This window comes from Pseudomonas jinjuensis (assembly GCF_900103845.1).
GTDB lineage: Bacteria > Pseudomonadota > Gammaproteobacteria > Pseudomonadales > Pseudomonadaceae > Pseudomonas > Pseudomonas jinjuensis.
The window spans coordinates 49,368-104,216 of sequence record NZ_FNIJ01000021.1; the positions used below are offsets into that span (position 1 = coordinate 49,368).

Here is a 54,849-nt window from a genome sequence, read left to right on the forward strand (position 1 = left end):
GCCTGAAGCCTGAAGCCTGAAGCCTGAAGCCTGAAGCCTGAAGCCTGAAGCCAACTGTCGATCATCATTGCCCCCGGGGTGTCGGCTGGGCGAAAATACCGGCCTTTTTTCACTCCCTTCGATTCAGAAGCAGCCCCCGCAGGAGATTCAGCGATGCCCAGCCGTCGTGAGCGAGCCAATGCCATCCGCGCACTGAGCATGGATGCCGTGCAGAAAGCCAACAGCGGCCACCCCGGTGCCCCCATGGGCATGGCGGACATCGCCGAAGTGCTGTGGCGCGATTACCTGAGCCACAACCCGAGCAACCCGGAGTGGGCCAACCGCGACCGTTTCGTGCTGTCCAACGGCCATGGCTCGATGCTGGTCTATTCCCTGCTGCACCTGACCGGCTACGACCTCGGCATCGAGGACCTGAAGCAGTTCCGCCAGCTCAACTCGCGCACTCCGGGTCACCCGGAATACGGCTACACCCCGGGCGTCGAGACCACCACAGGGCCGCTGGGCCAGGGCCTCGCCAACGCCGTCGGCATGGCCATCGCCGAGAAGGTGCTGGCCGCCCAGTTCAACCGTGACGGCCACGACATCGTCGACCACTACACCTACGTGTTCCTCGGCGACGGCTGCATGATGGAAGGCATTTCCCATGAAGTCTGCGCCCTGGCCGGCACCCAGCGCCTGAACAAGCTGATCGCCTTCTACGACGACAACGGCATCTCCATCGACGGCGAAGTCCACGGCTGGTTCACCGACGACACCCCGAAGCGCTTCGAAGCCTACGGCTGGCAGGTGATCCGCAACGTCGACGGGCATGACGCCGACGAGATCAGGACCGCCATCGAGACCGCGCGCAAGACCGGCGACCGTCCGACCCTGATCTGCTGCAAGACCGTGATCGGCTTCGGTTCGCCGAACAAGTCCGGCAAGGAAGAGTGCCACGGCGCGCCGCTGGGCAACGACGAGATCGCCGCCACCCGCGCCGCCCTCGGCTGGAACCACGGCCCGTTCGAAGTCCCGGCGGACATCTACGCCGAGTGGGATGCCAAGGCCGCCGGCGCCCAGCGCGAAGCCGCGTGGAACGAGAAGTTCGCCGCCTACGCCGCCGCCCATCCGGAGCTGGCCGCCGAGTTCCAGCGCCGCATCAAGGGCGAGCTGCCGGCCGATTTCGCCGCCAAGGCCGAAGCCTACATCGCCGACGTCGCCAGCAAGGGCGAGACCATCGCCAGCCGCAAGGCCAGCCAGAACGCGCTGAACGCCTTCGGCCCGCTGCTGCCGGAATTCCTCGGCGGTTCCGCCGACCTGGCCGGCTCCAACCTGACCCTGTGGAAGGGCTGCAAGGGCGTGGCACCGGAAGATGCCGCCGGCAACTACATGTACTACGGCGTCCGCGAGTTCGGCATGAGCGCCATCATGAACGGCATCGCCCTGCACGGCGGCTTCATCCCGTACGGTGCGACCTTCCTGGTGTTCATGGAATACGCCTGCAACGCCGTGCGCATGTCGGCGCTGATGAAGAAGCGCGTGCTGTTCGTCTACACCCACGATTCCATCGGCCTCGGCGAAGACGGCCCGACCCACCAGCCGATCGAGCAACTGGCCAGCCTGCGCGTGACGCCGAACCTCGACACCTGGCGCCCGGCCGATGCGGTGGAATCCGCGGTGGCCTGGAAATGCGCCATCCAGCGCAACGACGGTCCGTCGGCGCTGATCTTCTCCCGCCAGAACCTGCCGCACCAGGCGCGCGACGCCGCCCAACTGGCCAACGTCGCCCGCGGCGGCTACGTGCTGAAGGACTGCGACGGCGAGCCGGAACTGATCCTGATCGCCACCGGTTCGGAAGTCGGCCTGGCCGTGCAGGCCTTCGACAAGCTGACCGAGCAGGGCCGCAAGGTGCGCGTGGTGTCCATGCCGTCGACCAGCGTGTTCGACCAGCAGGACGCCGGCTACAAGCAGTCCGTGCTGCCGGTCCAGGTCGGTGCGCGCATCGCCATCGAAGCCGCCCATGCCGACTACTGGTACAAGTACGTCGGCCTGGAAGGCCGCGTGATCGGCATGACCAGCTTCGGTGAATCGGCTCCGGCCGCCGCCCTGTTCGAGCACTTCGGCTTCACCGTCGAAAACGTGCTGGAAGTGGCCGCCGAGCTGCTCGACGCCTGATGACCGCCATGTAGGAGCGGGCCATGCCCGCGACGCTTTTCAAGAGCGTTCGCGGGCATGGCCCGCTCCTACAAGTAGTCGGCTACAAGGGATAACAATGTCCAATCGCCCTTACCGAGTTGCCCTCAACGGCTACGGCCGCATCGGTCGCTGCGTGTTCCGCGCCTTGCACGAGCGCGGCGCCAGGGCCGGTTTTTCCATCGTCGCGCTGAACGATCTGGCCGACCTGCCGAGCCTGGAATACCTGACCCGCTTCGACTCCACCCACGGCCGCTTCCCCGGCGAAGTGAGCGCCGCCGGCGGCTGCCTGCAGATCGACGGCCAGCGCGTGCAGGTGCTGCGCCACGCCGAGCCGGAAGCCATCGACTGGGCCGGCCTGGGCGTCGACCTGGTGCTGGAATGCTCCGGCGTCTGGCACACCCGTGCCGATGGCGAGCGCTTCCTCGCCGCCGGCGCGCCGCGCGTGCTGTTCTCGCAGCCGATGGCCAGCGAGGCCGCGGTCGACGCCACGGTGGTCTACGGCATCAACCAGAGCTGCCTGACCGGCGCCGAGCGGCTGGTTTCCAACGCGTCCTGCACCACCAACTGCAGCGTGCCGCTGCTCAAGCTGCTGAACGACGCGGTGGGCATCGACTACGTGTCGATCACCACCATCCACTCGGCGATGAACGACCAGCCGGTGATCGACGCCTATCACCACGAGGACCTGCGCCGCACGCGCTCGGCCTTCCAGTCGGTGATCCCGGTGTCGACCGGTCTCGCCCGCGGTATCGAGCGCCTGCTGCCGGAACTGGCCGGGCGCATCCAGGCCAAGGCCGTGCGCGTGCCGACGGTGAACGTCTCGGCGCTGGACATCACCCTGCAGACCTCCCGCGACACCTCCGCCGCGGAAATCAATCGCGTGCTCAGCGACGCCGCCGCCAGCGGCCCGCTGCACAAGCTGCTCGCCTACACCGAGCTGCCCCACGCCAGTTGCGATTTCAACCACGACCCGCATTCGGCCATCGTCGACGGCAGCCAGACCCGCGTGTCCGGCCCGCGACTGGTGAACCTGCTGGCCTGGTTCGACAACGAATGGGGCTTCGCCAACCGCATGATCGACGTCGCCGGGCACTATCTGCGCGCCGCGACATCCAACCACTGATTTGAACAGCCCAGAACAGGACTGACAGCCATGACCGTGTTGAAGATGACCGACCTCGACCTCCAGGGTAAGCGCGTACTGATCCGCGAGGATCTCAACGTGCCGGTGAAGGATGGCGTGGTGAAGAGCGATGCGCGCATCCTCGCTTCCCTGCCGACCATCAGGCTGGCGCTGGAAAAGGGCGCGGCGGTGATGGTCTGCTCGCACCTCGGCCGTCCGTCCGAAGGCGAGTACTCCGAAGAGAACAGCCTGCAGCCGGTGGCCGCCTACCTGAGCAAGGCCCTCGGCCGCGAAGTGCCGCTGGTCAGGGACTATCTCGACGGCGTCGAAGTGCAGCCGGGCGAAGTCGTGCTGTTCGAGAACGTGCGCTTCAACAAGGGCGAGAAGAAAAGCGCCGACGAGCTGGCGCAGAAGTACGCCGCGCTGTGCGACGTGTTCGTCATGGATGCCTTCGGCACCGCCCACCGCGCCGAGGGCTCGACCCACGGCGTCGCCAGGTTCGCCAAGGTCGCCGCGGCCGGCCCGCTGCTGGCCGCCGAGCTGGACGCCCTGGGCAAGGCGCTGGGCAACCCGGCCCGGCCGATGGCGGCCATCGTCGCCGGCTCCAAGGTTTCCACCAAACTCGACGTGCTGAACAGCCTGGCGCAGATCTGCGACCAGTTGATCGTCGGCGGCGGCATCGCCAACACCTTCCTCGCCGCTGCTGGCTACAAGGTCGGCAAGTCGCTGTACGAGGCCGATCTGGTCGACACCGCCAAGGCCATCGCCGCCAAGGTCAGCGTACCGCTGCCGGTGGACGTGGTGGTCGCCAAGGAATTCGCCGAAAGCGCCGCGGCCACCGTCAAGGCCATCGCCGACGTCGCCGACGACGACATGATCCTCGACATCGGTCCGCAGACCGCCGCGCAGTTCGCCGAGCTGCTGAAGTCGTCGAAGACCATCCTGTGGAACGGCCCGGTCGGCGTGTTCGAGTTCGACCAGTTCGGCAACGGCACCAAGGTGCTGGCCAAGGCCATCGCCGAGAGCCCGGCGTTCTCCATCGCCGGCGGTGGCGATACCCTGGCTGCCATCGACAAATATGGCGTCGGTGAGCAGATCTCCTACATTTCCACTGGTGGCGGCGCCTTCCTCGAATTCGTCGAGGGCAAGGTCCTGCCGGCGGTGGAGGTTCTGGAACAGCGCGCCAAGGCTTGAGCCGGCGCGGCGCAGAACCCTCCACCCTCACCGGGCGGATGCCCGACTGGATGGACATGGAGAATGGTCATGCGCTACGTCGCCCTTGTGTTGCCGCTTTGCCTGGTACTGATCGGATGCAGCAGCGATCCCGGTTCGACCAGTACCTGCGAGGTCTTCAGCTCGTCCATGCCTGCATCGCCCAGCGACCAGAACGCCGAGCGTGTGGAGATGCAGGCCAGCGGCGATCCCATCCCGGAGAGGGAACCGGTACGTTGCCGGGAATTGCCCTGAGGCCAGCGGTCTGGCCGAGCAGGGTGCGAGCCGCGCAGAAGGAGTTCGCCCGATGAAACCTGTGTTCGCCCTCGGTCTGGCGCTCCTGCTCGCCGGATGCTCGAGCCAGCCGTCCGGCACGGCCGGCAAGTCCTCCGGCTGGAACCACTGGGTCTGCGACAGCCAGGCGGAAGTGCTGTGGCGCTATGTCGATCCCAGCAAGTCGGTGGTCGACCTGCGCCTGGGCGAAGGCGACGTGGTGCACCACCTCGAAGAGGAACCCGGCGGCTCCGGCGCTTTCTACAGTGACGGGCTGGTTGGATTGAGCATCGTAGGTGACCAGGGCCTGGTCTACTGGGTCGAGAGCAACGACCTGATCGGCCGCGACTGCAAGGTCCGCTGAGCCGGGGCGGGCGCCGTGCCCGCCGATGAGAGAGATACTTGAACATGGCCTGCCCCTGCGGCAGGCTTGCGGATTACTGAACGAGCCCGACTTCTGGGAGAAGCGAAAACCATGGCACTCATCAGCATGCGCCAAATGCTGGACCACGCCGCCGAATTCGGCTACGGCGTGCCGGCCTTCAACGTCAACAACCTCGAGCAGATGCGCGCCATCATGGAAGCGGCCGACAAGACCGATTCCCCGGTGATCGTGCAGGCTTCCGCCGGTGCCCGCAAATACGCCGGCGCGCCCTTCCTGCGCCACCTGATCCTCGCCGCCATCGAAGAATTCCCGCACATCCCGGTGTGCATGCACCAGGACCACGGCACCAGCCCGGACGTCTGCCAGCGCTCGATCCAGCTGGGCTTCAGCTCGGTGATGATGGACGGCTCGCTGAAGGAAGACGGCAAGACTCCGGCCGACTACGACTACAACGTCCGCGTGACCCAGCAGACCGTGGCCTTCGCCCATGCCTGCGGCGTGTCCGTGGAAGGCGAACTGGGCTGCCTGGGCTCGCTGGAAACCGGCATGGCTGGTGAAGAAGACGGCGTCGGCGCCGAAGGCGTGCTGGACCACAGCCAACTGCTGACCGATCCGGAAGAAGCCGCCGACTTCGTCAAGAAGACCAGGGTGGATGCCCTGGCCATCGCCATCGGCACCAGCCACGGCGCCTACAAGTTCACCAAGCCGCCGACCGGCGACATCCTCGCCATCGACCGCATCAAGGAAATCCACAAGCGCATCCCCAGCACCCACCTGGTGATGCACGGTTCCTCCTCTGTGCCGCAGGACTGGCTGGCGATCATCAACGAGTTCGGCGGCGAAATGCCGGAAACCTACGGCGTTCCGGTCGAGGAAATCGTCGAGGGCATCAAGTACGGCGTGCGCAAGGTGAACATCGATACCGACCTGCGCCTGGCCTCCACCGGTGCCATCCGTCGCTTCCTGGCGCAGAACAAGAGCGAGTTCGACCCGCGCAAGTACTTCGCCAAGACCATCGAAGCCATGCGTGACATCTGCATCGCCCGCTACGAAGCCTTCGGCACCGCCGGCCATGCCTCGAAGATCAAGCCGATCTCCCTGGAAGGCATGTTCCAGCGCTACGCCAAGGGCGAACTGGAGCCGAAGATCAACTGATCCCGGCCGGTTCCCTGGGAGAGCCCCGCTTCGGCGGGGCTCTTGCGTTTTCGCTCGTTTCCGCTCGTTGGCGGGCAAATCGGATAAACTGCCCGCGCCTTTCCCGCCTTCCTTCCGAATCCATGACGCCGCTCCGCTATCTCCAGGCCTATCCGCAATCGCTGCAGGAGCAGGTCCGCCAGCTCATCGCCGACAACCGCCTCGGCGACTATCTCGAGCGGCGCTACCCGGGCCGCCACGACGTGCAGAGCGACAAGGCGCTGTACACCTATGCCATGCAGCTGAAGCAGGAGCACATGAAGAACGCCCCCGGCGTCGACAAGGTGCTCTACGACAGCAAGCTCGACGTGGTGCACCGCGCGCTCGGCCTGAACACCGCGATTTCCCGGGTGCAGGGCGGCAAGCTCAAGGCGAAGAAGGAAATCCGCGTGGCCTCGCTGTTCCGCGACGCGGCGCCGGAATTCCTCCGGATGATCGTGGTGCACGAGCTGGCGCATCTGAAGGAGCGCGACCACAGCAAGGCGTTCTACCAGCTGTGCGAGTACATGCTGCCGGGCTATCACCAGCTGGAATTCGACCTGCGCGTTTACCTGACCTGGCGCGAACTGGCCTGACTCAGACGTACAGCCGCAGCAGATAGAACAGCCCGCCCAGCCAGGCCGCCAGCGTTACCCCTCCCAATATTCGCAATCCCAGGCGCAATGCGCGCGGGGCGCGGCCGTTCGCCAGTTCGACGAGCGCCAGCAGGGCGGCGAAGCACGCCAGGCCGACTGCCAGCAGTTGGTAATGCTCCCGGCTTGGCGATACGGCGCTTGCGCTGGGCGCCACGACCATCAGGTTCCACAGGCACAGCGTCAGCGCCGGGACGACTGCGAGCAGTGCGGCGATCCTGCGTCCGTGCAGGCCGAGCAGGAAGGCGGCGAGCAGGCCGAGGTAGCCGACGCCGGCGCTCAGCAGGCCGAGGCCCTGGGAGAGATAGACGAGGTCCGGCGCCGTGCCGAGTTCCTGCGGTACGCGGACCACGTGCAGCAGGGAGAGGCCGAGGAGCAGGGAAGGCAGGCCGACGATCCAGCCGAGAATGGCGCTGCGTGGGCGGGTGGTGGACATCCGTCTTCCCGTCTGGCCGTCTGCGCGGAAGGGTTGCCGCGGGAGGCCCGTTCGAACCGGATGGGGGTCGATTCTCCCGGGGCCTGTTTCCCGCCGCAAACCTGAGATTAATCAAAGAATTGGCGGAATGCCATTATTCATTCCGCTTTTCTGCCAGGCGAAACGACGGAACCCCTCCGGAGAGGGGTTCCTGCAGTCAGAACAGATCGATGGGCGCGCCTTCGCCGGCCGGCATGCCGCCGCCCGGGGAGCTGCCGGGGGACAGTTCGCTCATGGTCGGCGGGGTGTCCTCGTTCTTGAACAGTTCGAAGTAGGCGCCGGGCGTGCCGGGGGGCGCGGCCCTGCCGGTATACGGATCGATGCGCAGGCTGACCATGCCCGGCGGCTCCGGCAGCAGGTGGGACGGCTTGTCCTTGAGCGCCGTACCCATGTAGCGCATCCAGATCGGCAGCGCGACGTTGCCGCCGTACTCGCTGCGGCCGAGGCTTTCCGGCTGGTCGAAGCCGACCCAGACGGTGGTCATGTAGTCGGCGTTGTAGCCGGAGAACCAGGCGTCCTTGGATTCGTTGGTGGTGCCGGTCTTGCCGGCCAGGTCGTCACGCTTGAGCGCCAGGGCGCGGCGGCCGGTACCGCGCTTGATCACGTCCTGCAGCATGCTGGTCATGATGTAGGCGGTGCGTGCGTCGAGAATCCGCTCGGCGGTCGGCGGCTCGGCGCTGGGTTGGGTCTGTGTGTCTGCACTGGCAGGCGTGCTCACGACCACGGGTTGCTCATCCTGCTGGCGAGCCTGCTCGGCCTGGGGCACGCGCGCCGGGTTGGCCTGGTAGAGCAACTGGCCGTCGCGGCTTTCGATGCGCTCGATCACGTAGGGGGTGATCTTGTAGCCGCCGTTGGCGAAGGTGCTCCAGGCGCCGGCGATCTCCAGCGGGGTCAGGGTGGCGGTGCCGAGGGCCATGGACAGGTTCGGCGGCAGTTCCTGCAGTTCGAAGCCGAAACGGCTGATGTACTTGCGCGCGCGCTCGACGCCGAGGTCCTGCAGGACGCGGATCGAGACCATGTTGCGCGACTTGTACAGCGCCTCGCGCAGGGGGATCGGGCCGAGGAAGGTGTTGGTGTCGTTCTTCGGCCGCCAGACCTTGTCCAGGTACTCGTCGTAGAAGACTACCGGCGCGTCGTTGACCAGGGTCGCGGCGGTGAAGCCATTGTCCAGCGCGGCGGCGTAGATGAAGGGCTTGAAGCTGGAACCCGGCTGGCGCTTGGCCTGGGTGGCGCGGTTGTAGTTGCTCTGTTCGAAGGAGAAGCCGCCGACCAGCGCCCTGATCGAGCCGTCGTGCGGGTCCAGGGAAACCAGCGCGCTCTGCGCCGCCGGCACCTGGCTGAGGCGCAGCGAACCGTCGTCCTTGCGCTGCACGCGAATCACGTCGCCGGGCTGGGCGACGTCGCCGGGCTGGCGCGGCAGCGGGCCCATGCTGTTGTTGCCGAGGTAGGGGCGGGCCCATTTCATGTTGTCCCAGGCGATGGTTTCCTCGTGGCCATCGCGCAGCATCACCATGATTCCGCTCTTCTCGACCTGGGTGACGATGGCCGGCTCCAGCCCGCCCACCGTGCGCTGCTGGGCGATGGCCTGGCGCCAGGCGTCGCGGGTCTGGCCCGGCAGGCGGGTTTCCGGGCCGCGGTAGCCGTGGCGCTGGTCGTATTCCTGCAGGCCGGTGTGCAGGGCGTCGTTGGCCGCTTCCTGGAGATCGCTGCGAACCGTGGTGTAGACCCGGTAGCCTTCGGTATAGGCGTCGCTGCCGTAGCGTCCGACCATTTCCGCACGGGCCATCTCGGCGATGTACGGGGCGATCAGCTCGGGAGTCTGCACGTGGTAGGAGGCGGCGATGGGCTCGTTGACGGCGGCCTCGTACCGGGCCTGGTCGATGAAGCCGAGCTTGAGCATGCGCTCGAGGATCCAGTTGCGCCGCTCCAGGCTGCGCGCCGGGTTGGCCAGCGGGTTGTAGCGCGACGGCGCCTTCGGCAGGCCGGCGATCATCGCCATCTGCGCCAGGCTGAGTTCCTTGATGGTCTTGCCGTAGTAGACCTGCGCGGCCGCTTCCACGCCGTAGGCGCGGTTGCCGAGATAGATCTTGTTCACGTACAGCTCGAGGATCTCGTCCTTGGTCAGCTCCCGCTCGATCTGCAGCGCCAGCAATATCTCGTTGATCTTGCGCGAGAAGCTACGCTCGTTGGTGAGGAAGTAGTTCTTCGCCACCTGCATGGTGATGGTGCTGCCGCCGGTCTGGATATGCCCGGTCTTCAATAATTGCGCGGCAGCACGCATCAGGCTCTTGACGTCCACGCCATAATGGTTCGCGAAGTTGTCGTCCTCAGCCGACAGCAGGGCATGGATGAAGTCCTGGGGGATGTCGCTGAAACGGATCGGCGTCCGACGCATCTCGCCAAATTCTGCTATCAGTTTGTCATCACCGCTGTAGACGCGCAGGGGCATCTGCAGGCGCACGTTGCGCAGCGCCTCGACCGAGGGCAGGTTGGGGCTGAGATACAGGTAGGCGCCGCTGAAACTGAGCAGCAGGCCACAGAAGATGGTGACGCAGGTCCACCACAGAAACTTCAGCAAACGCATGGAATGATTTGGATTTCCAGGGAAAAGAAAGAGTTAGATGAACGGCGTGGCGACAAGGGGGAATGCTGGTCACATTATAAGCAGTTTTTGCGGTGGCTAGCCATTTGCGTGCCTGTCAAGTGTGGTATCTAATGTCAAAAAACATAAATCGTCCGTAAGTCTCGGATGCTGATAGGAAATCAGTCGTGCTAGGGCTCTTCAACAAGAAAGCGAACACGCTGCTGGGAATAGACATCAGTTCGACTTCGGTCAAACTTCTCGAATTGAGTCGCTCCGGGGGGCGCTACAAGGTGGAGGCCTACGCCGTCGAGCCGCTTCCGCCCAACGCAGTGGTAGAAAAGAACATCACTGAACTCGAGGGCGTCGGCCAGGCGCTGGCGCGGGTGGTGGCCAAGGCCCGCACCAACGTCAGGATCGCGGCGGTGGCCGTGGCCGGGTCGGCGGTGATCACCAAGACCATCGAGATGGACGCCGGGCTTTCCGAGGACGAACTGGAAAACCAGCTGAAGATCGAGGCCGACCAGTACATTCCCTATCCGCTCGAGGAAGTCGCCATCGATTTCGAGGTGCAGGGCGTTTCCACGCGCAATCCGGATCGCGTGGATGTGCTCCTCGCCGCCTGCCGCAAGGAAAACGTCGAGGTGCGCGAAGCCGCCCTGGCGCTGGCAGGCCTGACCGCCAAGGTGGTCGACGTCGAAGCCTATGCCCTGGAGCGCGCCTTCGGCCTGCTCGGCGACCAGCTGGGCGGCAACGCCGACGAGCTGACCGTCGCGGTGGTCGACATCGGCGCGACCATGACCACTCTCAGCGTCCTGCACCACGGCCGCACCATCTATACCCGCGAACAGCTGTTCGGCGGGCGCCAGCTCACCGAGGAAATCCAGCGACGCTACGGCCTGTCGGTGGAAGAGGCCGGCCTCGCCAAGAAGCAGGGCGGTCTTCCGGACGACTATGACAGCGAAGTCCTGCAGCCGTTCAAGGAAGCGGTGGTGCAGCAGGTTTCCCGCTCGCTGCAGTTCTTCTTCGCGGCCGGCCAGTTCAATGACGTCGACTACATCCTGCTGGCCGGGGGCACCGCCTCGATTCCCGATCTCGATCGGCTGATTCAGCAGAAGGTCGGTACGCCGACCCTGGTCGCCAATCCCTTCGTCGATATGGTCCTCAGCGGAAAGGTGAATGCGGGGGCGCTGGCCAGTGACGCGCCGGCGCTGATGATTGCCTGCGGTCTGGCGATGAGGAGTTTCGACTGATGGCAAGGATCAACCTGCTTCCATGGCGCGAGCAGCTGCGCGAGGAGCGCAAGCAGCGCTTCCTGGTGACGCTGGGCGGCGTCCTGCTGGTTTCGGTCGGCCTGGTGTTCCTCGGCGACCAGTATTTCGACGCGGCGATCGAGAACCAGACCGCCCGCAATGACTTCCTGCGCAAGGAAATCTCCGTGCTCGATGCGCGCATCAAGGAGATCAGCGAGCTGAAGACCCGCCGCCAGCAACTGCTGGAACGGATGAAGATCATCCAGGACCTGCAGGGCAACCGGCCGATCATCGCCCGGGTGTTCGACCAGCTGGTGCGCACGCTGCCGGATGGCGTGTACTTCACCAACCTGAAGATGAGCGGCAAGTCCATCTCCATCTCCGGCGCCGCGGAATCCAACAACCGCGTCTCCAACCTGATGCGCAACCTGGATGCCTCGGAATGGCTGACCGCGCCGAACCTCACCGAGGTCAAGGCGGTGACCCAGGGCGCGCTGGACCAGGCCAACGTGTTCCAGCTGACCGTTCAGCAGACCCAGCCGAACGACCCGGAGCAGGACAAGAACCTCAATGCGCAAGGAGCCAAGAAATGAGCCTGGCCAGTTCCTTGGAAAGCCTGCGCAAGATCGACATCAACGATCTCGACCTGAACAACCTCGGCTCATGGCCGGTGGCGGTGAAGGTGATTGCCTGTGTCCTGCTGATGGCGGTGGTGCTGGCGCTTGGATACAACTTCCACCTGAGCGACATGCAGGGCGAACTGGACCGCAAGCGCAGCGAGGAAGCCAGCCTCAAGCAGCAGTTCTCCACCAAGGCCTTCCAGGCCGCCAGCCTGGAAGCCTACAAGGCGCAGATGAAGGAAATGGAAGAGTCCTTCGGCGCCCTGCTGCGGCAGCTTCCCAGCGATACCGAAGTGCCCGGCCTGCTCGAGGACATCACCCGCACCGGCCTCGGCAGCGGGCTCGAGTTCGAGGAGATCAAGCTGCTGCCGGAAGTCACCCAGCAGTTCTATATCGAACTGCCGATACAGATCAGCGTGGTCGGCGGCTATCACGATCTCGCCACCTTCGTCAGCGGCGTGTCCAGCCTGCCGCGGATCGTCACCCTGCATGACTTCGAGATCAAGCCGGCCAGCCCGGACAGTACCTCCAAGCTGCGCATGAGCATCCTGGCCAAGACCTACCGCTACAACGACAAGGGCCTCACGGCCGGTGCCACGGGGGCGAAGAAGAAATGAAGGCTCGCCTGATCATCTGCAGTCTCGTGCTTCTCGGGTTGGGCGGTTGCGGAGCGGGCGGCGATTTCGCCGACCTGCAGGCCTTCATGGACGAGGTTCGCGCGCGTCCGAAGGGGGCCATCGAACCGCTGCCGAAATTCCAGCCCTACGAGGCCTTCACCTACAGCGCATCGGCCATGCGCAGCCCGTTCCAGCCGCCGGTGAAGATCGACCTGGCGGTGAAGCAGAAGGGCACGAAAGTGGTCAAGCCCGACGAAGCGCGGGTCAAGCAGTTCCTCGAAGGCTTCAATATCGAAACCTTCGAGATGGTCGGAACCCTGGCCAACCAGCAGGGCGTGTTCGGGCTGGTGCGCGGTGCAGGAGGGGTGCACCGGGTGCGGGTCGGGGACTATCTCGGGCGCAACGATGGCAAGATCGTCGCCATCAACGAGGGCAAGATCGACGTCATCGAGATCGTTCCCGATGGCGAAGGCGGATGGCTCGAGCGCCCGCGCAGTCTGACCCTCAAGGAGCGTTAAGAGAGCGGGATGGAAATGGATAAAAAACAGCAGTCTCCACGACGGATTCAGACGATGAACAGAACTCTTTCCCGCTTGAGCGTTTCGCTGCTGGCGACGCTGTTCGCCTCCACGGTATTGGCGGCCAACCTGCAGAATGTCGATGTGGCGGCGCTTCCGGGAGACCGGGTCGAGCTCAAGCTGCGCTTCGACGAGCCGGTGACGGCGCCGCGCGGCTACACCATCGAGCAGCCCGCGCGCATCGCCCTCGACCTGCCGGGCGTGCAGAACCGCCTGGGCAGCAAGAACCGCGAGCTGGGCGTCGGCAATGCGCGCAGCCTGACGGTCGTCGAGGCGAAGGACCGTACCCGCCTGATCATCAACCTGACCTCGCTGGCCCCTTACACCACGCGGGTCGAAGGCAACAACCTGTTCATCGTGGTCGGCGGCTCGGCCGGCAGTGTCGCTGCTGCCGCTCCGGTCGCCGCGCCGGTCGCCCGGCCCGCGACCGCCAAGCCCTACATTCCAATGGGCAAGGCGATCCGCAACATCGATTTCCAGCGCGGCGACAAGGGTGAAGGCAATGTCGTGATCGATCTGTCCGATCCGGCCATCAGCCCCGACGTGCAGGAGCAGGGCGGCAAGATCCGCCTCGACTTCCCGCGCACCCAGCTGCCGGAGAACCTGCGGGTGCGGCTGGACGTCAAGGACTTCGCCACCCCGGTGCAGTTCGTCAACGCCTCCGCGGCGGGCGACCGGGCCAGCATCGTCATCGAGCCGACCGGCCTGTACGACTACCTCGTCTACCAGACCGACAACCGCATGACCGTGAGCATCAAGCCGCTGACCCAGGGCGATGCCGAGAAGCGCAAGCAGGACGCCTTCGCCTACACCGGCGAGAAACTCTCGCTGAACTTCCAGGACATCGACGTGCGTTCGGTGCTGCAGCTGATCGCCGACTTCACCGACCTCAACCTGGTGGCGAGCGACACGGTGCAGGGCAACATCACCCTGCGCCTGCAGAACGTGCCCTGGGACCAGGCGCTGGACCTGGTGCTGAAGACCAAGGGCCTGGACAAGCGCAAGGTCGGCAACGTGCTGCTGGTGGCGCCGGCCGACGAGATCGCCGCGCGCGAGCGCCAGGAGCTGGAGGCGCAGAAGCAGATTTCCGAACTGGCCCCGCTGCGCCGCGAGCTGATCCAGGTGAACTATGCCAAGGCCAGCGATATCGCCCGGCTGTTCCAGTCGGTGACCGGCTCGGCCGACCCGGCCGGCGGCAAGGGCGACGAGCGCGGCTCGATCACCGTCGATGACCGCACCAACAGCATCATCGCCTACCAGACCCAGGATCGCCTGGACGAGCTGCGGCGCATCGTTGCCCAGCTGGACATCCCGGTGCGCCAGGTGATGATCGAGGCGCGCATCGTCGAAGCCAACGTCGACTACAGCAAGAGCCTGGGCGTGCGCTGGGGCGGTGCGGCCACCTTCGGCAACTTCGCGGCATTCGGCAAGGACGGCAACATCGGCGTGGGCGGCGACAACGCGCCCAACTGCGGCCCGTTCGTCGGCGGCTGTACCCTGCCCACCGTGGCGAACGTTCCGCGACCGTCGGTCGATCTCGGCGTGACCAACAGCACCTCGGGCCTCGGCATCGGCTACGTGACCAACAACGTCCTGCTCGACCTGCAGCTGTCCGCCATGGAGAAGGGCGGCAACGGCGAGGTGGTCTCGCAGCCGAAGGTGGTCACCTCGGACAAGGAAACCGCGAAGATCCTCAAGGGCTCGGAGATTCCCTACCAGGAAGCCAGCTCCAGCGGCGCCACCTCGGTGTCGTTCAAGGAGGCGGCGCTGTCCCTGGAAGTGACCCCGCAGATCACCCCGGACAACCGCATCATCATGGAAGTGAAGGTCAACAAGGACGCCCCGGACTTCGCCAACCAGCTGAACGGCGTGCCGCCGATCAACAAGAACGAGGTGAACGCCAAGGTGCTGGTCAACGACGGCGAGACCATCGTCATCGGCGGGGTGTTCTCCAACACCCAGAACAAGGCGGTGGACAAGGTGCCGTTCCTCGGCGACCTGCCGTTCCTCGGACGTCTGTTCCGGCGCGACACGGTAACCGACAGCAAGGCTGAACTGCTGGTTTTCCTTACCCCGCGGATCATGAATAATCAGGCCATTGCAATCGGCCGTTGATGAATTCCGTGTCCAATTTGATTCTGGTAGGCCCGATGGGTGCAGGGAAAAGCACCATCGGGCGTCTTCTTGCCAAAGAGCTTCACCTGGTTTTCAAGGATTCCGACAAAGAGATCGAACAGCGCTGCGGGGCCAACATTCCCTGGATCTTCGATGTCGAGGGGGAGAGCGGATTCCGCGAGCGCGAACAGGCCATGATCGCCGAACTCTGTTCGGCGTCCGGTGCGGTGATCGCCACCGGTGGCGGCGCCGTTCTTCGTGAGGCGAACCGCGCCGCGCTGAAGGCCGGCGGGCAGGTGATCTATCTGCATGCCTCGGTCGACCAGCAGATATCCAGGACTGCCCGGGACAAGGGCCGGCCGCTGCTGCAGAAGCCGAATCCGGGGCAGGTGCTGCGCGATCTGATGGAAATCCGCGATCCGCTCTACCGGGAAATCGCCGATGTCGTGGTGGAGACCGACGAGCGCCCGCCGCGGCTGGTCGTGCAGGAAATTCTGGATCGCTTGCGCAGGCTGGAGCGCCGTTAAAGGCCGCTCCGATCTGCGTTATGCTATCCCCCTTTCTTGCCTGGGGGTTTCATGCGCACACTCAACGTCGATCTTGGTGACCGCAGCTATCCGATCTACATCGGCGAAGGGCTGCTGGACGATCCTCGCTTCTTCGCGCCGCACATCCATGGCCGGCAGGTGGCGATCGTCACCAACGAGACGGTCGCGCCGCTCTATCTCGAACGCCTGCAGAAAACCCTTGCCGGTTATGCCGTGACCAGCGTCGTCCTGCCCGACGGGGAGGCGTTCAAGAACTGGGAAACCCTGCAGCTGATCTTCGACGAGCTGCTAAAGGCGCGGCATGACCGCAAGACCACCCTGATCGCCCTGGGTGGCGGGGTGATCGGCGACATGACCGGCTTCGCCGCCGCCTGCTACCAGCGCGGGGTCGATTTCATCCAGGTGCCGACCACGCTGCTGTCCCAGGTGGATTCCTCGGTGGGGGGCAAGACCGGGATCAACCATCCGCTGGGCAAGAACATGGTCGGTGCCTTCTACCAGCCGCAGGCGGTGGTGATCGATACCGCGTCCCTGCGCACCCTGCCGGCGCGCGAGCTGTCGGCCGGCCTGGCGGAAGTCATCAAGTACGGATTCATCTGCGACGAGCCGTTCCTGACCTGGCTCGAAGCGCACGTCGAGGACCTGCTGGCGCTCGAGCCGGCGGCCCTGACCGAAGCCATCGAGCGCTCCTGCGCAGCGAAGGCGCGGGTGGTCGGTGCCGACGAGCGCGAGTCCGGCGTGCGCGCGACGCTCAATCTCGGCCACACCTTCGGCCATGCCATCGAGACCCACATGGGCTATGGCGCCTGGCTGCATGGCGAGGCGGTGGGCACGGGAACCGTGATGGCACTCGAGATGTCACACCGGCTGGGCTGGCTGACTGCCGCCGAGCGCGACCGCGGCGTGCGGCTGCTGCGCCGTGCCGGCCTGCCGATCGTGCCGCCGCAGGAGATGACCGCGGAGCATTTCCTCGAACACATGGCGGTCGACAAGAAGGTGCTCGACGGGCGTTTGCGTCTGGTACTGCTTCAAGGGCTGGGGGCTGCGGTGGTCACCGCCGATTTCCCTCGTGAGGTTTTGCAAGAAACGCTGCGTGCCGATTTCCAGGCTCTGGCCGATCTGTCAGGAGAACGTTGAGGTCCTATGTCCAGTTTGCATGCCGACGAGGCCTTCCTGGCCCACTACCAGTTCAGCCACGATCCCTTCGCGCCACGGGTTCCCGGCTTCAAATTCTTCCCGGCGCAGCGCAAGCCGGTGCTGGGGCAACTGCATCACCTGGCGCGCTACAGCCACCTGCTGCTGGCGGTGACCGGTCCGCTGGGCAGCGGCAAGACCCTGCTGCGCCAGGCCCTGGTCGCCAGCACCAACAAGGAAGTGGTCTCCAGCGTGGTGATTTCCGGCCGCTCGGCGGCTGACGAGGCGACCCTGCTGCGCCAGCTGGCGCAGGGGCTGGGCATCACCCAGACCAGCGTCGACGCGATCCTGACCAAGGTGGCGCAACTGGCGATCACCGGGCATGACGTCTACCTGCTGGTGGACGATGCCGAGCAGCTGCGCGAGGGTGCGGTCGAGGTGCTGCTGCGGCTGGCGGCCGGCAACAGCGAGGCGCGCCTGCACGTTTTCCTGTTCGGCGAGGCCGAGCTGCTGGAGCAGCTCGAGGCGTTGTCCGAGGGCGAGGAGCGCTTCCATGCCATCGAATTGCAGCCCTACAGCGAGGAGGAGACCCGCGAGTATCTGGTCCAGCGTCTGGAGGGTGCCGGGCAGGGTGGCGAGCTGATTTCGCCTGAGCTGCTGGCCGACATCCACGAGCAGTCCGGCGGCTGGCCGGGGGCGATCAACCAGGTGGCCCGCGATGCGCTGATCGAGGCGATGCTGGCCGAGCGCGGCAAGGCGCGCAAGCCGGCGGCTGCGGCTGGCTTCCAGTTGCCGAAGAAGCATCTGCTGGTGCTGGCGGTGGTGGCCGTCGGCGTGGTCGCTGCGTGGTTCATGCAGGGGCATGGTGGCAAGCCGGAGGCGACCGCTCCCGCGACGGCGCAGGCCCCGGCCGATGGACAGGCGCCGGCAGTGGAATTCGCCGGCTCCAACCAGCCGCTGCCATTGCCGCTGGTGGGCGAATCGCAGCCGGTGATCCGCGAGCCGATGGCCCAGGCCGGCGGCCAGGAAGATCCGGACGAAGGTGCGCTGCCCTCGGCCATGGTTCCGCCGACCGTGACTACCAGTGCTCCGCCGGTCACGCCGTTGGCGAACAGCGGCCCGGCGCCGCTGCATCCGGTTCCGCCGGCGCCGACCAGTGCGGCCGCTCCGGCTCCTGCGCCTGTGGAACCCAGCGCACCGGCGGCGCCGGCCAAGCCTGCCGTCGTCCAGGCCGCTCCGGCCAGGCCGGTAGCCAAGCCTGCGGCGCCTGCTCCTTCCGCCAAGCCCGCGGCTGCCAAGCCGGCTGCCGCTGCGGCTGGTGGTGGCGGTGAGGCCGGCTGGTATCGTGCGCAGGCCGGCGCGCGCTACGCCGTACAGGTGCTCGGCACCGGTTCCGAGGCCAGCGCCCAGGCCTTCGTCCGTCAGCAGGGCAGCGGCTACCGCTACTTCCGCAAGAGCCTGCAGGGCAAGCCGTTCTACGTGGTGACCTATGGCAGCTTCGCCGATCGCGCCGCGGCGCAGGCGGCGATCAAGAGCCTTCCGGCCAGGATTCAGGCCTCCAAGCCCTGGCCGCGGACCTTCGCTAGCATCCAGCAGGAGATCGCCAGCACCCGCTGACGTTCCCTTCGCTGTGACAAAACCCCGCAGTCGCTAACACGACTGCGGGGTTTTTCATTTCATTCTTGCGACATCAATTTACAAGGGTTCGTCGCAAAATTTGTGGTGGCGAAGTCACCTGTGTACAATGGCCTCCCTTTGCCTATCGGAAACTCGCCGGATGAGCGGGTGTGTAGGCAATGCATATGAATTAAAAAAGTTTTGCCGGTGAGAGTTCCCTATGAAAGCAGGTCTGTACCATCCTGAAACGTTCAAGGATAACTGCGGATTCGGCCTGATCGCCCATATGACGGGCGAGGCAAGCCATCAACTTCTGCAAACAGCGATTGAAGCACTGACCTGCATGACCCACCGAGGTGGGATCAACGCGGACGGAAAAACGGGTGACGGTTGCGGCTTGCTGATCCAGAAGCCGGACCTGTTCCTGCGTGCAGTGGCCAGGGAAGAGTTTTCGGTCGAGCTGCCCGAGCAGTATGCGGTGGGCATGGTGTTCTTCAACCAGGACCCGGTGAAGGCCGAGGCCGCTCGCGAGAACATGAATCGCGAGATCGTCGCCGCCGGGCTGCAGCTGGTCGGCTGGCGCAAGGTGCCGATCGACACCAGCGTCCTCGGCCGCCTGGCCCTGGAGCGCCTGCCGCAGATCGAGCAGGTGTTCGTCGGCGGAGCCGGTCTGTCCGACCAGGACTTCGCCATCAAGCTGTTCAGCGCGCGTCGTCGCTCCTCGGTGGCCAACGCCGCCGATGCCGATCACTACGTCTGCAGCTTCTCGCACAAGACCATGATCTATAAGGGCCTGATGATGCCCGCCGACCTGGCGGCCTTCTATCCGGACCTCGGTGACGAGCGCCTGCAGACCGCGATCTGCGTGTTCCACCAGCGCTTCTCCACCAACACCATGCCGAAGTGGCCGCTGGCCCAGCCGTTCCGCCTGCTGGCGCACAACGGCGAGATCAACACCATCACCGGCAACCGCAACTGGGCCCAGGCGCGCCGCAACAAGTTCACCAACGATCTGATCCCGGATCTGGAAGAACTCGGCCCGCTGGTCAACCGCGTCGGTTCCGACTCCTCCAGCATGGACAACATGCTGGAACTGATGGTCACCGGCGGCATGGACCTGTTCCGCGGCCTGCGCATGATCATTCCGCCGGCCTGGCAGAACGTCGAGACCATGGACGCCGACCTGCGCGCGTTCTACGAATTCAACTCGCTGCACATGGAGCCGTGGGACGGCCCGGCGGGCGTGGTGCTGACCGACGGCCGCTACGCCGTCTGCCTGCTCGACCGCAACGGCCTGCGTCCGGCGCGCTGGGTGACCACCAAGAACGGCTACATCACCCTCGCCTCGGAAATCGGCGTGTGGGACTACAAGCCGGAAGACGTCATCGCCAAGGGCCGCGTCGGCCCGGGCCAGATCCTCGCGGTGGACACCGAGACCGGCCAGGTCCTGCACACCGACGAGATCGACAACCGCCTGAAGTCGCGCCACCCGTACAAGCAGTGGCTGCGCCAGAGCGCCTTGCGCATCCAGGCGACCCTGGACGACGACCACGGCGTGGCCAGCTATGACGCCGACCAGCTGAAGCAGTACATGAAGATGTTCCAGGTCACCTTCGAGGAGCGTGACCAGGTGCTGCGTCCGCTGGCCGAGCAGGGCCAGGAAGCGGTCGGCTCGATGGGCGACGACACCCCGATGGCGGTGCTGTCCAAGCGCATCCGCTCGCCGTTCGACTACTTCCGCCAGCAGTTCGCGCAGGTGACCAACCCGCCGATCGACCCGCTGCGCGAAGCCATCGTGATGTCCCTGGAGACCTGCCTGGGCGTCGAGCGCAACATCTTCGAAGAGTCGGCCGACCATGCCAGCCAGGCGATCCTCACCACCCCGGTGATCTCGCCGGCCAAGTGGCGGACCCTGATGAATCTGGATCGCCCGGGCTTCGAGCGCCACTTCATCGACCTCAACTACGACGAGTCCACCGGCCTCGAAGCCGCGGTGCGCAACATCGCCGACCAGGCCGAGGAAGCCGTGCGCGCCGGCAAGGTACTGCTGGTGCTCAGCGACCGTCACATCGCCCCCGGCAAGCTGCCGGTGCATTCCGCGCTGGCCGTCGGCGCCGTGCATCACCGCCTGGTCAGGACCGGCCTGCGCTGCGACTGCAACATCCTGGTGGAAACCGGCGCCGCCCGCGATCCGCACCACTTCGCGGTGCTGATCGGCTTCGGCGCCTCGGCGGTCTATCCGTTCCTGTCCTATGAAGTGCTGGCCGACCTGATCCGCACCGGCGAAGTGCTGGGCGACCTCTACGAGGTGTTCAAGTACTACCGCAAGGGCATCTCCAAGGGCCTGCTGAAGATCCTCTCGAAGATGGGCATCTCCACCGTCGCCTCCTATCGCGGCTCCCAGCTGTTCGAGGCCGTCGGCCTGTCCGACGAAGTCACCGAGCTGTGCTTCCCGGGCGTCGCCAGCCGCATCCAGGGCGCGCGTTTCCTCGACATCGAGAACGAGCAGAAGCTGCTCGCCGCCGAAGCCTGGAGCGCGCGCAAGCCGATCCAGCAGGGTGGCCTGCTGAAGTTCGTCTACGGCGGCGAATACCACGCCTACAACCCGGACGTGGTGAACACCCTGCAGGCTGCCGTGCAGCAGGGCAACTTCGAGCTGTTCAAGGAATACACCGCGCTTGTGGACAACCGTCCGGTGTCGATGATCCGCGACCTGCTGAAGGTCAAGGAGGCGCCGCAGGCGCTGAGCCTGGACGAAGTCGAGCCGCTGGAATCCATCTTCAAGCGCTTCGACGCCGCCGGCATTTCCCTCGGCGCGCTGTCCCCGGAAGCCCACGAGGCGCTGGCCGAGGCGATGAACCGCCTGGGCGGCCGCTCCAACTCCGGTGAGGGTGGCGAGGATCCGGCGCGTTACGGCACGGTGAAGAGCTCGAAGATCAAGCAGGTGGCCACCGGCCGCTTCGGTGTGACCCCGGAATACCTGGTCAACGCCGAGGTCCTGCAGATCAAGGTGGCCCAGGGCGCCAAGCCCGGCGAGGGCGGCCAGCTGCCGGGCGGCAAGGTCAACGGCCTGATCGCCCGCCTGCGCTACGCGGTACCCGGCGTGACCCTGATCTCGCCGCCGCCGCACCACGACATCTACTCCATCGAAGACCTCGCCCAGCTGATCTTCGACCTCAAGCAGGTCAACCCGCAGGCGCTGGTATCGGTGAAGCTGGTTTCCGAACCCGGCGTCGGCACCATCGCCGCCGGCGTGGCCAAGGCCTATGCCGACCTGATCACCATCTCCGGCTACGACGGCGGTACCGGCGCCTCGCCGATCACCTCGATCAAGTACGCCGGTTCGCCGTGGGAACTGGGCCTCGCCGAGACCCACCAGACCCTGCGCGGCAACGACCTGCGCGGCAAGGTCCGGGTGCAGACCGACGGCGGCCTGAAGACCGGCCTCGACGTGATCAAGGCGGCCATCCTCGGCGCCGAGAGCTTCGGCTTCGGCACCGCGCCGATGATCGCCCTGGGCTGCAAGTACCTGCGCATCTGCCACCTGAACAACTGCGCCACCGGCGTCGCCACCCAGAACGACAAGCTGCGCAAGGACCACTTCATCGGCACCGTGGACATGGTGGTGAACTTCTTCACCTTCATCGCCTCGGAAACCCGCGAGTGGCTGGCCCGCCTCGGCGTGCGCAGCCTCGGCGAGCTGATCGGCCGCACCGACCTGCTGGAAATCCTGCCGGGCGAAACCGCCAAGCAGCAGAACCTCGACCTCACCCCGCTGCTCGGCAGCGACCTGATCCCGGCCGACAAGCCGCAGTTCTGCGAAGTCGAGAAGAACCCGCCGTTCGACCAGGGCCTGCTGGCCGAGAAGATGGTCGAGCTGGCGCGCGACGCCATCAGGAGCGGCAGCGGCGGCGAATTCGAACTGGAAATCGGCAACTGCGACCGCTCCATCGGCGCGCGGATTTCCGGCGAGATCGCCAAGGTGCACGGCAACCAGGGCATGGCCAGGGCGCCGGTCACCTTCCGCTTCAAGGGTACCGCGGGCCAGAGCTTCGGCGTGTGGAACGCCGGCGGCCTGCACCTGTACCTGGAAGGCGACGCCAACGACTACGTCGGCAAGGGCATGACCGGCGGCAAGCTGGTGGTGACCCCGCCGAAAGGCAGCCCGTTCAAGACCCAGGAGTCGGCCATCGTCGGCAACACCTGCCTGTACGGCGCCACCGGCGGCAAGCTGTTCGCCGCGGGCACCGCGGGCGAGCGTTTCGCCGTGCGCAACTCCGGCGCCCATGCCGTGGTGGAAGGCACTGGCGACCACTGCTGCGAATACATGACGGGCGGCTTCGTCTGCGTGCTGGGTCGTACCGGCTACAACTTCGGTTCCGGCATGACCGGCGGCTTCGCCTACGTACTGGACATGGACAACACCTTCGTCGACCGCGTCAACCACGAGCTGGTCGAGATGCAGCGCATCAGCGGCGAGGCGATGGAGGCCTACCGCAGTCACCTGCGCAAGGTCCTGGTCGAGTACGTGGAAGAGAGCGCGAGCGAGTGGGGCAGGAATATCCTGGAAAACCTGGATGACTACCTGCGTCGCTTCTGGCTGGTGAAACCGAAGGCCGCGAGCCTCGGTTCCCTGCTCAGCAGCACCCGTGCAAACCCGCAATAAGCGCCTGAAGAAGTTTGATGAGGTCTTGAAATGTCTGAACGTCTGAATAACGACTTCCAGTTCATCGAGGTCGGGCGCAAGGATCCGAAGAAGAAGCTGCTGCGTCAGCGCAAGCGCGAGTTCGTCGAGATCTACGACCTGTTCAAGCCGCAGCAGGCGGCTGATCAGGCGCACCGCTGCCTGGGCTGCGGCAACCCGTACTGCGAATGGAAGTGCCCGGTGCACAACTTCATTCCGAACTGGCTGAAGCTGGTCTCGGAAGGCAACATCCTGGCCGCCGCCGAGCTGTCGCACCAGACCAACACCCTGCCGGAAGTCTGCGGCCGGGTGTGCCCGCAGGACCGCCTGTGCGAGGGTGCCTGCACCCTCAACGACGGCTTCGGCGCGGTGACCATCGGCTCGGTGGAGAAGTACATCACCGACACCGCCTTCGCCATGGGCTGGCGCCCGGACATGTCGCGGGTCAAGCCGACCGGCAAGCGCGTCGCGGTGATCGGCGCCGGCCCGGCCGGCCTCGGCTGCGCCGACGTGCTGGTGCGCAACGGCGTGACGCCGGTGGTGTTCGACAGGAACCCGGAAATCGGCGGCCTGCTGACCTTCGGCATCCCCGAGTTCAAGCTGGAGAAATCCGTGCTGAGCCGGCGCCGCGAGGTCTTCACCGGCATGGGCATCGAATTCCGCCTGAACACCGAAATCGGCAAGGACGTGACCATGGAACAGCTGCTCGACGAGTACGATGCAGTGTTCATGGGCATGGGCACCTACACCTACATGAAGGGCGGCTTCCCGGGCGAAGACCTGCCGGGCGTGCACGACGCGCTGGACTTCCTGATCGCCAACGTCAACCGCAACCTCGGCTTCGAGAAGGCGCCGGAAGACTTCGTCGACATGAAGGGCAAGCGCGTGGTGGTCCTCGGCGGTGGCGACACCGCGATGGACTGCAACCGCACCTCGATCCGCCAGGGCGCCAAGAACGTGACCTGTGCCTATCGCCGCGACGAAGAGAACATGCCGGGTTCGCGCCGCGAGGTGAAGAACGCCAAGGAAGAGGGCGTGAAGTTCCTCTTCAACCGCCAGCCCATAGCCATCGTCGGCGAGGACAGGGTGGAAGGCGTGAAGGTGGTCGAGACCCGTCTCGGCGAGCCGGACGCCCGTGGCCGTCGCAGCCCCGAGCCGATCCCGGGCTCCGAGGAGATCATCCCGGCGGAAGCCGTGCTGATCGCCTTCGGCTTCCGTCCGAGCCCGGCGCCGTGGTTCGACCAGCACCGCGTCGAGATCGACAGCCAGGGCCGCGTCATCGCCCCGGCCAACGCGGAGTTCAAGCACCAGACCAGCAACCCGAAGATCTTCGCCGGTGGCGACATGGTCCGTGGTTCCGACCTGGTGGTGACGGCGATCTTCGAAGGCCGTACGGCTGCCGAGGGCATCCTCGACTACCTGGGCGTCTAAGCCTGGGTATGTAGGAGCGAGCTTGCTCGCGAACCACTCCGCAGTGGGGCCAGGGTTCGCGAGCAAGCTCGCTCCTACGAAAAGCAAATGCCGCTGATGACAAAAGGCACGGCACCCGCCGTGCCTTTTGCTTTGGGCTTTGCGAAAATGCCCGCACTTTTTTTCCGGATGCCACCATGACTGCCCTGAAGAACGATCGCTTCCTCCGCGCCCTGCTCAAGCAGCCCGTCGATGTCACGCCCGTCTGGATGATGCGCCAGGCTGGCCGCTATCTCCCGGAGTACCGCGCCACCCGCGCCAAGGCCGGCGACTTCATGAGCCTGTGCATGAACCCGCAGCTGGCCTGCGAAGTCACCCTGCAGCCGCTGGACCGCTATCCGCAGCTGGACGCGGCGATCCTCTTCTCCGACATCCTCACCGTTCCGGATGCCATGGGCCTCGGCCTGTACTTCGAGACCGGCGAAGGTCCGCGCTTCAGGAAGGTCGTGCGCACTGCCGCGGACATCGAGGCGCTGCCGGTTCCCGATGCGGAGAAGGACCTCGGCTACGTCATGGACGCCGTGCGCACCATCCGCCGCGAGCTGAACGGCCGCGTGCCGCTGATCGGCTTCTCCGGCAGCCCCTGGACCCTGGCGACCTACATGGTCGAGGGCGGCTCGTCGAAGGACTTCCGCAAGTCCAAGGCGATGCTCTACGACAACCCGCAGGCGATGCATGCGCTGCTGGACAAGCTGGCGCAGTCGGTGACCAGCTACCTCAACGGCCAGATCCTCGCTGGCGCCCAGGCGGTGCAGATCTTCGATTCCTGGGGCGGCAGCCTGTCGTCGGCGGCGTACCAGGAGTTCTCCCTGGCCTATATGCGGAAGATCATCGACGGCCTGATCCGCGAACACGAAGGGCGCCGCGTGCCGGTGATCCTGTTCACCAAGGGCGGCGGCCTGTGGCTGGAATCCATGGCCGACAGCGGCGCCGAGGCGCTGGGTCTGGACTGGACCTGCGACATCGGCAGCGCCCGCGCCCGCGTCGGCGACAGGGTCGCCCTGCAGGGCAACATGGACCCGTCGGTGCTCTACGCCAATCCGGCGGCGATCCGCGCCGAAGTCGGGCGCATCCTGGCGGCCTACGGCAACGGCAGCGGCCACGTGTTCAACCTCGGCCACGGCATCACCCCGGAAGTCGACCCGGCCCACGCCGGAGCCTTCTTCGAGGCGGTGCACGAGTTGTCGGCGCAGTACCACGCCTGATCTGTCGACGACCGGTTCATCCGAAACGAAAAAGCCCCGCCAGAGATGGCGGGGCTTTTTCATGTCGGCTGCGCCTTTCGCGGGCATGGCCCGCTTGTACAGGTCGGTCTGGATCAGGCCGCGTCGGCCACCATTCCGGCGGCACGCTGGGCCTTGCGGCGCTGGGACACCAGCAGGCCGGAGCAGACCACCACTATGGTCAGCAGGGTGGTGGCGACCACCTCCATGCGGTGGTCCGGGCGGATCATCATGGTCACCAGGGCGGCGACGATGAAGATGATCACGGCCCAGGTCAGCCAGGGGAACAGCCACATCTTCAGGGTCAGCTGATGGCCGCTGGCGAGCAGCTTCCTGCGCATGCGCAGCTGGGACATGGCGATCACCAGGTACACCAGCAGGGCGATGGCGCCGGAGCTGGCCAGCAGGAAGTTGAACACCTCGGCCGGCGCCAGGTAGTTGGCGAAGGTGCAGAGGAAAGCCATGGCGGTGGACAGCAGCACGGCGAACACCGGGGTGCGGCTGGCGTTGGTCACCTGGGCGATGCGCGGGGCGTCGCCGCGCTTGCTGAGGCTGAACAGCATGCGCGAGGCGGTGTACAGCGCCGAGTTCAGGCAGCTGGTCACCGAGACGAGGACGATGATGTCGACGATCAGCTTGGCGTACGGAACGTTCAGGGTCTCCAGCACGGTCTGGTAGGAGCCCATGCTGGCCAGGCGCGGATCGTTCCACGGCACCAGGCAGACCACGATCAGGATCGACAGCAGGTAGAACAGCGCGATACGCCAGATCACCGAGTTGGTGGCGCGGGTGATCTGCTGGGCCGGATCCTTGGACTCGGCGGCGGCGATGGTGACGATCTCCGAACCCATGAAGGAGAACATGGTGGTCAGCAGCGCGGCCAGCACGGCGCCCCAGCCCTTGGGCATGAAGCCGCCCTCGGCGTACAGGTGGCTGATGCCGCTGACCTGCGGGTTCAGCGAGACGCCGAAGATGGCGGCGCAGCCGAGGACGATGAAGGCGATGATCGAACCGACCTTGATCAGCGCCAGCCAGAACTCGAACTCACCGTAGTTCTTCACGCTGAACAGGTTGGTGACGGTCAGCGCGGCGGTGATGACGAAGGCCAGTACCCAGATCGGCGCGCCGGGGAACCAGGCGTGGATGATGGCGCCGGCGGCGTTGGCTTCCAGCGGGATCACCAGCACCCAGAACCACCAGTACAGCCAGCCGATGGTGAAGCCGGCCCAGTGGCCGATGGAACGGTCGGCGTAGGTGGAGAAGGAACCGCTGTCGGGCTGGGCCACGGCCATTTCGGCCAGCATGCGCATGACCAGCACCACCAGCGCGCCCGCGACCAGGTAGGAAATCATCACGGCGGGGCCGGCTTCGGCGATGGCGTGGCCGGAGCCGACGAACAGACCGGCACCGATGGCGCCGGCAATGGAGAGCATGGTGACATGACGATTTTTCAGGCCCTGGGCGAGCCCGTTGGAAGGGGTACTGCTCATGCTTTACCTATTGCTACTACAGGAGGGAAACGGGGTATTGCGGAATCGAAAGAGGGGTGTTTCGAGAATCCAACAACGTGTGCTGGATTCTGTACGCAAGGAACGCGCCACATCCTGTTACAACTAAAGTCGCATGGATGGGTAGAAGATACCCGGCGCCCGGCTGGCAGGCGCTGGGAGGATGCTGGTCATTTGTTCTTCAGCGACGAAACATGTCTGTTGGCGACTCTTTCTTTCTGGAGCGTGTGTAGATTCGACACACTTTCAGCCGTTCGACGTCGTGCTTCCATTGACCGGTAACACCGCCAGCCGCGACAGGTGCAGGGCGATGCCCAGCGCGATTACCAGCAGCGCGGCGATGAACAGGCCGACGCCCATCCAGCCGAAGTGGTGCCAGAACACCCCGCCGGCGGTACCCGCCACGCTGGAGCCGAGGTAGTAGCAGAACAGGTACAGCGAGGAGGCCTGGCCCTTGGCCCGCAATGCGCGGCGGCCGATCCAGCTGCTCGCCACCGAATGCGCGGCGAAGAAGCCGAAGGTGAACAGCAGCAGGCCGGCGACGATCAGCGGCAGGGCGCTGAACAGGGTCAGCAGCAGGCCGCCCAGCATCAGCAGCAGCACGCTCCAGAGCACCTTGCGCCGGCCCAGTTTGTCGGCGAGGGAGCCGACCCAGGCGGAGCTGTAGATGCCCACCAGATAGACCAGCGACAGCACGCCGACCAGCGCCTGGCTCATGTGGTAGGGCTCGGCCAGCAGGCGGTAGCCGATGTAGTTGAACAGGGTGACGAAGCCGCCCATCAGCAGGAAGCCGACCAGGAACAGCCATGGCAGGCCGGCGTCGCGCAGGTGCCCGGCGAAGCCTTCGCGCAGCTGCCGCAGGTTCAGCGGCGTCGGGCGGAAATTGCGCGACTCCGGCAGGATGCGCCAGAACACCGCGGCGGCGACCAGCGCGATACCGCCCAGCGTCGCCAGGGCGACGTGCCAGGAGACGAAGTCCACCAGCACGCCGGTGATCAGCCGCCCGCTCATCCCGCCGATGGCGTTGCCGCCGATGTACAGGCCCATGGCGAAGCCGATGTGGCGCGGATGGATTTCCTCGCTCAGGTAGGTCATGCCCACCGCCGCCAGGCCGCTCAGGGCCAGGCCGAGCAGCGCGCGCATGACCAGCACGCCGTGCCAGGTCGGCATCAGCGCGCTGCCGATGGTGAACAGCGCGGCGAGGAACAGCGAGGCGACCATGATCGACTTGCGGCCGATGGCGTCGGAAACCGGACCGGTGAACAGCAGGCCGACCGCCATGGTGATGGTCGATACCGACAGCACCAGGCTGCTCTGCGCGGCGGTCAGGGCGAAGGCCCGGGACAGCACCGGCATCATCGGCTGCACGCAGTAGAGCAGGGCGAAGGTGGCGAAACCGCCGGCGAACAGCGCCAGTGCGGTGCGCATGAAGGCCGGTGTGCCTCTTTCTATGTGGGTGTCGCTGCCGGCGTCGTTATCGGCGACCAGCGACAGGCTGGCGCCGGCGGCAGGGAAGGGTTCGCTATCCTGGGAAGCCCGCAAGGCGGAATGGCTCACAACTCACCTCGAATTCAGGTTGATTGGTCCGGAATGCCTGCTGGCGCAGGTGGGACCGTTGAAGAGAAAGTTGTTATTGGGCTTGTGTGGAAAGAATACGGAGCGGAATTTATTATTTCCAATATATTAATCGACACGTTTGATATGTAAGACGAATCATATGGAGCTGCGTCACCTGCGTTACTTCATCGCCGTCGCCGAGGAGCTGCATTTCGGCCGCGCCGCCGGACAGCTGGGCATTTCCCAGCCGCCGCTGAGCCAGCAGATCCAGGCGCTGGAAGAGGAAATCGGCGCGCGCCTGCTCGACCGCACCAACCGCCGCGTCGCCCTGACCGCGGCCGGGCGGCTGTTCCTCGACGAGGCGCGGGCGATCCTCCAGCAGGTCGACAAGGCCGTGCTGCTGGCCCGGCGCGCGCACCAGGGCGAGATCGGCGAGCTGAAGATCGGCTTCACCGCCTCGGCGCCCTTCACCTCGAGCATCCCGCGCAGCATCCTGGCGTTCCGCCAGGCCTGCCCGGAAGTGCATCTCGACCTCCAGGAAATGAGCAGCGCCCAGGTGGTGCAGGCGCTGCAGGACGAGCGCGTGCAGGTCGGGGTGATCCGCCCGATCGCCCTGCCGGACAGCCTCGAAGCCGTGGAGCTGTTCAGCGAACCGCTGGTCGCCGTGCTGCGCGCCGATCATCCGCTGGTGCCGCAGAGCGCCGACGGGCTGTCGATCGCCGCGCTGGCCGGCGAGCCCTTCGTGTTCTTCCCGCGCAGCTACGGCACCGGCCTCTACGACAACCTCATGGAGCTGGCGCGGCAGGCCGGCTTCACCCCGGCCATCGCCCAGGAAGCCGGCGAGGCGATGACCATCATCGGCCTGGTGGCGGCCGGCATGGGGGTGTCGATGCTGCCGGCGTCGTTCCGCCGGACGCGGGTGGACGGCGTGGTCTATCGCACCCTCAGCGATCCCGGGGCGACCACCTCGGTGTGGCTGGTGCGGCGGCGCGACGAACGCTCGCCGCTGGTGCAGTCCTTCGTCGACCTGGTCACCCGCGAGGTGGGCCGCCCGAATCCGCCCGGGACATGACCGGCGTCCGGCCCGTTCGCCGGCCCGGCGGCGTGCTTCGGCGGAAAGGCTCGCCTGTGGCCGGAGGCAGCGCATAGAATCCCGGGCAGCATGAAAAGGAGGGAGCTGTATGCGGCGCGTGGTGTTCAATCAGAAAGGCGGGGTCGGCAAGTCCAGCATCGCCTGCAACCTGGCGGCGGTCAGCGCGGCCGAAGGCTACCGGACCCTGCTGGTGGACCTGGACGCCCAGGCCAACTCCAGCCACTACCTCACCGGCCTCACCGGCGACGACCTGCCGCCGGGCATCACCGGCTTCTTCCGCCACGTGCTGAATTCCGGGCCGTTCAGCCGCAACGGCGGCGTGCAGATCCACGAGACGCCGTTCGACAACCTGCACGTGATCACCGCCAACGCGGAACTGCGGGACCTGCAGCCGAAGCTGGAGGCCAAGCACAAGATCAACAAGCTGCGCAAACTGCTCGACCTGCTGGAAGACGACTACGACCGGATCTACCTGGATACCCCGCCGGCGCTGAACTTCTACACCGTATCCGCGCTGATCGCGGCGGATCGCTGCCTGATTCCCTTCGATTGCGACAGCTTCTCCCGCCAGGCGCTGTACGGCCTGCTGCAGGAGATCGAGGAACTGCGCGAGGACCACAACGAGGACCTGGAGGTGGAAGGCATCGTGGTCAACCAGTTCCAGCCGCGCGCGACCCTGCCGCAGCAGATGCTCGACGAGCTGGTCGGCGAGGATCTGCCGGTGCTGCCGGTCTACCTGATGAGTTCGGTGCGCATGCGCGAGTCGCACCAGGCCTGCACCCCGCTGATCTTCATGGACCCGCGCCACAAGCTGACCCAGCAGTTCGTCGAACTGCACGATCTGCTCGAAGCGGAGTGATCCCCCGGCGCGGCGACCGGCTTGCCGCGCTGCCTCAAATCCCCTGGCGCGCCAGCCAGTCGAGCAACTGCGGCAGCGGCATGGCGCCGCTCTGGCGCGCCACTTCCTGGCCGTTGCGGAACAGGATCAGGCTGGGAATCGAACGGATGCCCAGGCGCGCCGAGACCTCCCGGTTGGCATCGCTGTCCAGCTTGCCCAGGCGGCAGCGCCCGGCCAGGCGCGTGGCGGCCTGCTCGAACACCGGCGCGAAGGCCTTGCACGGGCCGCACCAGTCCGCCCAGACATCCAGCAGCAGCGGCAGGTCGCCCTTGATCTGCGCGGCGTAGCTGGCATCGGTGATTTCGATGGGGCGGTTCGGCAGCACTTCGCCCCGGCAGCGGCCGCAGCGCGGCTGGTCGGCAAGGCGCTCGGCGGGGAGACGGTTGAGGCCGCCGCACTGCGGGCAGGGAACGAGCAGGGTTTCGGACATGGTGGGGTTCCTGAGGCAAGGGAGCGCAACCAATGTTGTGCCGCGGCAGCCCGATTGCAATGGGGACGGGGTGGTCCGGATCGAATCGGGATGCCTGTGGCGGTTGCCAGTGCGGGGCAGCCTCGTCCGCTAGCGAGCAGCGGCCTGCAGCGCCTGGGTCAGGTCGGCGAGGATGTCGTCGATGTGCTCGATGCCGATCGACAGGCGCACCATGTCCTGACTGACCCCGGCGCGCGCCAGTTCCTCCGCGTTGAGCTGGCGGTGGGTGGTGGACGCCGGGTGGCAGGCCAGCGATTTGGCATCGCCGATGTTCACCAGCCGCACCACCAGTTGCAGGGCGTCGATGAAGCGCGCGCCGGCTTCGCTGCCACCCTTGATGCCGAACGAGAGAATCGATGCCGGCCGGCCATCCATGTAGCGCCGGGCCAGGGCGTTTTCCGGGTGATCGGCCAGGCCGGCGTATTTCACCCAGGCTACCTGTGGATGGTCTTGCAGGAACTCGGCGACCTTCAGCGCGTTGTCGCAATGCCGCTCCATGCGCAGGGCCAGGGTTTCCAGCCCCTGCAGGATGAGGAATGCGTTGAATGGCGAGAGTGCCGCACCGGTATTGCGCAGCGGCACCACGCGGCAGCGGCCGATGAAGGCGGCTGGGCCGAAGGCTTCGGTGTAGGTCACGCCGTGGTAGGACGGGTCGGGAGTGTTGAGCAGCGGGAAGCGCGCCTGGTGCTGCGCCCAGGGGAACTTGCCGGAGTCGACGACCATGCCGCCGATGCTGGTGCCGTGGCCGCCGATGTATTTGGTCAGCGAGTGCACGACGATGTCCGCACCGTGCTCGAACGGCCGGCACAGCACCGGCGTCGCCACGGTGTTGTCGACGATCAGCGGCACGCCGTGGCGGTGCGCGGCGTCGGCCAGGGCCTGCAGATCGACGATGTTGCCTGCCGGGTTGCCGATGGACTCGCAGAACACCGCCTTGGTGCGCTCGTCGATCAACGCTTCCAGCGCCGGGATGTCGTCATGGGCGGCGAAGCGCGTCTGGATGCCGAAGCGCGGCAGGGTGTGCGCCAGCAGGTTGTAGGTGCCGCCATACAGCTTGGCCACCGAGACGATGTTGTCGCCGGCCTCGGCGACGGTCTGGATCGCGTAGGTGATGGCCGCCATGCCCGAGGCTACCGCCAGTGCGCCGACGCCGCCTTCCAGCGCGGCGACGCGTTCCTCCAGCACGGCATTGGTCGGGTTCATGATCCGCGTATAGATGTTGCCGGCCACCTTCAGGTCGAACAGGTCGGCACCGTGCTGGGTGTCGTCGAACGCGTAGGAGGTGGTCTGGTAGATCGGCACGGCCACCGCCCTGGTGGTCGGATCGGGGCTGTAGCCGGCGTGGACGGCGAGGGTTTCCAGTTTCATGCGACGCTCCTTCGTATGGGATGGCAGGCATGCCAGCATGGGGATGCACCGGTAACCGGTCAATGTCGCAGGGCAATGAATCGGGGTAAGCCGGCGCCTGGTCGATTTCGCTGCCTACCGCTGGTCGTCATGGGGGCTGCATCGTGAACGCAATAGTTACCAAACATGTCTAGTCTCATGTGTTAAGCAAGTGTTCCACCACCACCGATATCCAAGAACAATCGAGGTGTCCCATGAGACAGCGCAAGACACTGATCGCCGCGGCAATCTGTGCGGCCCTGTATGCCGGAGCAGCGGTGACCCCGCTGATCGATCATCTGGTTTCTTCGGCCGAGGCGGCGAGCGGCTCGGGCGGAGGTGGCCACGGCGGCGGAGGTGGCCACGGTGGCGGTGGAGGGGGCTCCGGCGGCGGTGGTGGCGGTGGCGGCGGTTCGGGCGGCGGCGGAGGTGGCTCGGGCGGCGGCGGTGGCTCCGGTGGTGGCGGCCATGGTGGTGGCTCAGGTGGCGGATCTGGCGGGGGCCATGGCGGCAGTGGATCGGGTGGCGGCTCCGGTAGCGGCCATGGTGGCAGCGGCCATGCCGGTGGCGACGATGGTGGCGGCCGGGGCGGCAATAGCGGTCCGGGCAGCGCCAATAGCGGACCGGGCAAGGCCGGCGGCACTGCCAGCAACTCGGGGCCGGGGCGCAGCCAGGGCGATGTCGGCGAGGCGCGCGGGCGGGACGCCGAAGGCGAGGGCCCGCGTGGTGCGGATAGCCCGGGTGACGTTGGCGAAGCCCGCGGTCGTGACGCCGAAGGTGAGGCTCCCCGCGGCCAGGACGGCGTAGGCGACGTTGGCGAAGCCCGTGGCCGGGATGCCGAAGGCGAAGCGCCGCGCGGTCAGGATGGGGTCGGCGATACGGTCAGCAACTGACCACCCGTCACCGCCGGAGTCAGGACGAGCAGCTGATCTCCAGATGCTTGCCCCACTCCGGCGGGCGTTCCGCATAGCGTTCGTTCCCCGGCTGTTCGTCGAACGGCCTCATCAGCACGTCATACAGCTCGCGAACCGGGGCGTAGTCGCCCTGTTCCGCGGCAGTGATCGCTTCCTGGGCCAGATAGTTGCGCAGCACATAGCGCGGGTTGACCGCATGCATGCGCACGCGCCGCTGCTGCTGGTCGCCGCCATCGCGTTCGACACGGGCGCTGTATTCGCTGCCCCAGGCATCGAACCCAGCCAGATCGACGAATTCCTCGCGTAGCCGCACCAGCGCTTCGGCGGGCGCGCTATCGCCCAGTTCGCGGAAGAAGCGGCTGTAGTCCACGCCGCCGTTCTGCATCAGCTGCAGCAGGCGCTGCACCAGTTCCTCGTCGCCATCCTCGGCGCTGGTCAGGCCGAGTCGGCGGCGCATCAGGTCGAGGTAGTGCGCCTGGTACAGCGGCAGGAACAGGCCGAGGCTGGCGCGCAGTTCGTCCACCTCGACGAAGGGCGTCAGCGCCTGGCCCAGCGCCGCCAGGTTCCAGTGGGCGATCGGCACCTGGTTGCTGAAGGAGTAGCGCCCGGCATCGTCCGAGTGGTTGCAGATGTGCCGCGCGTCGAAGTCGTCGAGGAAGGCGTAGGGGCCATAGTCGAAGGTGATGCCGAGGATCGACATGTTGTCGGTGTTCATCACTCCGTGGCAGAAACCGTACGCCTGCCACAGCGCGATCAGCTCGGCGTTGCGCTCCACCACTTCGCGGAAGAACGCGGCGTAGGGCTGCTCCTGCTCCAGGCAGTGCGGGAAATGGCAGCGCAGTACGTGCTCGCCGAGCTCCTTCAGGCGCTCGGGCTGCTGGGTGTAGTAGAAGTATTCGAAGTGGCCGAAGCGCACGTGGCTCTGCGCCAGGCGCAGCAGCATCGCGCCGGTTTCGCGGGTTTCCCGCCATACCGTGGTGCTCGATCCCGTCACGCACAGCGCACGGCTGGTGGGGATGCCGAGGGCATTGAGGTGTTCGCTGGCGAGGAATTCGCGGATCGATGAGCGCAGCACCGCGCGACCGTCACCCATGCGCGAATAAGGCGTCTGGCCGGCGCCCTTGAGGTGCAGGTCCCAGTGTTCGCCGGCGTCGTTGACCACCTCGCCCAGCAGCAGGCCACGGCCGTCACCGAGGCGCGGGTTGTAGGCGCCGAACTGGTGGCCGGAATAGACCATCGCCCGCGGCTCGGCTTCCGCCCACAGCTTGTGCCCGGAGAACAGCTCGGCGAATACCGGGTTGTCGGCTTCCGCCGGATCGAGATCGAGCAGGGTCATCGCCGCCGGGCTGGCGATCACCAGCCGCGGCTCGGCGATGGGATCGGGCAGCACTTCGGTGGAGAAGGCATCGCCCAGGCGGGCGTAGCGGTTGTCGAAAACCAGATCGTCGAGCTTCTTCAAGTTGGGACTTTTCCACATGGAAAACGAGACAAGTCCGAGTATTGTGCTCGGACTTGTCTGAAGGCGTCCAGATTCAGGACTTCTCGGCGCCCGGCTTGAGCTGCTGCAATTGCACGGGCTGGGCCTGGACCTGCGGCTGGCTCTGTGGCTTGCCGATTATCAGCTGGGCTTCCTGGCCCTGCAGGTTCTTGACGAACACGTCGACCTGGTTGAACGCCATGTCGACGCCGGCCTCGCGGAAGGCCAGGGCGATCTTCGTCAGTACCTCGTCCACCGCCGGGTTGCGGTCGCCCAGCTCGCGCACGTGGAAGCGCAGCTCGAAGTCGAAGGTGCTGGCGCTGATCATGGTGAAGTACAGGGTCGGCTCCGGGTCGCGCAGTACGCGGGGGTTGGCGCGCACGGCGTCGGTCATGATCTTGCGCGCCAGGGTCAGGTCGCTTTCGTAGGCCAGGCCGATCTTGATGGTCACCCGGGTGATGGTGTCGCTGAGCGACCAGTTCACCAGCTGGCCGGTGATGAAGGTCTGGTTCGGGACGATGATTTCCTTGCGGTCGAAGTCGGTGATGGTGGTGGCGCGGATGCGGATCCGGCTCACCGTGCCCGACAGGTTGCCGATGGTCACCACGTCGCCGATCCGTACCGGACGCTCGAAGAGGATGATCAGGCCGGAGACGAAGTTGGAGAAGATCGCCTGCAGGCCGAAGCCGAGGCCCACGGACAGCGCGGCGACCAGCCACTGCAGCTTGTCCCAGCTGACGCCGAGGGTGGACAGCGCGCTGACGATGCCGATGCCGCTGATGCTGTAGGACAGCAGGGTGGTCATGGCGTAGGCGCTGCCCTGGGCCAGGGTCAGGCGCTGCAGCACCAGCACTTCCAGCAGGCCCGGCAGGTTGCGCGCCAGGGCCGCGGTGACGCCGGCGATGACCAGCGCGGTGAGCAGGTCGCCGAGGCTGATCGGCGAAGTGGTGGCGGCTTCGCCGCTGCCGCTGGTGAATTGGTAGAGGGTGACGTTGTCGAGGTAGGAGACCACGCTGATCAGGTCCGCCCACACCCAGTACAGCGCCACCACGAAGCCGATCAGCAGGCCGAGGCGGATCAGGCGCATCGACTGCTCGTTGATCTGCTCGATGCCGAGGGTCGGTTCCTCCAGCGTCTCGCCGCCTTCCGGGCCTTCCTTGGGCTGCGCCTGGCGCTTGGCCTGGGCGCGCTGGTAGGCCAGGCGGCGCGCGGCGACGCTCATGCCGCGGACGAAGGCCGCCTCGATGACGATCCAGATCAGCAGCAGGTAGAGGGTGTCGATGAGCCGGTCGGTGAGCTTCAGCGCGGTGTAGTAGTAGCCGAAGCTGACCGCGAGGAAGAGCGCGATCGGCAGCGCGGTGAAGGCCAGGCCGACGATCATCTTGATCATCGACGGGCGGTCGGTGGACGGGCGCTGGAACAGCAGCTTGGCGAGCAGCCAGGTCATCGCCGCATAGCCGAACAGCACCACGCCGATGCCGATCACGTCGTCGGCGAGGCTGGCCGGCTGGTGCTCGGCGACGGTGACCACGGCGACCAGGAACAGCACCACCACGCCCAGCTTGCGCAGCAGCTTGCCGAGGAACTGCACCTGCGCCTGGCTCCAGTGGAAATGCCGCTCGGCGATGCCGCCGGGGCGCAGGATGCCGTGGGCGGTGTAGAACACCAGCCAGACCTGGGCCATTTCCAGCAGCGCGCTGCCGAGGGTGGCGTTCTGTCCGCGCGCGTCCATCAGCAGCGCCAGGCCGGCGATGGCCAGGCCCAGCGCGCCGGGCAGGGCGAGCAGGAACACCAGCAGCAGGGCCAGCGGCGTGTGCATCTGGCCGTCGCGCTTGAAGTGGCCGATGTCGTCGTTCAGCGAGGCCAGCTTGTCGTAGAGGAAACGGCGCTTCCACAGCAGCACCGCGACCAGCAGCAGCAGCGGGAGGAACAGCAGCGGCTGGTCGATCAGGCCTTCGCCGACTTCCCGGATCGCCGAGCCCCAGGGCACTTCGGCGAGCTGGTGGCTGAGCAGCAGCGGGGCGATCTTGAACCAGGACAGGTCCAGCGGCCGGTTGCTGGGAATCCAGAACATCTGCTCGTCCAGCGTGGCGCGCAGCTTGGAGCTGGTGTCCATCAGCTGCTTCTGGCTCAGCTGCAGCGTGATGGCCTCGTTGAGCACGGCGTTCAGCTCGTGGTTCAGCCGGTCCATCAGCTCGCCGCGGGTGGTCAGCACTTCGGTCAGGTGCTGGCGCAGCGCGGGGGTGAGGTTTTCCTCGGGTTTCTGGGCGAACTGGTTGTCGATGTAGAGCTGGATGTCGCTCAGCTCGTCGCGCCTCTGGTTCAGCTCGAACTGGTAGAGGCGCAGGTCGGCGATCTCGTCGGCGAGCTTCCGGTCGGTCGTGATCACCGGCAGCGTCTGCTTCTGCTGGTAGAGGATCTTCGACAGCAGCAGACTGCCGCGCAGCACGCCGATCTGCTGTTCGAGGGTCTGCTCGCCCTGGGTCAGGTTGTCCAGCTGCTGCTTGGCTTCGAGATTGGCGCGGGTCAGCTGGTTGAGGCGGTCGGTGGTGCGCAGCAGGTAGTCGGAAAGCTTCAGGTTGGTGGCGTTTTCCTGGCTCAGCAGGCTGTCGGTGCCGCTGCCCTGGCTGCTGTCCTTGGCCAGTTCGGCAACGGTCTTTTCCGACTGCTCACGGCGCTTCTCGCTGATCATCCCCTGCAGTTCCAGGGTCTCGCGCTCTATCCGGGCGATGCGTTCGCTGAGCAGGTCGCGCTGGCTGTTGGCCAGGTCGAGCAGCAGGTTGTTGCCGGCCAGCTCCTGGCGCAGCAGCTGGTTCTGCGCGGTCAGCGCGGCCTGCTCGGCGAGCAGTTCGTTGCGCTGCTCGGCGCCCAGCGGCTTGCCGTCTTTCTTGCCGGCCTTGAGCACGGTGCCGATTTCCAGCAGGCGGGTCTGGTTGACGCTGATGTCGGCCTGGGCGCGTTCCGGGCGGGTCTGCGCGGTGAGGATCTGCCCCCTGGCTTCGGCCAGCTGTTTCTGCCAGTCGGCCAGTTGGCTGCTCTGCTGGTTCAGCAGCATTTCCAGCTGGGTGGCGTTGTAGCCGCTGTAGCGCTGGATGGCCGGCTGCACCAGGGTGGCGCGCAGGCGCGTCAGGTCGCGCTGGTTTTCGGTGATCAGGCGCGGCGCGTCGGCCAGGCGGCCTTTCAGCTCATCCAGCTGCTTGTCGCTGGCGCTCATGGCCTGCAGCAGCTTGAGGGTATGTTCGAGGCTGGCCTTGAGCGGCTGCAGCTCGGCTTCGGCGAGCTTGCGGTCGGCAAGGCCGTCAAGGCTCTTCTGGACCTCCTCGGCGGTCGGCAGAGCGGGATCGGCCGCCACGGCGGGCAGGCCGGCGAAGGTCCCGCCGAGGAGAATGACGGTAAGGAAAAAACGCAGCAGGAATGGCATGGTCGCGTTCAGCGGCTCTCGGGGCGATGAATGAAGCGTAGTGTGCCCCTCGCGGCCGGCAAGCCGGCGTCGGCGGAGGCGTGGCGCAGATTGTAAGCCCGGCGGCGACCCGTGGATGCGTTCGCTGACGGCGCGCGCAAACGGGCGCCCTGGGGCGGATCGTCGCGGTGTGCTAGAGGAACAGGCCGGGGCCCGGGCGTCCTTCGGGGAATTTGACCCCCACCTTGCGAATCTTGTTCCCTTCCAGGGCGGCGACCGTCCAGGTCAGGCCGTTCCACTCGACCTGGTCGCCGACGATCGCCTGGCCGCCGATCTCGTGGGCGATGAAGCGTCCCAGCGACTGCTCGCCGTCGACGCCTTCCAGCTTCAGGCCGTAGAGCGCCGCCACGGCGGACAGCTGCGCATCGCCTTCGAGGACGAAGTCGCCGAAGAAGCGCGCACTCAGGCCGCGGTCCGGCGCCTGGCTGAACAGCTTGCCGAGGGACGACAGGTCATGCTCGTGGCCGATCACGCAGAGGATGTCGTCGGCCTCGAGGATGGTGCTGCCGGACGGGTGCAGCAGCTGGGTGCCGCGGAACAGCGCGGCGATGCGCGTGCCCTCGGGCATCTTCAGTTCGCGCAGGGCGGCGCCGATGCACCACTTTTCCTTGCTCAGGTGATAGACGAACAGCTCCCACTGGCTGGTCGGGTGGACCTCCAGGCCGGCGCGGGAGATCGGCGCCGGATCCGGCGGCACCACCACCCGCAGCAGCCTGGCGGCCCAGGGCAGACTGGTGCCCTGCACCAGCAGCGAGATCAGCACGATGAAGAAGGCCACGTTGAAGAACAGCTGGGCGTTCGGCAGGCCGGCCATCAGCGGGAACACCGCGAGGATGATCGGCACCGCGCCGCGCAGGCCGACCCAGGCGATGAAGGCCTTCTCGCGGCCGTGGAAGGCGCGGAACGGAGCCAGCCCGACCAGCACCGACAGCGGCCGCGCGACGATGATCATCCACAGCGCCAGCGCCAGGGCGGGCAGGACGATCGGCCACAGGTCGTGGGGCGTGACCAGCAGGCCGAGGACCAGGAACATGCCGATCTGCGCCAGCCAGGCCATGCCGTCGAGCATGTGCAGGATGCCGTGGCGCGAGCGGATCGGCTTGTTGCCGAGCACCAGGCCGCACAGATAGATGGCGAGGAAGCCGCTGCCGTGCACCGTATTGGCCAGGGCGAAGATCACCAGACCGCCGCTGATCAGCAGCAGCGGGTAGAGCCCGCCGGCCAGGTTCATGCGGTTGATCACCTGCAGCAGCAGCCAGCCGCCGCCGATGCCGAGGATCCCGCCGATGCCGAACTCGCGCAGCAGATGGCCGAGGAATTCCCAGTCCAGCCCGCTCTTGCCGTGGGCGAGCATGTCGATCAGGGTCACGGTGAGGAACACCGCCATCGGGTCGTTGCTGCCGGACTCGATCTCCAGGGTGGCGGTGACCCGTTCGTTCAGGCCCTTGCCGCCGAGCAGGGAGAACACCGCCGCGGCGTCCGTGGAGCCGACGATGGCGCCGATCAGCAGGCCCTCCATCCAGCTCAGGTGGAACAGCCAGGCGGCGGCCATGCCGGTCAGCCCGGCGGTGATCAGCACGCCCACCGTCGCCAGCGACAGCGCCGGCCAGAGCGCCACGCGGAAGCTCGCCACCCGCGTGCGCAGGCCACCGTCGAGGAGGATCACGGCGAGCGCCAGGTTGCCCACCAGGTAGGCCAGGGGATAGTTGTTGAAGCCGATGCCGCCGGGGCCGTCGGTGCCGGCGATCATGCCGACGGCGAGGAAGATGACGAGGATGGGGATGCCGAGACGCGAGGAGAGGGAGCTGACCAGGATGCTCATGCCTACCAGCACCGCACCGATCAGGAAGTAGGTATTGACGGCTACGGCATCCAAGGCGGCAGTCTCCGGGCGGCGGGTTCAGGAATGAGCGGGAAAGCGGCTGCCGGAAATGATGCAGACCGTGTGCCAGCCGATTCTAACCTGCGGATTTGCAAGGCTGTCAAAGGTTGTTGCAGACGGTCCCGCGGTGGCGCAGACAGGCCCTTTCATGGTTCCCACGCTCCCGCGTGGGAACCCATCCGGGGACGCTCCGCGTCCCATCGACGCGGGAGCGTCGAGGGCGGCATTCCCACGCAGGAGCGTGGGAACGATCAAGGCGGGCTCCCCGGAAACGAAAAAAGCCCCGGTGCGTGGCCGGGGCTGGAGGAACATGCGGGACTAGAACCAGGGATCCTGCATGTCGAGACAGGTGTCGTCGCGGGCTTCGAGCAGGGCCAGTTCGTGGTGGCAGGCCGGCACTTCCCAGGTCAGGAAGTAGCGCGCCGCCTGCAGCTTGCCGCGGTAGAAGTCGGCGTCGGCCGGATTGCCGCCGTCGCGTTCCAGGCGGGCCAGGCCGTCGCTGGCGCGGATCGTCTGTTCCAGCCAGCGCCAGCCGATCACCGTGTGGCCGAACACCTTGAGGTACAGCGCCGAGTTGGCCAGCGCCTGGCCGGCCTGGCCCTGCATCAGGTCGCCGAGCAGCTCCAGGGTGACCTTCGACAGGTGATCCAGCAGGCGCTCCAGCGGCTCGCGCAGAACGTCCAGTTGCGGATAGCCGCTGGCGCGCTGGCAGGCGGTGTGGATCAGCCGGGTCAGCTGCTTGAGGCCGGCACCCTTGTTCTGGCTGAGCTTGCGGCCGAGCAGGTCGAGCGACTGGATGCCGTGGGTGCCCTCGTGGATCGGGTTGAGGCGGTTGTCGCGGTAGTACTGCTCCACCGGATACTCGCGGGTGTAGCCGTGGCCGCCGAGGATCTGGATCGCCAGTTCGTTGGCCTTCAGGCAGAACTCCGCGGGCCAGGACTTGACGATCGGGGTGAGCAGGTCGAGCAGTTCGTGGGCCTGCTTGCGTTCGTCTTCGCTGTCCAGGGTTTCGCAGTCGTCGACCAGTCGCGCCGAGTACAGGCCGAGGTCGAAGGCGCCTTCCACGTAGGCCTTCTGCGCCAGCAGCATGCGCCGCACGTCGGTGTGCCGGATGATCGGCACCGGCGCGGAAGCCGGGTCCTTGGCGTCCAGCGGGCGGCCCTGCGGGCGCTGGCGGGCGTAGTCCAGGGAATAGAGGTAGCCGGCGTAGCCGAGCATGATCGCGCCCATGCCGACGCCGATGCGCGCCTCGTTCATCATCTGGAACATGCAGGCCAGGCCGTGGTGCGGCTTGCCCACCAGATAGCCGACGCATGCATCGTTATCGCCGAAATTCAGTGCGGTGGAGGTGGTGCCGCGCCAGCCCATCTTGTGGAACAGCCCGGCCAGGGTCACGTCGTTGCGCGGGCCGAGGCTGCCGTCGGCGTTGACCAGGAACTTCGGCACGATGAACAGGCTGATGCCCTTCACGCCCGCCGGGGCGTCCGGCAGCTTGGCCAGGACCATGTGCACGATGTTCTCCGACAGCGGATGGTCGCCGCCGGAAATGAAGATTTTGTTGCCCTTGATCCGGTAGCTGCCGTCGGCGGCCGGCTCGGCGCGGGTGCGGATATCGGCCAGGGAGGAACCGGCGTGGGGCTCGGTCAGGCACATGGTGCCGAAGAAGCGGCCCTCGATCATCGGCTGCAGGAAGCGGCGCTTCTGCTCCTCGCTGCCGAACGCCTCGATCAGGTTGCTGGCGCCCATGCTCAGCATCGGATAGGACGCGGTGGCGATGTTGGCCGACTGGAAGTGGGCGAAGCAGGCGCGCGACAGCAGGTTGGGCATCTGCATGCCGCCCTTTTCGAAATCGCGGGTGGCGTTGTGGAAGCCGGCCCCGATGAAGGCGTCCACCGCCGGCTTGAGTTCCGCGATCACCTGCGCGGCGCCGTCGACGTACTGCGGCTCGTGCTCGTCGTTCTTGCGGTTGTGCGGGGCGAACAGCTCCTCGGCGATGCCGCGGGCGGTATCGATCGCCGCGTCGAAGGTCTCGCGGCTGTGGTCGGCGAAGCGGGGCCGGCGGGTCAGGGCTTCGGCGTCGAGCATTTCGTACAGCTCGAAGGCGAGGTTGCGGGAACTGAGCAGGGTTTCGGACATGGTCTGGCGCCTCCACAAGGATGCCGGCAGTCTAGTTTGGTGAATGAAGGCTGCCTATCAACATCCATGGGCGTGATAGAAGGCTAAAACACCCGGACTCCGGCTAAACTTCGCGTCCCAAGGAGCCTGCCCGTCCATGAACTATCGCCACGCCTACCACGCCGGCAACCACGCCGACCTGCTGAAACACATCGTCCTCGCCCGTCTGTTCGCCCTGATGGCGCGCAAGGACACGCCGTTCGCCTATCTCGACAGCCATTCCGGCGTCGGCCTGTACGACCTGTGGGGCGACGAGGCCAGCCGTACCGGCGAGTGGCAGCAGGGCATCGCCCGGCTGTGGGAGCGCGACGACCTGCCGGAACTGGTCGGCGACTACCTGCAGGCGGTGCAGGCGCTGAACCCGGACGGCCAGTTGCGCTACTACCCCGGCTCGCCGGAACTGGCGCGGCGCCTGACCCGTCCGCAGGACCGCCTGCTGCTCAACGAGCTGCACCCCGAGGACGGCCGCCTGCTCAAGTCCAACATGGCCGGCGAGCGTCGCGTGGCCGTGCACCAAGGCAACGGCTGGCACGTGCCGCGGGCCTTCCTGCCGGCGCCGGAAAAGCGCGCGGTGCTGCTGATCGACCCGCCGTTCGAGCAGGCCGACGAGCTGGAACGCTGCGTCACCGCGCTGGACGAGGCGATCGGGCGGATGCGCCAGACCGTCGTGGCGATCTGGTATCCGATCAAGGACGAGCGCCAGCTCAAGCGCTTCTACCAGGACCTGCAGAAGAGCGCGGCGCCGAAGCTGCTGCGCGCGGAACTGCTGATCCACCCCGCCGACAGCGCCGACCGCCTGAACGGCTCCGGCCTGGTCATCGCCAACCCGCCGTGGCCGCTGGAGGACGAACTGCGCAGCCTGCTGCCGTGGCTGGCGGAGAACCTGGCGCACAGCGAGGGGGGCTGGCGGCTGGACTGGCTGGTCGAAGAAGGCTCGGGCTCCAGGAAATAAGCCCCTCAAAGCCCTGGGCGGCCCCGGTGTACTGCATCCTGGCGCATCCATGGAATGCGCCTGAGGCCTGGCGGGGCTGCCGACCAGGCCGTCAAGACCTGCCTTATAGCCAATTCATATCTTTTTGCGGAGCTTGATTTCGATCAATTTCCCAATCGCTATATAGAAACGAATATAGCGCTCCGATTTACCAGGGAGCGCTATCTCTCATGCTCAACGATTTGCGGGCGGAGCTCGAATGTCAGCTGCAGGACGAACTGGGGCATCTGCGTCTGCAGTCGGTGGCGGTTGGAATCTTCTTCACCGGTGTCCAGCTTGAGAACGGTGCCACCGGATTGTGCGCAACGCCGATCAAGTCGATACCCGAGGCGGTGTGTTGTCCCAGTTCGGCGAAAGCCCTGCCGTTCGCCGGCAAGCTGAAGGGCAAGCCTGTCAGGTCCGTGCTGCAGGACCTCGAGCACACCGCTGCCTTGCGCCGCACGCTGGCCCTGGCCACGTTCAACGCGCTGGTGGAAACCCTGTGGCGGCGCAATGGCGTTCCTGCCTGCGGGTTCAGGGAAGCCGGCGACATATTCGCCGAGCTGGACCTGCAGCCGGCCGACAGGGTCGTGGTGGTTGGCGCCTTCGCGCCTTATCTGCGCGAACTGCGCAAGCGCGACCAGGACTTCCGCGTACTGGAGAAGCATCCCTCCACCCTCAAGCCCGGCGAACTGCGGCATTACGTGCCTGCGGAACATGCCTATCGGGTGATCCCGTGGGCCGATGTGGTGATCGCCACCGGCACCACGCTGCTCGACGGCAGCCTCGACCAGTTGCTGAGCTGGGCCCGCCCCGGTTCGCGGATCGCCCTGGTCGGCCCCACGGTCCCCCTGCTGCCCGGTCCTTTCATCAGGCGTGGCGTCACCCTGCTGTGCGGAGTTCGCGTGCGCCAGCCGCAGGCACTGCTCGAACTGCTCACCGAAGGAGCCTCCGGCTACCACCTCTTCGACGATCTCGCCCAGCGCATCACGCTGCGGCTGGCCTGAGTGCGCCCGCAACGAACCTGCCTATCAGTCGCTACACAAGGAGCAAGTCATGCAGTACCCAGGTCCGCTGTCGCCAGCCGGATTCCGTTTGTCTCGCGTCGTTCGCCGTGCCTGGCTGGGTGGCACGGTGGCGAGCATGGCTGTTTTCCCGCTGCCCGAAGCCCTGGCGGCGGATAGCGTCTTCGAGCTGGGCAGCGTGGTGGTCCGCGGCGAGCGCGCGCGTACGACCAGTGAGGAGGTGATAGGCGAGGAGGCCATGCGCGCGTTCAATCGCGACACGGTCAGCAGCGCGGTCAACACACTGCCGGGGGTCAACCTCTCCCACAACAGCCGCAATGAGGACATCGTCTATGTCCGCGGCTTCGATGCCCGCCAGGTGCCGCTGTTCCTGGACGGTATTCCCCAGTACGTGCCCTATGACGGCTATGTGGATTTCGCCCGCTTCACCACCTTCGACCTTGCCGAGATCCGCGTGGCCAAGGGCGCCGCTTCGCTGCTCTATGGCCCGAACATCATGGGCGGCGCGATCAACCTGGTCACCCGCAAGCCCGCGCGGGAGCTGGAGGGCAATGTGCGCATCGGCGCCGCCACCGGCAGTGAACGCAAGGTCGCCGCCAACCTGGGCTCCAACCAGGGCCTGTGGTACTTCCAGCTGGGCGCTTCGTACCTGGACGCCGACAGTTTCGCCCTGGGCCGCAGTTTCACCGACCACAAGCCAAAACCCACCGATACCGGCGACCGTCGGGAGAATGCCTATCGCACCGACAGGAAGGGTTCGCTGAAGATCGGTTTCACGCCCAACGACAGCGATGAATACGCTCTCGCCTACAGCAAGCAGGAGGGGGAGAAAGGCAACCCCGTCTATACCGGCCGCGGCAAGGGCGCCCGCTACTGGCAATGGCCCTACTGGGACAAGGAAAGCCTGTACTTCCTCAGCTCCACCGACCTGAACGATGAGCTGACCCTGAAGCTTCGCCTGTACGCGGACAAGTACAAGAACAGTATCGATATGTTCAAGGGTGCCAGCTACACGACCCTGGACGGTCCGCGCAGCATCTACGACGACAAGACCTACGGTTCGGCGGTGGAACTGGTCAGCCGTCATTTCGACGGCCATGAGCTGCACCTGGCGCTGCACTACAAGGACGACCGGCATGTCGACAAGGCGGCAGGCTCGCCGGACAAGAAGTACCGCGACGTGACCCGTTCGATCGCCGTCGAGGACCTCATCGAGATCGCCGGCGACTGGCGTCTGCGCCTGGGTGTCGACCATGAGGAACGCGAGGCGCGCCAGGTGTATTACTGGCCCACCGGCACCACCGATGCCACCAACGCCCTGGCCGAACTGGCGCACGACCTGGGGCCGGGGCTGGAGGCCTATGCCAGCGTGGCGCGCAAGTCACGCCTGCCGACCATCAAGGATCGCTACTCGGCGCGCATGGGCAGTGCCCTGCCCAATCCGGACCTGAAGCCCGAAGAGGCCCGCCACGCCGAGCTGGGCCTGCGTGGCGAGCCCTGGGACGGTAGCTACGCGGAAGCCGCGCTGTTCTACAGCCACATTCGCGATCTCATCCAGAGCGCCATCGTTCCCGGCTCGTCCTGCAGCGGCGGGAAGGAATGCAACCAGGCGCAGAACATCAGCAAGGCGCGGCACCGCGGCCTGGAGCTGTCCCTCGAGCAGGCCCTGGCGGATCGCTGGAAGATGGGCGCCGCCTACACCTATCTGGACCGCGACAACCTGAGCGATCGGGACATACCGCTCACCGACTCGCCAAGGCACAAGCTGTTCGCCCATCTGAGCTGGTTCCCCGGCGCGCAGTGGGAGCTGCAGACCACCCTCGATGCGGAACAGGGCCGGGAAGTCAGCTCGTCCGCCTCGGCATCGCGCTACGAGACGCTCGGCGGGTTCGCCATCCTCGGCGCCAAGGGCGTATGGAAGCCGCGGCCGGACCTGGCGCTGGAACTGGGCGTGAGCAACCTGGGCGACAAGGACTACGAATTCAACGAGGGCTTCCCCATGCCCGGCCGGACCCTGTTCGCCAATGCCAGCTTCGATTTCTAGATATGCGCGGATTGCGGCGGCAGCCCGTGGCCAGACAGGAGAGTGTCACATGACGGTTTTCCCTTTCGCAGCCGTTCTGCATGGCGGGCGGGACGAAGGCAACGAGTTGCTCTGGCGTTTCTGCAAGCGCCTGCAACTGGCCGGCTGGCGGGTGCGCGGCCTGCTCACCAGCCGGGGCAAGGACCCGCATGGGCGTCTGCCGATGCTGGTTCGCGACGTGCACGACGGATGCAGCTTCGCCATCTCCCAGCCGCTCGGGCCGGGTTCGCAGGCGTGCAGCCTCGATCCCGGCGGCCTTGCGCAGGCCAGCACGGTATTGCGGCGAGCGCTCGCGGAAGCGCCGGACCTGGTGCTGGTCAACCGCTTCGGGGCGATGGAAGCCAGCGGTCGAGGCTTCGCTCCCGAGATGCTGGCCCTGATGAGCGAAGGCATTCCCCTGCTGACCCTGGTGAGCCCGCAGTATCTGGCCGACTGGCAACGCTTCACCGGTGCAGCGAAGGCGGTCCTGCCCTGCGAGGAAAGCGCCTTGCTCGCCTGGGCCGATGCCCTGCCCACCCGTCCCGTGGAGGCGCTGGCGTGAGGCGCCGGCAACTGCTGCAGGTGCTGGGTTACGCGCCCTGGCTGCTGCCCGGACTGTTGCAGGCTGGCGATGGCACCCTGGCTGCCGTGTTCGGCCAGCCGCCTGCGGCGGGACGGGTGCGCCGGATCTTCGCCGCCGGTCCTCCCGCCGCGGTGCTGGTCTATTGCCTGGCCCCGGACAAGCTGCTCGGCTGGCCATGGCCACTGGCGGCGGAAAACCGCGACCTGATCGCCCCGGCGCAGCGTGACCTGCCTGTACTGGGCCGCCTGGCGGGGCGGGGCAGCACCATCTCCATGGAGACCCTGGTCGGCCTGGCGCCGGACCTGATCGTCGACACCGGTACCGCCGACGACACCTTCCTCTCGGCGAATGCCAGGGCCAGCGCGCAAACCGGAATCCCCTGCGTGAGCTTCGCGGGCCGCCTGGCGGATACGCCATCGTTGCTGCGTGAAGCGTCCGCACGCTTTGGCGTCGAGGAACGTGGCGAGCGGCTGGCGGCTCATGCGCAAGCGATACTGGAGCGCAGCCGGAATGGCTCCGGCCGTCCCGGTACGGTCTACCTGGCGCGGGGGCCGGACGGGCTGGAAACCAGCCGGGGCGGCTCCATCCATGCCGAGGCAGTCGAGCTGGCCGGCCTGGAGAATGTCGCCGCGCGGCTTGGTTCCGGCGGCCTGGCGAGAGTCTCGCTGGAGCAGTTGCTGGATTGGCAGCCGGATATCGTGCTTTGCCAGGATGCCGGATTGCAGCAGTACATTCGCCAATCCGCCCTCTGGCGGGACTTGCCGGCGGTACGCGCCGACAAGGTCCATCGCGCGCCCGCGCTCCCCTTCGGCTGGCTGGATGGCCCGCCGGGCGTCAATCGCCTGCTCGGCCTGGAATGGTTGCTGGCGCTGGTCAATCCCGGCGAGGCCGCAGCCCTGCCGGGGCGGGTCCGGGAGTTCTTTGCGCTGTTCTACTCCATGGAGCTGGGCGAAGCGCAGATTCGCCAGTTGCTGTCCAGCCACCCCCGCAATCCATACGCGGCGATTCCCGGCGGTCCCGGGGCAGCTTTCGAGGCGCTGCGATGAGCTCCGTTCCGGCAACCGGTCGTATCGGCGTCTGGGCCATGCTGGCGGGCGCGCTGCTGGCCTGCCTGCTCATCGCCCTGCTGGCCGGCAAATATCCGCTGCGTCCCGCCGATCTCTGGCAGTCGCTGGCCGCGCACCTTGGCGGCGACCCCGGGAGCGTGCCCGAACGGATCGAAACCGTGCTGTGGAATCTCCGTATGCCGCGCATTCTCGCCGCCCTGGCAGTCGGCGCCAGCCTGTCCGCGGCCGGTGCCGCGTACCAGAGCATGTTCCGCAATCCACTGGTGTCGCCCGATATCCTCGGCGTTTCGGCCGGGGCCGGGCTGGGGGCGGTCCTCGCCATCTTCCTCGGCCTGTCGTTGCCGTGGGTGCAGCTGTCGGCATTCTGCGGCGGCCTGCTGGCAGTGGCCTCGGTGTATCTGCTAGCCAGCCGGGTCGGGCGGCATGATCCGGTACTGGTCCTGGTGCTGGCCGGGGTGGCGCTGTCGGCGCTGCTGGGGGCGGGGATTTCCCTGCTGAAGGTGCTTTCCGACCCCTATACCCAGTTGGCCAGCATCACCTTCTGGCTGCTGGGCGGCCTCAATGGCGTCAGCCGGGAGGACCTGCTGGGCGCGGCGCCGCTCATGCTGTTCGGGGTGCTGCCGCTGGTCCTGTTGCGCTGGCGCGTCAACCTGCTCAGCCTGAGCGACGAGGAAGCCGCCGCCCTGGGCCTGAATATCGTCCGCACCCGGCGCCTGTTGATAGTGGCGGCAACCCTGATGACCGCCAGCGCCGTGTCCATCACCGGCATCATCGGCTGGATCGGCCTGGTCGTGCCGCACATGGCGCGGCTGCTGGTGGGCGCGGAGTTTTCCCGCCTGCTGCCTGCCAGCCTGTTGCTGGGCGCTGGCTTCCTGCTGCTCACCGATACCCTGGCGCGTACCGTGGCGGCCATGGAGCTGCCGCTGGGCATTCTCACCGCGCTGGTCGGCGCGCCATTCTTCCTGGTGCTTCTGGCGCGTGGCGGGCGCAGCGCATGAGCCGGCTGGAAGCGCGGCAACTGGCGATCGGCTACCCGGGCCGGCTGCTTGGCCAGGGCATGGACCTGCATCTGCAGCGCGGTGAAGTGCTCTGCCTGCTTGGCCCCAACGGCAGCGGCAAGTCCACCCTGTTCAAGACCATGCTCGGGCTGCTGGCGCCCCTGGGCGGCACTGTCCTGCTGGACGGACGTCCGCTGCCGCAGTGGTCCCGGCGCACGCTGGCCGGGCGCATCGGCTATGTGCCCCAGGCCCAGGGCCGGGGCTTCCCGTTCAGCGTCGAGGAGATGGTCCTGCTCGGGCGCAGTGCGCACCTGGGGGCTTTCTCCAGCCCTTCGGCGCATGATCGAAGCGTGGCCTGTGCCTGCCTGGAGCGTCTTGGCATCGCCCACTTGCGGCAACGCATCTACACCACCCTGAGCGGCGGGGAACAGCAACTGGTGCTGATCGCCCGCGCGCTGGCGCAGGAGCCTTCCCTCCTGGTGCTGGACGAGCCCACCGCCAGCCTGGACTTCGGCAACCAGATCCGCGTGCTGGAGCATATCCAGGCGCTGCGCGGGCAGGGGCTGGGCATCCTGATTTGCACCCACCAGCCGGAACACGCGCTGCGCGTGGCCGACCGTATCGCGCTGTTCCGGCAGGGCTGCCTTTTCCACTGCCGGGATGCGCTCAGCGTGGAGCGCCTGGCCTGGCTCTACGACCTGCCGGCGCAGCAGATTCGCACCCAATTGCAACTGTTTTCCGGATTGACCGGGGGGAGTGACCATGAGCCTGGATGACATCGATTTCGCCGAGCGCTACCGCCAGCACATGCGCTGCGCCGCGCACCAGCCCAAGCCGGCCGGCGCCTGGGACCGGCGGGCCAGGGAGATGAGCCGCAAGAGCCTGGGCGGCCCCTACAGCGAAGCCTTCATCGAGCGCATGGATCTCACCGGCGCGCGCAGTCTGCTGGATGTCGGCTGCGGTCCCGGGGCCATCTGCCTGCCGCTGGCCGGGCGCCTGGAGCGGGTCCATGGCCTGGACTACAGTCCGGCGATGCTCGAATGCCTGGAGAGCAACGCCCGCGAGCTCGGACTGGACAACGTGCAGCCGATCCTGCGCGCCTGGGAGGACGACTGGAGCGACGTGCCGGTCTGCGACATCCTGGTCGCCTCGCGTTCGGCCCTGGTCGCCGACCTGGATGCGATCCTCGAGCGGATCAACCGGCATGCCCGCCTGCGCGTCTACATGACCCAGCTGGTCGGCGGGCGCTTCATCGACAGCGAGATCGCCTCCGTGCTGGGGCGCGAGCTGCCACCGGCGTTCCCCGACTACATCTACACGATCAACCTGCTGTACCGGCGGGGCATCCACCCGCGCCTGGACTATATCCAGACGCCCAGCCGGCTGGCCGGCTGCGAGCGCTTCGAGGAGTTCGCCGAGAAGATCGCCTGGTCGTTCGGCAGCCTCTCCGACGACGAGCGGGTAGCCCTTCAGGCCTGGTTCCGCGCCGACCCCGAGCGCGCCCGGCGCGGTGGCGCGCCGATGCGCTGGGCTTTCGTCAGCTGGGATGTCCCGGGCTGAGCCCGGTCATTCCCGGCCGGCTCAGGCCGGCAGACAGACCCCGGTGCCGCCCAACCCGCAATAGCCATTCGGATTCTTCGCCAGGTACTGCTGGTGATAGGCCTCGGCGTAATAGAAGGGCGGCACCTCGCGGATTTCCGTGGTGATCGGGCCGTAGCCGCTGCGCGCCAGTTCGGCCTGGAAGGCGGCGTGGCTGGCGTCGATGGCATCCTTCTGGGCGTGGTCGAACCAGTAGATGGCCGAGCGGTACTGGGTGCCGGTGTCGTTGCCCTGGCGCATGCCCTGGGTCGGGTCGTGGGATTCCCAGAACACCTTGAGCAGCTTCCCGATGCTGGTTTCGCGCGGGTCGTAGACCACCAGCACCACTTCGGAATGCCCGGTCAGGCCGGAGCAGACTTCGTCGTAGGTCGGGTTCGGCGTCAGGCCGCCGGCGTAGCCGACCGCGGTGACCCACACGCCCGGCTGCTGCCAGAAGCGCCGCTCGGCGCCCCAGAAGCAGCCGAGGCCGAGGATGATCTGCTGCATGCCGGCGGGGAAGGGCGCTTCCAGCGGGCGGCCGTTGACGTAATGCGCTTCCGGCACCGGCATCGGGCTTTCCCGGCCCGGCAGGGCCTGGGCGGCGCTGGGCAGCTCCAGCTTCTGGGTCAGTATTTGCGAGCGCAGGACCATGGCATTCGTCTCCTTTTCCGGAATGTCTCTATCGTCGACGGGGTAGGCGAAAGAGAGTACAGGTTTTTGCCGGCCTGGCGACGGGCGGATGCGTATCGGTTCAGCCGGAGCGCGGCGGATAGCGGCGCAGGCGTTCCCGCAGTTCCTCGCCGGGAATCGGCCGGTCGAACAGGAAGCCCTGGCCGATGTCGCAGCGGTTGCGGCGCAGGAAGGCCAGCTGGGCAGCGGTTTCCACGCCTTCGGCGACCACCAGCAGCTTGAGGTTGTGGGCCATGGCGATCACCGCCGAGGTGATTTCCACGTCGTCCTGGTTGTCCGGGATGTCCTTGATGAAGCTGCGGTCGATCTTGATCACGTCGATGGGGAATTTCTTCAGGTAGCTCAGCGACGAGTAGCCGGTGCCGAAGTCGTCCATCGCCAGGGTCAGCCCCAGGCTCTTCAGGCGCAGCAGTTGCTGGCGCGTGTCGTCGGTGGCGTCGAGCAGCAGGCTTTCGGTGAGCTCCAGCTCCAGCTGCGCGGCGGAGACTTCCTCTTCGTCGAGGATCGCGGCGATCGAGCCGACCAGGTCGGGATCGCCGAACTGCCGCGGCGACAGGTTGATCGCCACGCGCAGATGGCCGAAGCCCTGGCCGTTGAGCTGGCGGATGCGCCGGCAGGCCTCGCGGATCACCCATTTGCCGATGGGGATGATCAGCCCGGTGTCCTCGGCGACGCTGATGAACTGCTCCGGGCCGATCATGCCCTTGCTGGGATGCTGCCAGCGCACCAGCGCCTCCAGGCCGAGCAACTGGCCGCTGCGCAGGCACAGCTTGGGCTGGTAGTGCACGGCCAGCTCGTCATGGGCCAGGGCCCGGCGCAGGTTGCTCTCGACGAACAGCTTGTTGCTGGCCTCGGCGGTCAGTTCCTCGGTGAAGGTCTGGGTGCGGTGCTTGCCGTTGGCCTTGGCCTTGTGCAGCGCCAGGCCCGCATGCTTCATCAGGGTATGCGGGTCGCGGCCATGCTGCGGCGCATAGGCCAGGCCGATGGAGCCGGTGATGCTGATCAGCTGGTTGTCGACGAACAGCGGCTTGTTCAGCACTTCCAGCAACTGCCCGGCGATGCGCTCGCTGTGGCCCGCGTTCGATTCGTCGAGGAGCACGGCGAACTCGTTGCTGGCGAAGCGCGCCAGGGTGGCGTTGTCGCCCAGGCTGCTGTTCAGCCGCCGGGCCAGGCGGGCGAGCAGCTTGTCGCCGGTCTGGTGGCCGAGGCTGTCGTTGATCCGCTTGAAGTTGTCGATGTCCACCAGCAGCAGGCTGAGCCGCTGGTCGGCGGCGGCCTGCAGGCGCTCGCTGAGGGTGTTGATGAAGAAGTGCCGGTTGGCCAGGCCGGTGAGGTTGTCGCGCCAGGCCAGCTTCTCGATGTGGCGCTGGGTCAGCTTGTTGCGCGTGATGTCTTCGTAGATGCCGATGTAGTGGGTCGGCTCGCCGTTCTCGGCGCAGACCTTGGTCAGCGACAGCTGCGCCCAGTAGGGTTCGAGGTCCTTGCGCCGGCTGCGGAATTCGCCCTGCCAGGTGGTCTGCGCGGCCAGCGCGGCCTGGGCCTCGGGCAGGCGTTCGGCGAAGCTGGCCAGCGCCGGCAGTTCCGCCAGGCGCCGGCCGCGGACCTCGTCGGCGCCGTACTGGGTGATGCTGGTGAAGGCGGGGTTGACGTATTCCAGCAGGCCGTCGCGGTCGAGCAGCAGGAAGGCGCTGGAACTCTGTTCGACGGCGCGCTGGAACAGGTGCAGGGTGCTGGAGACGCTGCGCCGCTCGTGGTTCATCAGCACGTGGGCGTACTGGTCGGCCAGTTCGCCGGCGAAGGCGATCTCGTCGCTCTGCCACTGGCGCGGCGCGCCGACATGTTCCAGGCAGAGCACCCCGACCACCTCGCCGCCGACGCGGATGCTCGCGTCGAGCAGGGAGCCGACGCCCAGCGGGCGCAGGAACTGGCTGGCCAGCTCGCGGGTGCGCGGGTCCTGCATGACGTTGTGGGCGTCGATGGCGCGGCCGCTGTTGAGCGCTTCGAGGTAGTAGGGGAAGTGGTCGGCATCGATGTCCGCCGGTTTCTCGTAGGCGCCGGTGTCGCGGCAGTAGACGGTGACCGCTTCCAGGCGGTTGCCGGCATGCAGCCGCCAGATGCCTGCGCGCGCCACGTCGTAGGTCTCGCAGGCGGCCTGGGCGATCAGCCGCGCCGCCTCCAGCAGCGGGTCGTCGGACAGGTAGCGATGCCGCGCGAGGCGCACGATGAGGTTCTGCTGGGTGCGCGAGCGCAACAGGTGCTGCAGCTGTTCTTCCTGGGCGCGCTGGTACAGCTCCAGGGACATGCGCAGGCGCATTTCCTGCTCGTCCGGCTGTGGCTCGTCGAGGGCGAGGTTCTCTTCCGGCAGCAGGTAGCCATGCAGCAGCTGGCGGCCATGGTGCTGGAAGGCCGTGCCGATCTCCAGCACGCTCAGGCAGCCCTTCGGCGTATGCAGGTTGTAGCGGACGCTGTAGCGGCGGTCCTGCAGCAGCTGCTGCTGGATCTGCTCGTGCAGCCGGTAGCGCGCCTCGGGCTCCATCAGGCTGGCGAAGGGGGCGTCGATGAGGCTGCACAGGTCTGTGGCCGAGACGCCGAACAGGCGCTCGCAGCCGGGATCGAGGAACAGCAGCGCCCAACTCGCCTCGTTGCTGCGTTCGAAGCGCAACATGCCGAGTCGCGAGGGGATGGGGAGTTGCGTCACAACCTCAGCCGCCGGTCGGGTGGCGGCATCGGGATGGCTCTTCATGCGCAGCGGGTTCCAGTGCAGGGCGAGGTGTTCGGCCTCGGCCGACTTCCATGGCAAAGCAGGGTGCATGATGTGGAATAGTCTGACAAGCCAGGTGGTTATCGGCTGTCGGACGGCGGGATTGAGGGGCGGCGGGTGACCGTTCGGCGCCTTGTTGTTTTCCCGGGGCACAGTCCCTGCAGGAGCAGCCTGTAGGAGCAACTGTCTTACATCGTCTTGATGCTTCCCCCTCACCCTAACCCTCTCCCTCAGGGAGAGGGGACCGTTCGGAGTCGCCGGGTGGCACGGCATTCACCCCGACGCCAATCTGCCCCCTCTCCCTCTGGAGCGGGGCGCGCAGCCAGGGCTGGGGTGAGGGAGCCACAACACCAGACTTTCCCGTAGGAGCGGGCCATGCCCGCGACA

The 54,849-nt window shown here is 66.6% G+C and carries 41 protein-coding genes; 29 read left to right on the forward strand and 12 right to left on the reverse strand.

What is annotated here, in order from left to right; translation table 11 throughout:
- The first annotated feature begins 153 nt into the window (after nt 1–153).
- From tkt to BLR75_RS23720, 7 genes are all read left to right on the forward strand, one after another.
- Nucleotides 154–2,154 (forward strand): transketolase, encoded by a 2,001-nt coding sequence (gene tkt, locus BLR75_RS23690; protein WP_084314509.1) that lies wholly within the window; start codon nt 154–156, stop codon nt 2,152–2,154.
- A 97-nt stretch (nt 2,155–2,251) separates the two neighbouring features.
- On the forward strand, nt 2,252–3,298 hold the full coding sequence (gene epd, locus BLR75_RS23695; RefSeq protein WP_084314510.1) for an erythrose-4-phosphate dehydrogenase: 1,047 nt from the start codon (nt 2,252–2,254) through the stop codon (nt 3,296–3,298).
- A 30-nt stretch (nt 3,299–3,328) separates the two neighbouring features.
- Nucleotides 3,329–4,492 carry a phosphoglycerate kinase gene (locus tag BLR75_RS23700; protein ID WP_084314511.1) on the forward strand — a complete coding sequence of 388 codons (1,164 nt, stop codon included), beginning with the start codon at nt 3,329–3,331 and terminating at the stop codon, nt 4,490–4,492.
- Nucleotides 4,493–4,561: 69 nt separating this feature from the next.
- Complete coding sequence (locus BLR75_RS23705) at nt 4,562–4,765, forward strand: hypothetical protein (RefSeq protein WP_084314512.1); 204 nt, start codon at nt 4,562–4,564, stop codon at nt 4,763–4,765.
- Between the two features lie 52 nt (nt 4,766–4,817).
- Nucleotides 4,818–5,147, forward strand: a complete 330-nt coding sequence (locus BLR75_RS23710) for an MliC family protein (RefSeq protein ID WP_084314513.1) — start codon at nt 4,818–4,820, stop codon at nt 5,145–5,147.
- 111 nt (nt 5,148–5,258) lie between these two features.
- Entirely contained in the window at nt 5,259–6,323 is a 1,065-nt protein-coding gene (gene fba, locus BLR75_RS23715) for a class II fructose-bisphosphate aldolase (protein WP_084314514.1), read from the forward strand.
- Nucleotides 6,324–6,445: 122 nt separating this feature from the next.
- Complete coding sequence (locus tag BLR75_RS23720) at nt 6,446–6,937, forward strand: M48 metallopeptidase family protein (protein WP_084314515.1); 492 nt, start codon at nt 6,446–6,448, stop codon at nt 6,935–6,937.
- Nucleotide 6,938: 1 nt separating this feature from the next.
- On the opposite strand, the gene BLR75_RS23725 is transcribed toward BLR75_RS23720, so the two are convergent.
- On the reverse strand, nt 6,939–7,430 hold the full coding sequence (locus tag BLR75_RS23725; protein WP_084314516.1) for a hypothetical protein: 492 nt from the start codon (nt 7,428–7,430) through the stop codon (nt 6,939–6,941).
- A gap of 196 nt (nt 7,431–7,626) precedes the next feature.
- Nucleotides 7,627–10,053 carry a penicillin-binding protein 1A gene (locus BLR75_RS23730; RefSeq protein ID WP_084314517.1) on the reverse strand — a complete coding sequence of 809 codons (2,427 nt, stop codon included), beginning with the start codon at nt 10,051–10,053 and terminating at the stop codon, nt 7,627–7,629.
- Nucleotides 10,054–10,238: 185 nt separating this feature from the next.
- Between BLR75_RS23730 and BLR75_RS23735 the strand changes: the two genes are divergently transcribed.
- The 11 genes from BLR75_RS23735 (at nt 10,239) to hemE (ending at nt 25,891) form a co-directional block, all read left to right on the forward strand.
- Nucleotides 10,239–11,303, forward strand: coding sequence for a pilus assembly protein PilM (locus BLR75_RS23735; RefSeq protein WP_084314518.1), 1,065 nt, complete (start codon nt 10,239–10,241; stop codon nt 11,301–11,303).
- Nucleotides 11,303–11,896 carry a type 4a pilus biogenesis protein PilN gene (gene pilN, locus BLR75_RS23740; RefSeq protein ID WP_084314519.1) on the forward strand — a complete coding sequence of 198 codons (594 nt, stop codon included), beginning with the start codon at nt 11,303–11,305 and terminating at the stop codon, nt 11,894–11,896. Before BLR75_RS23735 ends, pilN begins: the two co-directional genes overlap by 1 nt.
- Nucleotides 11,893–12,540: a type 4a pilus biogenesis protein PilO gene (gene pilO, locus BLR75_RS23745; protein WP_084314520.1), complete on the forward strand. Its 648-nt coding sequence runs from the start codon at nt 11,893–11,895 to the stop codon at nt 12,538–12,540. The genes pilN and pilO overlap by 4 nt, the downstream gene beginning before the upstream one ends.
- Nucleotides 12,537–13,058 (forward strand): type 4a pilus biogenesis lipoprotein PilP, encoded by a 522-nt coding sequence (pilP, locus tag BLR75_RS23750; RefSeq protein ID WP_084314521.1) that lies wholly within the window; start codon nt 12,537–12,539, stop codon nt 13,056–13,058. Before pilO ends, pilP begins: the two co-directional genes overlap by 4 nt.
- Before the next feature lie 54 nt (nt 13,059–13,112).
- Nucleotides 13,113–15,233 (forward strand): type IV pilus secretin PilQ, encoded by a 2,121-nt coding sequence (locus BLR75_RS23755; RefSeq protein WP_084314522.1) that lies wholly within the window; start codon nt 13,113–13,115, stop codon nt 15,231–15,233.
- An 8-nt stretch (nt 15,234–15,241) separates the two neighbouring features.
- Nucleotides 15,242–15,760: a shikimate kinase AroK gene (aroK, locus tag BLR75_RS23760; RefSeq protein ID WP_084314547.1), complete on the forward strand. Its 519-nt coding sequence runs from the start codon at nt 15,242–15,244 to the stop codon at nt 15,758–15,760.
- 51 nt (nt 15,761–15,811) lie between these two features.
- The gene (aroB, locus tag BLR75_RS23765; RefSeq protein ID WP_084314523.1) at nt 15,812–16,918 is read left to right on the forward strand and encodes a 3-dehydroquinate synthase; all 1,107 of its coding nucleotides are present in this window, start codon (nt 15,812–15,814) and stop codon (nt 16,916–16,918) included.
- Nucleotides 16,919–16,924: 6 nt separating this feature from the next.
- A complete protein-coding gene (locus tag BLR75_RS23770) occupies nt 16,925–18,532 on the forward strand; it encodes an AAA family ATPase (protein ID WP_084314524.1) in 1,608 nt (535 codons plus the stop codon).
- A 220-nt stretch (nt 18,533–18,752) separates the two neighbouring features.
- Nucleotides 18,753–23,198, forward strand: a complete 4,446-nt coding sequence (gene gltB / locus BLR75_RS23775; protein WP_084314525.1) for a glutamate synthase large subunit — start codon at nt 18,753–18,755, stop codon at nt 23,196–23,198.
- A gap of 30 nt (nt 23,199–23,228) precedes the next feature.
- A complete protein-coding gene (locus BLR75_RS23780) occupies nt 23,229–24,647 on the forward strand; it encodes an FAD-dependent oxidoreductase (protein ID WP_084314526.1) in 1,419 nt (472 codons plus the stop codon).
- A 176-nt stretch (nt 24,648–24,823) separates the two neighbouring features.
- On the forward strand, nt 24,824–25,891 hold the full coding sequence (gene hemE / locus BLR75_RS23785; protein ID WP_084314527.1) for a uroporphyrinogen decarboxylase: 1,068 nt from the start codon (nt 24,824–24,826) through the stop codon (nt 25,889–25,891).
- A 113-nt stretch (nt 25,892–26,004) separates the two neighbouring features.
- On the opposite strand, the gene gabP is transcribed toward hemE, so the two are convergent.
- Together gabP and BLR75_RS23795 are read right to left on the reverse strand one after the other, a co-directional pair.
- Complete coding sequence (gene gabP, locus BLR75_RS23790) at nt 26,005–27,399, reverse strand: GABA permease (RefSeq protein WP_084314528.1); 1,395 nt, start codon at nt 27,397–27,399, stop codon at nt 26,005–26,007.
- Nucleotides 27,400–27,663: 264 nt separating this feature from the next.
- A complete protein-coding gene (locus tag BLR75_RS23795; protein WP_245726189.1) occupies nt 27,664–28,911 on the reverse strand; it encodes an MFS transporter in 1,248 nt (415 codons plus the stop codon).
- Between the two features lie 223 nt (nt 28,912–29,134).
- Here BLR75_RS23795 and BLR75_RS23800 point away from each other — a divergent pair, with 223 nt between their 5' ends.
- Both BLR75_RS23800 and BLR75_RS23805 read left to right on the forward strand, forming a co-directional pair.
- Nucleotides 29,135–30,046, forward strand: a complete 912-nt coding sequence (locus tag BLR75_RS23800; RefSeq protein WP_084314530.1) for a LysR family transcriptional regulator — start codon at nt 29,135–29,137, stop codon at nt 30,044–30,046.
- Nucleotides 30,047–30,155: 109 nt separating this feature from the next.
- The gene (locus BLR75_RS23805; protein WP_084314531.1) at nt 30,156–30,926 is read left to right on the forward strand and encodes a ParA family protein; all 771 of its coding nucleotides are present in this window, start codon (nt 30,156–30,158) and stop codon (nt 30,924–30,926) included.
- Nucleotides 30,927–30,960: 34 nt separating this feature from the next.
- Here BLR75_RS23805 and trxC read toward each other — a convergent pair whose 3' ends face one another.
- Both trxC and BLR75_RS23815 read right to left on the reverse strand, forming a co-directional pair.
- Nucleotides 30,961–31,395, reverse strand: coding sequence for a thioredoxin TrxC (trxC, locus tag BLR75_RS23810; protein WP_084314532.1), 435 nt, complete (start codon nt 31,393–31,395; stop codon nt 30,961–30,963).
- A 129-nt stretch (nt 31,396–31,524) separates the two neighbouring features.
- Nucleotides 31,525–32,802, reverse strand: coding sequence for a bifunctional O-acetylhomoserine aminocarboxypropyltransferase/cysteine synthase (locus tag BLR75_RS23815; protein WP_084314533.1), 1,278 nt, complete (start codon nt 32,800–32,802; stop codon nt 31,525–31,527).
- Nucleotides 32,803–33,035: 233 nt separating this feature from the next.
- On the opposite strand from BLR75_RS23815, the gene BLR75_RS26825 reads away from it, so the two are divergent.
- On the forward strand, nt 33,036–33,713 hold the full coding sequence (locus BLR75_RS26825) for a hypothetical protein (RefSeq protein ID WP_169720290.1): 678 nt from the start codon (nt 33,036–33,038) through the stop codon (nt 33,711–33,713).
- A gap of 19 nt (nt 33,714–33,732) precedes the next feature.
- On the opposite strand, the gene selO is transcribed toward BLR75_RS26825, so the two are convergent.
- The 4 genes from selO to BLR75_RS23840 form a co-directional block, all read right to left on the reverse strand.
- Entirely contained in the window at nt 33,733–35,193 is a 1,461-nt protein-coding gene (gene selO / locus BLR75_RS23825) for a protein adenylyltransferase SelO (protein WP_084314534.1), read from the reverse strand.
- A 73-nt stretch (nt 35,194–35,266) separates the two neighbouring features.
- A complete protein-coding gene (gene mscK, locus BLR75_RS23830; RefSeq protein WP_084314535.1) occupies nt 35,267–38,632 on the reverse strand; it encodes a mechanosensitive channel MscK in 3,366 nt (1,121 codons plus the stop codon).
- Between the two features lie 172 nt (nt 38,633–38,804).
- On the reverse strand, nt 38,805–40,547 hold the full coding sequence (locus tag BLR75_RS23835) for a potassium/proton antiporter (RefSeq protein WP_084314536.1): 1,743 nt from the start codon (nt 40,545–40,547) through the stop codon (nt 38,805–38,807).
- Nucleotides 40,548–40,871: 324 nt separating this feature from the next.
- Nucleotides 40,872–42,689 carry an acyl-CoA dehydrogenase gene (locus tag BLR75_RS23840; RefSeq protein ID WP_084314537.1) on the reverse strand — a complete coding sequence of 606 codons (1,818 nt, stop codon included), beginning with the start codon at nt 42,687–42,689 and terminating at the stop codon, nt 40,872–40,874.
- Between the two features lie 136 nt (nt 42,690–42,825).
- Here BLR75_RS23840 and BLR75_RS23845 point away from each other — a divergent pair, with 136 nt between their 5' ends.
- The 8 genes from BLR75_RS23845 (at nt 42,826) to BLR75_RS23880 (ending at nt 50,993) form a co-directional block, all read left to right on the forward strand.
- Nucleotides 42,826–43,680: a 23S rRNA (adenine(2030)-N(6))-methyltransferase RlmJ gene (locus BLR75_RS23845; protein ID WP_084314538.1), complete on the forward strand. Its 855-nt coding sequence runs from the start codon at nt 42,826–42,828 to the stop codon at nt 43,678–43,680.
- Between the two features lie 209 nt (nt 43,681–43,889).
- Nucleotides 43,890–44,705 carry a DUF364 domain-containing protein gene (locus tag BLR75_RS23850; protein ID WP_084314539.1) on the forward strand — a complete coding sequence of 272 codons (816 nt, stop codon included), beginning with the start codon at nt 43,890–43,892 and terminating at the stop codon, nt 44,703–44,705.
- A 49-nt stretch (nt 44,706–44,754) separates the two neighbouring features.
- Entirely contained in the window at nt 44,755–46,767 is a 2,013-nt protein-coding gene (locus BLR75_RS23855; protein ID WP_084314540.1) for a TonB-dependent receptor plug domain-containing protein, read from the forward strand.
- A 49-nt stretch (nt 46,768–46,816) separates the two neighbouring features.
- Complete coding sequence (locus BLR75_RS23860) at nt 46,817–47,347, forward strand: DUF2478 domain-containing protein (protein ID WP_084314541.1); 531 nt, start codon at nt 46,817–46,819, stop codon at nt 47,345–47,347.
- The gene (locus BLR75_RS23865; RefSeq protein ID WP_084314542.1) at nt 47,344–48,414 is read left to right on the forward strand and encodes an ABC transporter substrate-binding protein; all 1,071 of its coding nucleotides are present in this window, start codon (nt 47,344–47,346) and stop codon (nt 48,412–48,414) included. The genes BLR75_RS23860 and BLR75_RS23865 overlap by 4 nt, the downstream gene beginning before the upstream one ends.
- Nucleotides 48,411–49,433, forward strand: a complete 1,023-nt coding sequence (locus BLR75_RS23870; protein ID WP_245726188.1) for a FecCD family ABC transporter permease — start codon at nt 48,411–48,413, stop codon at nt 49,431–49,433. Before BLR75_RS23865 ends, BLR75_RS23870 begins: the two co-directional genes overlap by 4 nt.
- On the forward strand, nt 49,430–50,209 hold the full coding sequence (locus BLR75_RS23875) for an ABC transporter ATP-binding protein (RefSeq protein ID WP_084314543.1): 780 nt from the start codon (nt 49,430–49,432) through the stop codon (nt 50,207–50,209). Before BLR75_RS23870 ends, BLR75_RS23875 begins: the two co-directional genes overlap by 4 nt.
- A complete protein-coding gene (locus tag BLR75_RS23880) occupies nt 50,196–50,993 on the forward strand; it encodes a class I SAM-dependent methyltransferase (protein WP_084314544.1) in 798 nt (265 codons plus the stop codon). The genes BLR75_RS23875 and BLR75_RS23880 overlap by 14 nt, the downstream gene beginning before the upstream one ends.
- A gap of 21 nt (nt 50,994–51,014) precedes the next feature.
- On the opposite strand, the gene msrA is transcribed toward BLR75_RS23880, so the two are convergent.
- Both msrA and BLR75_RS23890 read right to left on the reverse strand, forming a co-directional pair.
- Nucleotides 51,015–51,662 carry a peptide-methionine (S)-S-oxide reductase MsrA gene (gene msrA / locus BLR75_RS23885; RefSeq protein WP_084314545.1) on the reverse strand — a complete coding sequence of 216 codons (648 nt, stop codon included), beginning with the start codon at nt 51,660–51,662 and terminating at the stop codon, nt 51,015–51,017.
- A 100-nt stretch (nt 51,663–51,762) separates the two neighbouring features.
- Entirely contained in the window at nt 51,763–54,444 is a 2,682-nt protein-coding gene (locus BLR75_RS23890; protein ID WP_084314549.1) for a putative bifunctional diguanylate cyclase/phosphodiesterase, read from the reverse strand.
- Nucleotides 54,445–54,849: the final 405 nt, after the last annotated feature.

What these genes read in the sequence shown, in the direction of transcription:
- hemE (WP_084314527.1), top strand. Translation starts at nt 24,824, where the DNA reads ATGACTGCCCTGAAGAACGATCGCTTCCTCCGCGCCCTGCTCAAGCAG.
- BLR75_RS23845 (WP_084314538.1), top strand. Translation starts at nt 42,826, where the DNA reads ATGAACTATCGCCACGCCTACCACGCCGGCAACCACGCCGACCTGCTG.
- BLR75_RS23720 (WP_084314515.1), top strand. Translation starts at nt 6,446, where the DNA reads ATGACGCCGCTCCGCTATCTCCAGGCCTATCCGCAATCGCTGCAGGAG.
- BLR75_RS23705 (WP_084314512.1), top strand. Translation starts at nt 4,562, where the DNA reads ATGCGCTACGTCGCCCTTGTGTTGCCGCTTTGCCTGGTACTGATCGGA.
- aroB (WP_084314523.1), top strand. Translation starts at nt 15,812, where the DNA reads ATGCGCACACTCAACGTCGATCTTGGTGACCGCAGCTATCCGATCTAC.
- msrA (WP_084314545.1), bottom strand. Translation starts at nt 51,662, where the DNA reads ATGGTCCTGCGCTCGCAAATACTGACCCAGAAGCTGGAGCTGCCCAGC.
- BLR75_RS23815 (WP_084314533.1), bottom strand. Translation starts at nt 32,802, where the DNA reads ATGAAACTGGAAACCCTCGCCGTCCACGCCGGCTACAGCCCCGATCCG.
- BLR75_RS23700 (WP_084314511.1), top strand. Translation starts at nt 3,329, where the DNA reads ATGACCGTGTTGAAGATGACCGACCTCGACCTCCAGGGTAAGCGCGTA.
- BLR75_RS23875 (WP_084314543.1), top strand. Translation starts at nt 49,430, where the DNA reads ATGAGCCGGCTGGAAGCGCGGCAACTGGCGATCGGCTACCCGGGCCGG.
- BLR75_RS23870 (WP_245726188.1), top strand. Translation starts at nt 48,411, where the DNA reads ATGAGCTCCGTTCCGGCAACCGGTCGTATCGGCGTCTGGGCCATGCTG.
- BLR75_RS26825 (WP_169720290.1), top strand. Translation starts at nt 33,036, where the DNA reads ATGAGACAGCGCAAGACACTGATCGCCGCGGCAATCTGTGCGGCCCTG.
- BLR75_RS23755 (WP_084314522.1), top strand. Translation starts at nt 13,113, where the DNA reads ATGAACAGAACTCTTTCCCGCTTGAGCGTTTCGCTGCTGGCGACGCTG.
- fba (WP_084314514.1), top strand. Translation starts at nt 5,259, where the DNA reads ATGGCACTCATCAGCATGCGCCAAATGCTGGACCACGCCGCCGAATTC.
- BLR75_RS23840 (WP_084314537.1), bottom strand. Translation starts at nt 42,689, where the DNA reads ATGTCCGAAACCCTGCTCAGTTCCCGCAACCTCGCCTTCGAGCTGTAC.
- gabP (WP_084314528.1), bottom strand. Translation starts at nt 27,399, where the DNA reads ATGAGCAGTACCCCTTCCAACGGGCTCGCCCAGGGCCTGAAAAATCGT.
- pilP (WP_084314521.1), top strand. Translation starts at nt 12,537, where the DNA reads ATGAAGGCTCGCCTGATCATCTGCAGTCTCGTGCTTCTCGGGTTGGGC.
- BLR75_RS23780 (WP_084314526.1), top strand. Translation starts at nt 23,229, where the DNA reads ATGTCTGAACGTCTGAATAACGACTTCCAGTTCATCGAGGTCGGGCGC.
- BLR75_RS23890 (WP_084314549.1), bottom strand. Translation starts at nt 54,444, where the DNA reads ATGAAGAGCCATCCCGATGCCGCCACCCGACCGGCGGCTGAGGTTGTG.
- BLR75_RS23800 (WP_084314530.1), top strand. Translation starts at nt 29,135, where the DNA reads ATGGAGCTGCGTCACCTGCGTTACTTCATCGCCGTCGCCGAGGAGCTG.
- BLR75_RS23855 (WP_084314540.1), top strand. Translation starts at nt 44,755, where the DNA reads ATGCAGTACCCAGGTCCGCTGTCGCCAGCCGGATTCCGTTTGTCTCGC.
- pilO (WP_084314520.1), top strand. Translation starts at nt 11,893, where the DNA reads ATGAGCCTGGCCAGTTCCTTGGAAAGCCTGCGCAAGATCGACATCAAC.
- gltB (WP_084314525.1), top strand. Translation starts at nt 18,753, where the DNA reads ATGAAAGCAGGTCTGTACCATCCTGAAACGTTCAAGGATAACTGCGGA.
- BLR75_RS23860 (WP_084314541.1), top strand. Translation starts at nt 46,817, where the DNA reads ATGACGGTTTTCCCTTTCGCAGCCGTTCTGCATGGCGGGCGGGACGAA.
- BLR75_RS23770 (WP_084314524.1), top strand. Translation starts at nt 16,925, where the DNA reads ATGTCCAGTTTGCATGCCGACGAGGCCTTCCTGGCCCACTACCAGTTC.
- BLR75_RS23850 (WP_084314539.1), top strand. Translation starts at nt 43,890, where the DNA reads ATGCTCAACGATTTGCGGGCGGAGCTCGAATGTCAGCTGCAGGACGAA.
- BLR75_RS23725 (WP_084314516.1), bottom strand. Translation starts at nt 7,430, where the DNA reads ATGTCCACCACCCGCCCACGCAGCGCCATTCTCGGCTGGATCGTCGGC.
- mscK (WP_084314535.1), bottom strand. Translation starts at nt 38,632, where the DNA reads ATGCCATTCCTGCTGCGTTTTTTCCTTACCGTCATTCTCCTCGGCGGG.
- pilN (WP_084314519.1), top strand. Translation starts at nt 11,303, where the DNA reads ATGGCAAGGATCAACCTGCTTCCATGGCGCGAGCAGCTGCGCGAGGAG.
- BLR75_RS23880 (WP_084314544.1), top strand. Translation starts at nt 50,196, where the DNA reads ATGAGCCTGGATGACATCGATTTCGCCGAGCGCTACCGCCAGCACATG.
- tkt (WP_084314509.1), top strand. Translation starts at nt 154, where the DNA reads ATGCCCAGCCGTCGTGAGCGAGCCAATGCCATCCGCGCACTGAGCATG.
- epd (WP_084314510.1), top strand. Translation starts at nt 2,252, where the DNA reads ATGTCCAATCGCCCTTACCGAGTTGCCCTCAACGGCTACGGCCGCATC.
- BLR75_RS23710 (WP_084314513.1), top strand. Translation starts at nt 4,818, where the DNA reads ATGAAACCTGTGTTCGCCCTCGGTCTGGCGCTCCTGCTCGCCGGATGC.
- BLR75_RS23730 (WP_084314517.1), bottom strand. Translation starts at nt 10,053, where the DNA reads ATGCGTTTGCTGAAGTTTCTGTGGTGGACCTGCGTCACCATCTTCTGT.
- trxC (WP_084314532.1), bottom strand. Translation starts at nt 31,395, where the DNA reads ATGTCCGAAACCCTGCTCGTTCCCTGCCCGCAGTGCGGCGGCCTCAAC.
- BLR75_RS23805 (WP_084314531.1), top strand. Translation starts at nt 30,156, where the DNA reads ATGCGGCGCGTGGTGTTCAATCAGAAAGGCGGGGTCGGCAAGTCCAGC.